The following is a 57,671-nucleotide window of genomic DNA, read 5'->3' as shown; positions in this document are numbered from 1 at the left end:
GTTAACGGACTGATGCCAAGTGTTTGGGTTGAGCCCATGTTGGCTCAAAAACTGCGACTGCGTGACTGACCTGTTCGATTGAGCGAAGAGCGCCCGCCACTGGCGTAGATGGTCATCAGTAAGCGCGGTATAGGTGAGACCGGCCGCCCTGTTCAACAACGCTTCACCGGCCGGCCCAAGGCCACCATCTTGCCGCACACCATTTTTGAACGTACTCGGATTAAGGTGATGATGGCCGGCAAATCCGTTCATGGTCATTGCGTCACGCGCCTGCTGCGTCTTGCTTTGCCAATCACGTATATGCGTTTCGGTCAGTGTATTGAAGGGTGTATTGGCCGCGCGGTCGCGCACAATCTTGCCGGTATCACTCAACTGGCCGTCAGGCTGCACATAGTAGGCAAAGGTTTTCGGCGAGAGGTTCCTCTGTTGGGCAAAGTCTTCACGGGTAATGCTTCGCGGTTGCGCGGGCGACAACGCCTCCCACTCGCGTAGATGCTCAGCAGTGATTATCTGTTTGCGTGCCGAAGTCTGGAAGGTGGGGGTAAGTGCGGTGTTTTGCTCGGCCTGATTGAGACGTCGCACGGCCGCCTCTTTCAAGGAACCATCCTTTTTAACGAAGCGACTCCAACTGCCTGGGCTGAGCTTGTGCTGGCTTATGAACTGCGCTTGCGTCACTGAGTTGTTCGGTTGCGTGAAGAGCGTGCGCCACCGATGTAAATGCTCGTCGGTAATCACCTCATAGGCAGCACCGGCAGCCCTGCCCAACAACTCTCCACCCTCTGGCCCCAGGCTACCATCTGCCCGTACGTAATTTCTGAACGAATTCGAGTTAAGGTGATGATGGCAGGCAAACCCCTCTACGGTCATCGCGCCACGTTCCTGCTGAGTCATGCCTTGCCAACTGTGGATATGCGTTTCGGACACCTTATTGAAGGGCATGTTGGCGGGGCGGTTACGCACAAGCAAGCCGGTTTCGCTCAGTCCACCGTCACTTTTCACACAGTACTCAAACGCTTTCCAGGGCAGCTGATGCTGTCGGGCAAAACCCTTAGGGCTAAGCCTCAGTTGTTCCAGGCGCGGCAACGCTTCCCACGCCCGCAAATGTTCAGCGGTGATCTGCTTTACACCACCGGTTGCCCCCAGGCGGTGCCATTGGTCACCCTGCACATGCTGAACCAGCAACTCGGTCTGCCGGTTGTTGTGATAAACCCGCGCCTGCACAACACCGTCTTCCGTGCGCGAGACCTGCCTGACCTCATACACCGCCGTTTTACCACTGCTATCGGTATGGCGTATGTGCGACAAGTGCCCATCGGCTGCCACGTATACACCCTGGCTGTTGCGTGAGAGCCCGGCGATTCTGGACTCGAGCACAGTGAAGTGTCCGAACAGCTCATGGCTCAGCTCGTACTGTTTACCTATGTGCTCGACACCGACCTTACCGGCGACAGCCTGGGTTGCGACCACGAACTCCTCCAGCGGGCTGCCATAAGGTCGCATCGCGTCGGCATCAAAAGCATACCAATGGCCGTTCTTGAGCACAGCGGCACCTTCCACCGTCCGTTCGGCCACCTTTATGGTGCCCATTGCAGCGGCGTCATACTGTTTGCTGATCGCCTTCAACACATCGTAACTGCCAGTGGCGCCTCTGAGTTTGTTGAAAGCTTTGGCACCTTTGGACAATAGATAAAGGCCGCCAGAGCCCACCAGCTTAACCACATCCCCCACCCCACTCACCGGATTGAGCACACCAATCGTGGCGACGCCAATGACTTTGACAGCCTTTAGCACCTTTGCACCGCTGGAGAGAACAGCGCTGCCGATCTTGAGCAGTTTTCCAGCCGTGGCGGCCCCCGCAGTAACAAAGCCGAAGATGTCCAGCATGAGATCAAATGCTGCCTCGCCATATTTACCATTCTGAATATTGACGATGGCCGATCTGAAGGGGATCAGGTTCAACAAAAAATCGTTCAACGGTTTGGGGCTGTAATACTCGTCGAGGGGTGTCTGCCCGCGCGCCTGTTCTTTTATAGCGGGATCATCGAGATCAAGGTGTTGGACAAAGGCGTCGGCAATCGAACGGGATCGAGCGCTGGTGAAACTGTTCACAAGTGCGTCACTCAACGGGCGTTCACGACCCAGCTCATCTGCGTTATGACGGGGCGTGAACGCTTTGGTCGTAGAAACATTTTTGCCTGCCCTGGACTCCTGAACCTGCGCTGCGTACACGCTCGCCCTTTCAATCGAGCCTTTATTGAAGTCGATGACGTAGGCTTTTGTCGTGCCATGCCATTCAGTTTTGACCAACAGTCCAGGTTTATTTTGAGCCTGCGTATTATTGAAATGACCATCCATGACGTATGAGCCTTCTTGGAAAAAGCTGATTTTTCCAAACTCCAAGTTCCTCCTATCCGCAGATGGTAGCTGCGAGATCAGGTGCCTGACGGTTGTATTGATCGCAGCCTTTTTTGCTTGGATGGCGCTGGTGAACTGCTGTTCGAAAGCCTCTCGAACGCCGAACGTAGGATTATTGTTCAGCGCCTCTACGGGGATGCGGGAGTCGCTCGACTTCAGCGGCCTCGGATTCGGCAAGTCCATCTTGGCGTAGTCCAAGAGTGAATGAGTGCCGCTTATCCCGTTTTGCCCGTGCTCCACGCGAGACGCATCAGTGCTGAGTGCTTTGACTTCAAACAGCGCGCCCAAGTCTCCAAACCGCTCCTGCAACTTGATCTGTGCGATTTCTGTTCGCGTCGGTATTGCCTTGTCCAGTATTTTTGAAGCAGACATCCGCTCATCAAGCTGTTGGTTGAACTCGGTTCTGACGGTTTCAAGTTGTGCAGCGGTGTAGGTGTCAGCGTTTCTTTTGGGGATGATTTCATTCGCAACGCCCCAATCGAGTAACGCGGCAGTCTGGGCATGCTGAGTGGCCACAGGGTCAACCCGTCGGGCGTTTTCAGCCTCGCTCATGACCTGCGCAAACGTCATGCCGGGAACTTTGCCCGGTGCCTGCGCTTCGCTCGTCATGGCGGCAATCGTCAGGTTGGCCCAGGCCTGGCTGCCGACTTTCACCGTCGGGGGAATGTCTTTGATCAGAAACTGCGGAGCCGACTTGGCCAGCAACAGGTACGCACCGACTTTTGCCAGCGCAACGCTGGTTTTGCCGGTGCGACTTAAGTGTTCGGCCAAGCCTTCCACGACTGCCGATGGGGGGTGGCCCCAATAATGGTCACTGGCCAGGTCGAACCCAGCTATTTTGTTGCGCGCCGGGGCGCTGATCGACTCATGATCCATCTGCAACGCGATGCCTGCCAGCAGGTAATCCGTCACGCTGCTCGCGCTGTCAATGCCCTGCATTCTTTGTTGCAGCGCTTTGCCCATCCGTTGTCCCTGGGGGGAACGGATCAGCGCTTCGAGCATCTTGGCAGGGTCGTCCTGCACAGACGCCGGGAGAGGCTGGCGATACCGCAAGAACTCCAGCACGCCGCCTTTGGTTTGCATCACCAGCGGCTGATCGCCCAGATGATGTGCGTGATTCATCGTGATAAGACGCAAGCGTCGTTGTTCGTCTGCGCTCAAGGGAACCGGCCAGGACAATGCCCCGCCCAGATGCCCCAGCGAGGGGGCGGGGTTGCCGGGCAACGGCACATCCTGGTTGGGAGGCTGGGGAGTCAACGAGGTGTCGGTCACGGGCGCCGACTGATTTTCAGCAGCAGGCGGTGAAAGCGAAAAATGCGTGTGTGCAGCGCTAATGCTTGTCATAAAAAACGACCTGTCCATTGTCGAGGAAGCGTCCTGACGAAAGCGCCTGCTGGCGCTTTCGCTCATTCATGGGGTGCTAGGGGGCGGAGGCTGACGCGCCGAGCACTGAACTCAGCGATCAGGATCCGGTTTGATCGCAATATCAGGTACCGGTTTATAGAACGGTCCATAGTCCAGCAATAACTCTTCCCCTTTCTTGATGTCCTTCAGCGCCACGTAGAACGTCAGGTTTTTCCCGACCGAGATGGACACGACATTGTTGGACCTCCACGCTGGCCCATCGCCCAGTTGCGAGGTGTTGATCAGGCTCAGGGTGTTGCCCGTGTGCAGCCCACTCACCGTCCGCGTACCCGAACGGGTACCAAACAGGTAGGTCATTACAGCCCGCGAGCCTTGCTTGCGTTGCTCCTCGAACAACGACGCCTCGTCTGGGTGATATTTGCCTGCATACGGACCAAGCACTTCATATTGAGGAATATCGCGCCGCGCCCACACCGAAGCGCCGCGAGCCGGCCCACCATCGTCCAGCGGCGTGACCACTTCCATAGCCTCCTCAAACCGAGACTGGTGTTGACCTTCGGTTCGCAGCCAGTCTTTGATCGATTCCTTGATCTGGGCTGAAACGCGCGCCTTTGTTGCGCTATCCAGCCCGTCAAGCACACCATTCCAGTAGGCGATACGGATGTCATCGATAGGACCTTCAAGTGCTTGAGTCAAGCTGAGCCTGGGGTTCGCCGGGTCCTGCAGGATCGGCAGTGTGTTGTCGATCTGATGGCGGGGCAGTGTCTGGAAATCACTGGGCTCAACCTTGATAACGACAGGCGGGACTGCCAACGCTGGCCCCGGGGCCTCTACGCCCTGAGGCGTATCGGCGTGCAAGCTCAGATCCGCAACCTTCGCTTGCGGCGGGTCCAGAGGGTCTGATGCCGGTCGTTTTCGTGCCGTATCCACAGCAGGTTGCTGGGGCGTGAGACGCGGTCCAGTGTTTTGCTGTAACCGTTCGAGACGTTGGACAGCAATCGCTGTAAAGGAGCCGTCACTTTTAACGTACTTCGTCCAGACGCTTGGATTGAGCCTGTGCTGGTGCAAGAACTGCGCTTGCGTCATTGAGTTGTCCGCATTGGTGGCAAGCACTTGCCACTGGCGCAAAAGGTCACTGGTGATCCGCCTATAGGTGCCATCGGTTGCGCTGCTCACCAGTGCTTCGCCGGTGGCCGACAGGCTGCCGTCTGCCCGTACATGTGATCTGAATGAGTGCGCACTGAGGTTATGGTGACCGGCAAAACCTTCCCTGGTCATGGCGTCCCGCGCCTGCTGTGTCATGTTTTGCCACGCCTGGATGTGCGTTTCGGTCACCTTGTCAACCGGTGTGTTGGCCGCGCGGTCGCGCACAAGCTCGCCGGCAGGGCTCAGTTTGCCGTCAGGCTGCACGTAGTGATCAAAGGTTCTCGGGGAGATGTGTCTATGTCGGACAAAGTTCTTACGGGCAGAGCCTTGCTGTTGCGCAAGCGGCAGCGCCTCCCAGTCGCGCAAATGCTCGGCGGTGATCAATAGCATCGGCGCCCTCGGAGCATGGGCCGCGGGCCCCAGTGCAGCGCGCTCAAGACGTTCCCTGGCGGTCTTTTTCAAGGAGCCGTCAGGGTTGACCCAGTCCCTCCACGTAGCAGGATGGAGCCCGTTCTCGCGGGTGAACTGCGCTTGCGTGACCGCGTTATCCGGGCTCTCGAAGTGCGCTTTCCATTGGCGAAGATGGTCATCGGTAATTCTGTTAGGGACGACCCCGGCTACCCTGTCCATCAGCTCCCTGCCGACTGGCCCCAAGGTCCCATCTCGCCGTACATGCGTTTTGAACGACCCCGGATTAACGTGATAAAGCTCGGCAAACCCTTCGAGGGTCAACACGTCGCGCTGCGCCTGTGTCATGTCTTGCCAGTCACGGATATGGGTTTCAGTCACCGCATAGAAGGGCGTGCCGGGCAGGCGGTCACGCACTGCCACACCGGTAGCGGTCAGTTGACCATTGGGTTGCACGTAGCGCTCAAAAACTCTCGGGTGGAGGTGTTTTTGCCGGGCGAAGCCCTCACGGGTAAGGCTTTGTTGTTGCTCCAAAGACAGCGCCTGCCAAGCGCGCAAATGATCAGCCATGGAGGGCGGGGCCTGGCCTGCGGACGCCAGTGCGGCATTTTGCCGTGCCTGTTCCAGGCGCTGCGCGCCCATTTCCTTTAAAGAACCATCCGCCTTGACGTACAGCTCCCAGCTACGTTGGCTGAGCCCGTGTTGGCTAACAAACTGCGCAGACGTCAATGTGTTGTCCGGGCTCCTGAAAAGCTCATCCCACTGGCGTAAATGATCATCGGTAATTTGGTTGCTTCTGGGGGCGACGGACGACTTGAGCAGCGCTTCGCCCCTGATCATCGGGGTGCCATCCCGGCGCACATAACTTTTGAATGTTCCCGGTCGAAGGTTATGAAGGCCGATAAATCCGTCCAAGGTCATTTCGTCACGTGCCGCTTGTGTCATGTTTTGCCAATCACGCACATGCGTTTCGGTCACCTTATCGGTGAATGCGTTGGCGGGGCGGTCACGCACGATCACACCGGTATCGCTCAACTGGCCGTCAGGTTTCACGTAGTACTCAAAGGTTTTCTGGGGGAGGTGATTCTTTTTGGCAAAGCCCTTTCGGGTAAGACTGGCCTGTTCATCCGGCGACAACGCCTCCCAGGCCCGCAAATGTTCAGCGGTGATCTGCCCGCCACCGGGCGCCCCCAGGCGCTGCCATTCGTCACCTTGTACATGCTGGACCAGCAACTCGGTTTGCCGGTTGTTGTGATAAACCCGCGCCTGCACAACACCGTCGTCCGTGCGCGAAACCTGGCGCACCTCATATACCGCTGTATCACCGTTGCTGTCGGTATGGCGTATATGCGACATGTGCCCATCGGCCGCCACATACACCCCCTGACTATTGCGTGACAGCCCCACGATTTTGCTGTCTGGCACTTTGAAGTGCCCGAACAGCTCATGGCTCAATTCACTCAGCCCATCGATGTACGCCGTGTCCACCTCACCGTCGACAGCCTGGGTCGATACTTTGAACTGCTCAAGCGGGCTTCCATAAGGTCGCATGGTGTCAGCGTCAAATGAATACCACTTGCCGCCTTTGAGCACAGCAGCCCCTTCCACTGTCTGGCCTCCCACCTTCAAGGTGCCTGTTGCCGCGACGTCGTACTGTTTGCTGATAGTTTTCAACACGTCGTAGCTGCCAGTGGCGCCTCTGAGTTTGTTGACGGCCTTGATGCCTTTGGACAGTACATAGAGGCCAGCGGTACCCACCAACCTGGGCAAATCGCCCATCCCTCCCACAGGGTTGAGCACGTCAATGGCCGCCACACCGATGACCTTGGCCGCCCGCAATGCCTTGGCGCCGGTGGAAAGCGCCGAGCGGCCGACCTTGAGCAATTTTCCGGCGGTGGCGGTGCCGGCGGTAAGAAAGCCGAAAACATCCAGCAAGAGATCGAAAGCCCCGTCCCCGTACTTGCCGTTTTGAAAATTGACAATGGCGGACCTGAAGGGGATCAGGTTCAACAAAAACTCGCTCAACTGCGCGTTCGCCGTGTCCAAGGCCGTCTGCCCACGGGCTTGCAACTTGATAGCCGGATCGTCGAGATCCAAGTGCTCGACAAAGGCCGTGGCAATCCCATGGGATCGAGCACTGGTAAAGCTCTCCCATGGCCCGTTATCCAACGGGCGCTCACGCCCAAGATCATCTGCTTTGTGGCTGGGCGTGAACGTTTTGGTCGTCGTTACCTTGTTGCCAACCCTGTCCGCCCTGATCTTCGTATCGTAAAGGCTCGCTGTTTCAATCGTGCCTTTATTGAAGTCGATGACGTAGGCGTGCGACACGCCTTGCAGTTCAGTTTTAACCAGCAGCCCCGGTTTATTTTGACCATACGTATTATTGAAATGACCATCCATGACGTATGAGCCTTCCTGGAAAAAGCTGATTTTCCCAAACTCCAGGCGCTGGCGATCTTCCAACGGCAGTTGCGAAATCATGTGCCTGACCACTGTATTGACGGCGGCCTTTTTTTCCTCGATCGCACGGCTGAACTGCCGTTCGAATTCAGCCGGCACGCCAAACTGCCGGTTGGCGTTCAAACGCGTCAGCACCCTTTGCAGGTCATTGCCCTTGAGTGAACTGCTCGGTTCATACGCCCTGAAGGGCCGGGTTTCCAGCCAGTCGATCATGGCGATATCCAATAGCGAAATCCCTCCCCCTTCAATCGCCACGTAGTGCTGATCAATCGCGAATGCTTTCTCTTCGAAAAATGCGCCAAGGTCGCCAAAACGCTCCTTGAGCTTGGCCAGTGCGACCTCTTTTCGAGTGGGCAGTGCTGTGTCCAGTGCCTGGGAAGCAACGAGCCGGGCGTCCTGTTGCGCGTTGAATGCGACCCTTGCCGATTCAAGTTGCGCGGGGAGATAGTCGCCATCCTGTCTTTTTGTGAGCACGCCGCTCGCCACGGCCCAGTCCAGCAATGCCAGGGTTTGTGCCGCTTGGGTAACTGCAGGGTCGACCCGCTGCGCTTCTTGCGCCTCACTCATGACTTGGGCAAACGTCATACCAGGGACTTTGCCGGGTGTGTGAGCCTCAATCGTCATCGCAGCCATCGTCAGGCTGGCCCACGCCTGACTGCCAACCTTTACGGTCGGGGGAATGTCTTTGATCAGAAACTGCGGTGCCGCCTTGGCCAGCAACAGGTACGCACCGACACTCGCCAGTGCAGCGCTGGTTTTGCCAGTACTGCTCAAATGGTCGGCCAAGCCGGCCACAACCTTGGAGGCGTGGTGCCCCCCACGTGTGTCACTGCCCAGGTCGAAACCGGCAACGCTGTTGCGACCGGGCGCAGTGATCGACTCAGGGTCCATCTGCAGGGCGATAGCGGCCAGCAGGTAATCGCTTGCGCTGCTTTCGCTGTCAACGCCTTGCATGGTTTGCTGTAGCGCTTTGCCCATCCGCTGCCCTTGCGGGGAGTTGACCAGTGCCTGGAGTATTTTAGCCGGGTCGTCGCCCGCCTCTGCCGGCAGCGGCTGCCGATACCGCAGAAACTCCAGCACCCCGCCCTGGGTTTGCATCACCAGCGGCTGATCGCCGAGGGCGTGTTGGTGATTCATCGTGACAAGACGCAAGCGCCGCTGTTCGTCTGCGCTCAAGGGAACCGACCAGGATAATGCGCCTCCCAGATTACCCAGCGAGGGAGTCGGGCTGCTGGGTATCGGTCTATCCTGGCTGAGACGAGGGGACGTCATTGAGGTGTCGACGCCATCGGTCACAGGTGATGACGGATGTTCATCTGTCGGCAGGGGAAGCGAAAAATGCGTACTTGCAGCGGTAATGCTTGTCATAAAACGCCTATGCGTAGTCGAGGAGTCCGGCGCTTGCGGCCGTTCACTGAGTGTCAGCACCCAATGAGGAGGTTCCCGACCAACTGCAAGACTTCGTGACCGTGCACCGGTACCGCGTCAGAGCAACGCGCTGACAAACATGCCAATCGCCACCACCCCACACAGGCTGGCGAACCCCACTTGCAACACCCGCGCGGGGATGACCGAACACAACCGCCTTCCCGCCAACATGCCGACGACACTCGCGCCGATAAACACCCAGCCCACCGGCTCGATGCTCACGCCCGCATGAAACGCACCGGCCACGCCGATCAGCGATAGCAGGCTGACCACCATCAACGACGTGGCGACGATCCCACGCATCTGCACGTCGGTCAGTTGTTTGAACGCCGGCACGATCAGAAAGCCGCCGCCCACGCCCAGCAAGCCCGATACAGCACCCGTCACAGCTCCCAGCGCAGCCAGGGTGGCGCTGCACTTGGCGGTCCAGGAGAAGCGCCCGGTTTGTTGATCCAGCATGCAATTCTTCTGGCCCCATGAAGCGGCGCCATGGTCACTCGGCCCCGCCTCGCGCTTTTCCCGTTGCAGCATGCGCCAGGCCACCAGCACCATCAGCGCGCTGAACAACCCCATCAGCACCGGCTCCGACATTTGGTGGGCTACGAACACGCCCAACGGCGAAAACAGCGCGCCGAGCAAGGCGATCAACAACGCCGCGCGGTAACGCACCAGGCCATGGCGCAAGCCATCGATGGCCCCCACCGCCGCTGCCGCGCCCACTGCGAGCAACGACACCGGCGCGGCTTGGGTCATCGTCAACCCCAGCCCCAGCACCAACGCCGGCACCCCAAGGATGCCGCCGCCCGCGCCGGTCAGGCCCATGACCAGGCCCATCAATACACCCAACAGACTGGCCAGCAGCATTCAGTCCACCTTGCTCAGACGGGTCAGCCACTCGCGGCCCTTGAGCATACCGTTCCAGTAGAACCACGGCAGCAGCGTGGCCTTGAGGAACCACATCGAACGGCGCGCCCGAGTCGGGTCCAGGGGAAAGGTCGGCAGCAGCTTGCCGCCGTAGCCGAACTCGGCCAGTACCACCTTGCCCTTCTCCACCGTCAGCGGGCAGGAGCCGTAGCCGTCGTATTTGAGCGGCAATGGCGCCTGTTTGCGCAGGGCCAGCAGGTTCTCGGCCACCACCACGATTTGCTTGCGCACCGCGGCCGCCGTCTTGGCGTTGGTGGTGCCGCACACATCGCCCAGGCCGAAGACGTGCGGGTAGCGCAAGTGTTGCAGGCTGTTGGGGTTTACTTCGCACCAGCCGGCGGCGTCGGCAAGCTCGCTTTCGCGGATAAAGTCCGGGGCCAGCTGCGGCGGCACGACGTGCAACATATCGAAGGTTTTCTCTTCGACGCTCACGTTGCCTTCGGCGTCCTTGACTTCGAACCAGGCTTTGCGCGCCGGGCCGTCGACTTTTACCAGGTTGGAGTTGAACGCCAGGCGCGCGTTGTATTTTTCGACGTATTTCATCAACGGCGGCACAAAGGTCGCCACGCCGAACAACGCAGCGCCGGCCAGGTTGAACTCCACCTCGATGTTTTTCAGTGCGCCCTGCTTGAGCCAGTGATCACAGGACAGGTACATGGCTTTTTGCGGCGCTCCGGCGCATTTGATCGGCATGGCAGGCTGGGTGAACAGCGCCTTGCCGCCCTTGAGTTGCTGCACCAGTTGCCAGGTGTAGGCGGCGTGCTCATAGCTGTAGTTGGAGGTGACGCCGTGCTGGCCGAGGGTGTCTGGCAAGCCCTCGATTTTCTCCCAGGCCAGACGCAGACCGGGGCAGACGATGAGGTTTTGCCAGGTGACGCGCTGACCGCTGTCGAGCACCAGGGTTTGCTCGTCGGGCAGCACTTCGCTGACGGCGGCCTGTACCCAACTGACGCCATTGGGCAGCACATCGGCCAGGGGGCGGCGGGTCTTTTGCAGGTCGTAGGCGCCGCCGCCGACCAGGGTCCAGGCCGGTTGGTAGCAGTGGTAATCGTTGGGCTCGATCAGGATGATGTTCAGCTGCGGGTCGCGCTTGAGCAGGCTGGCCAGCAGGCCGATGCCTGCCGAGCCGCCGCCGATGACTACGATATCGCCACTGATGGTGGGTCCCCAGTGTTGTTCGGTCATTGTCTACTGCCTTTTTGAGTCAATGCACACAAGGGTCGCTGCCGGATGGCGTCACGCCCAGCTTTTTATGACCGCGCCGCAATACAGCCCGGACAGGGTCTTCATCACTTGAATCACTTCATGGCTAGCCAGCCCGTAGAAAATGTATTTGCCTTCTCGGCGGGTGGCGACCAGCCCTTCATCGCGCAGGATGCCCAACTGTTGTGACAGCGTGGGCTGGCGCACGCCAGTCAGGGCTTCCAGCTCGCCGACGTTGCGCTCGCCCTGGGTCAACTGGCACAGGATCAACAGTCGGTCTTCATTGGCCAGGGCCTTGAGCAAGGAACAAGCCTTGGACGCCGACGCACGCAACTGGGCGACTTCGCCCTCACTCAAGGTAGATTCCATTTGCTTCGGGTCCTTTATGTCACTTAAGCTCAAAACATTATGTGTAAACGTAAACTGATTGTAACCACTTTTTTCTTCATTGGGGACAGCCGCCATGCCAGCGTTGATTCAAGCCTTTCTGGATGACGCATCGTCGACCTATACCTACATCGTCTATGAAGCGGATGGCGGCCCCTGTGCCATTGTCGACTCGGTACTCAACTACGACCCGGCGTCGGGGCGTACCGATACCGCCCAGGCTGACAAGGTGATCGCGTTCGTGCGCGAGCATGGCTTGCAGGTGCAGTGGTTGCTGGAAACCCACGCTCATGCCGATCATCTTTCCGCCGCGCCCTACCTGCGTCGCAACTTGGGCGGCAAGATCGCGATAGGCGAATCGATCAGCAAGGTGCAGGGTGTGTTCAAAAACCTGTTCAACCTGGAGCCGGAATTTCGCGTCGACGGTTCGCAGTTCGATCACCTGTTTGCGCCGGATGAGGTCTTTCATATCGGCGGTTTGAAAGCCCAAGCCCTGCATGTGCCGGGACACACCCCTGCCGACATGGCCTACTTGATCGACGGCCGCTTGATCCTGGTGGGCGACACGCTGTTCATGCCCGACGTCGGCACCGCCCGCTGCGATTTCCCCGGCGGCGATGCGCGGCAGTTGTACGCATCGATGCGCAAGCTGTTGGCGTTCCCCTCGGATACCAAGCTGTATGTGTGCCATGACTATCCGCCAGAGGGGCGTGAGGCCAAGTGCCAGACCACTGTGGCGGAACAAAGGGCGGGGAATATTCATGTGCACGATGGGGTGGATGAAGCGGCGTTTGTAGAGATGCGCACCCAGCGTGATGCCGGGCTGGGAATGCCGACCTTGTTGCTGCCGGCGATCCAGGTGAATGTGCGGGCGGGGCATATGCCGCCGGCGGAAGAAAACGGCGTGACCTACCTGAAGATCCCCCTCAACCAACTTTGAAATACAGTAAAAAAATGTGGGAGGAGGCTTGCTCCCGATAGCAGCGGAACAGCTACACATAAGTTGACTGTCACACCGCCATCGGGGCAAGCCCCCTCCCACATTTTTACCGCGTTGAGTCAGTTGCCCAGGCTGATGCCGTTGGCTGGCAGCGGCAGCGCCGTCTTGTAGCGCACCTGCTTCAAGGCAAAGCTGGAGCGAATGTTTGCCACCCCCGGCACCTTGGTCAAAAAGTCCATCATGAAACGCTCCAGCGACTGGATCGTCGGCACCAGCACGCGGATCAAATAATCCGGATCACCCGCCATCAGGTAGCACTCCATCACCTCGGGCCGGTCCGAGATCGCCCCTTCGAACTGCTGCAACGCCAACTCATTCTGCTTTTCCAGGCTCACATGGATAAACACATTGACGTGCAGCCCCAGCAGGTCGGCATCCAGCAACGTGACCTGCTCACGAATCAGGCCCAGTTCTTCCATCGCCTTGACCCGGTTGAAACACGGCGTGGGCGACAGGTTGACCGAGCGGGCCAGGTCGGCATTGGTGATGCGGGCGTTCTCCTGCAGGGCGTTGAGAATGCCGATATCGGTACGGTCCAGTTTGCGCATGAGACAAAATCACCTGTTTATTATGTTTATGCAGTTTTTTTATCCGCAAATGACGGTGAGCGCAATGAAACACAGATAAATATTCTTCTACGCCACGCCTATGATTGTTGTAGGACAAGATTTCTTCTACCCGAAGACTGACTGTCAGCTAGCGCGCCCACTACAAGAAATTCACAAGATAGAGCGTAGAAAGCCATGACCCAGCCGTATGCACCGCTGCGCCTGCACGTTCCCGAACCTTCGGGCCGTCCAGGCTGCAAGACCGATTTCACCTACCTGCGTCTGACCGACGCCGGCCTGGTACGCAAACCCGCCATCGACGTAGAACCCGCCGACACCGCCGACCTGGCCAAGGGCCTGATCCGCGTGCTCGACGACCAGGGCCAGGCGCTCGGGCCGTGGGCCGAGGGTGTTTCGACCGAGATCATGCGCAAAGGCATGCGCGCCATGCTCAAGACGCGCATCTTCGACAACCGCATGGTGGTCGCCCAGCGCCAGAAAAAAATGTCGTTCTACATGCAAAGCCTTGGCGAAGAAGCCATCGGCAGCGCCCAGGCCCTGGCCTTGAACATCGACGACATGTGCTTCCCCACCTATCGCCAACAAAGCATTCTGATGGCCCGCGACGTGCCGCTGGTAGACCTGATCTGCCAACTGCTGTCCAACGAGCGCGACCCGCTCAAGGGTCGCCAGTTGCCGATCATGTACTCGGTCAAAGAGGCGGGCTTCTTCACCATTTCCGGCAATCTCGCCACCCAATTCGTGCAGGGCGTGGGTTGGGGCATGGCTTCGGCGATCAAGGGCGATACCAAGATCGCCTCGGCCTGGATCGGCGACGGCGCCACCGCTGAATCGGACTTCCACACCGCCCTCACCTTCGCCCACGTCTACCGCGCGCCGGTGATACTCAACGTGGTCAATAATCAATGGGCCATCTCCACCTTCCAGGCCATCGCCGGCGGTGAAGCCACCACTTTCGCCGGACGCGGCGTGGGCTGCGGTATCGCCTCCCTGCGGGTAGACGGCAACGACTTTATCGCGGTGTACGCCGCCTCGGCCTGGGCTGCCGAGCGTGCGCGCCGTAACCTTGGGCCAACCCTGATCGAATGGGTCACCTACCGCGCCGGTCCGCATTCCACCTCCGATGACCCATCCAAATACCGCCCCGCCGACGACTGGAGCCACTTCCCGTTGGGCGACCCGATTGCCCGCCTCAAGCAGCACCTGATCAAGATTGGCCAGTGGTCCGAAGAGGAACACGCGGCGGTCAGTGCCGAGCTTGAAGCCGAAGTGGTCAAGGCGCAGAAGGAAGCCGAGCAGTACGGCACCCTGGCCGGCGGCCAGATTCCAAGCGCCGCGACCATGTTCGAGGACGTCTATAAAGAGATGCCGGAGCACTTGAAGCGCCAGCGTCAAGAGTTGGGGGTGTGACATGAACGACCACAACAACAGCATCGAACTGGAAACCGCCATGACCACCACCACCATGACCATGATCCAGGCCCTGCGCTCGGCCATGGATGTGATGCTTGAACGTGACGACAATGTGGTGGTGTTCGGCCAGGACGTCGGCTACTTTGGCGGCGTGTTCCGTTGCACCGAAGGCTTGCAAACCAAGTACGGCAGCTCGCGGGTATTCGACGCACCGATCTCGGAAAGCGGCATTGTCGGCGTGGCCGTGGGCATGGGTGCCTACGGCTTGCGCCCGGTAGCTGAAATCCAGTTCGCCGACTACGTCTACCCGGCCACCGACCAGATCATCTCCGAAGCGGCACGCCTGCGTTATCGTTCGGCCGGCCAGTTCACTGCGCCCCTGACCATGCGCATGCCCTGCGGCGGCGGCATCTACGGTGGCCAGACCCACAGCCAGAGTATCGAAGCGGTGTTCACCCAGGTCTGCGGCCTGCGAACAGTGATGCCGTCCAACCCCTACGACGCCAAGGGCCTGCTGATCGCCTCCATCGAGAACGATGACCCGGTGATCTTCCTTGAGCCCAAGCGCCTGTATAACGGCCCGTTCGACGGCCACCACGACCGCCCGGTAACGCCTTGGTCAAAACACCCGCAAGCTCAGGTCCCGGACGGTTACTACACCGTGCCGCTGGACGTGGCCGCCATTGTGCGCCCAGGTTCGGCCGTGACCGTGCTGACCTACGGCACCACCGTGTACGTCTCCCAAGTCGCCGCCGAAGAAACCGGCATTGACGCCGAAGTCATCGACCTGCGCAGCCTGTGGCCGTTGGACCTGGAAACCATCGTCAAGTCGGTGAAAAAGACCGGCCGTTGCGTGGTGGTACATGAAGCCACCCGCACCTGCGGCTTTGGTGCCGAGCTGGTGTCGCTGGTGCAAGAGCATTGCTTCCACCACCTGGAAGCGCCAATCGAGCGCGTCACCGGTTGGGACACCCCCTACCCCCACGCGCAGGAATGGGCGTATTTCCCAGGCCCGTCCCGAGTGGGCGCGGCGTTGAAACGGGTCATGGAGGTCTGAATGGGCACGCACGTTATCAAGATGCCAGACATCGGCGAAGGCATCGCGGAAGTTGAATTGTCGCAATGGCATGTGAAGGTCGGCGACCTGGTGGTTGAAGATCAGGTACTGGCGGATGTAATGACCGACAAGGCGATGGTGGATATTCCCTCGCCCGTCCACGGCAAGGTGATTTCCCTGGGCGGCGAGCCGGGTGAAGTCATGGCGGTGGGCAGTATTTTGATCAGCATTGAAGTGGAAGGCGCAGGCAACACCAAGGATGTGCCGGTGGCTGCCGAACCGATGAAGACCGCACCTGTCGTTGAAGCCAAACCGGTCACGGCACCCGTTCAAAGCAAACCGGCTCCAGCCGTGAACGCGCCACCAGCGCCCGTGGCCCGCGAAGCCAGCGAGCGCCCGCTGGCCTCCCCTGCCGTGCGCAAACATGCGCTGGATGCCGGGATTCAACTGCGCCTGGTCCATGGCACAGGGCCTGCGGGCCGGATTCTGCACGAAGACCTGGAGGCGTACCTGCACCAGGGGCCGGCCACCAGCGCCAGCGCCGCCAACCCTTACGCCGAGCGCAATGATGAACACCAGATCCCGGTGATCGGTATGCGCCGCAAGATCGCCCAGCGTATGCAGGACGCCACCCGGCGCGCCGCGCATTTCAGCTACGTGGAAGAAATCGACGTCACCGCCCTCGACGAGTTGCGCGTGCATCTCAACGAAAAGCACGGTGCGACACGCGGCAAGCTGACCCTGCTGCCGTTTATCGTACGGGCCATGGTGGTGGCGCTGCGCGACTTCCCGCAGATCAACGCTCGCTACGACGACGAAGCCCAGGTCATTACCCGCCTCGGCGCGGTACATGTGGGCGTCGCCACGCAAAGCGACGTGGGCCTGATGGTGCCGGTGGTGCGTCACGCCGAAGCCCGCAGCCTGTGGGGCACTGCCGAAGAAATCGTGCGCCTGGCCAACGCCGCACGCACAGGCAAGGCCAGCCGTGAAGAGCTGTCCGGCTCGACCATCACCCTGACCAGCCTGGGCGCCCTGGGCGGCATCGTCAGCACGCCGGTGCTGAACCTGCCGGAAGTGGCCATCGTTGGCGTCAACCGCATCGTCGAACGGCCCATGGTGATCAAGGGCCAGATCGTGGTGCGCAAGATGATGAACCTCTCCAGCTCCTTCGATCACCGCGTGGTCGACGGCATGGACGCGGCGCAATTCATCCAGGCCATTCGCGGCCTGCTCGAACAACCCGCCAGCCTGTTCCTGGAGTAAGAGCATGACTCAGACATTGCACACCACGCTGCTGATTATCGGCGGCGGCCCCGGCGGCTATGTGGCGGCAATTCGCGCCGGCCAGCTGGGCATCCCCACCATACTGGTGGAAGGCCAGGCACTGGGCGGCACCTGCCTGAACATCGGCTGCATTCCGTCCAAGGCGCTGATCCATGTAGCCGAGCAGTTCCAGCAGACCGTGCATCACAGCCAGGGCTCACAACTGGGCATTGAAGTGGATGTGCCGACCCTGGACATCCGCAAAAGCGTGGAATGGAAAGACGGCATCGTCGATCGGCTGACCACGGGTGTCGCCGCGCTGCTGAAAAAACACAAGGTGCAGGTCGTTCACGGTTGGGCCAAGGTTATCGACGGCAAGACTGTCGAGGTGGGCGACCAGCGCATCCAGTGCGAACACCTGCTGCTGGCCACCGGTTCGAAAAGTGTCAACCTGCCGATGCTGCCGATTGGCGGGCCGATCATCTCGTCCACCGAAGCCTTGGCACCGACCCGCGTGCCCAAGCGCCTGATTGTGGTGGGCGGCGGTTATATCGGCCTGGAACTGGGTATCGCCTATCGCAAGCTCGGTGCCGAGGTCAGTGTGGTCGAGGCCCAGGAACATATCCTGCCCGCCTACGATGCCGAGCTGACCTTACCGGTGGCCGAGTCCCTGAAGAAACTCGGGGTGAAGCTGTACCTTGGGCACAGTGTCACCGGCTTTGCCGACAACAAGCTGCAAGTGCGTGCGCCCAATGGCGACACCTTGGCGCTGGACACCGACCAGGTGCTGGTAGCCGTTGGGCGCAAACCCAACACCCAAGGCTGGAACCTCGAAGCGCTGAACCTGGACATGAACGGCGCGGCGATCAAGATCGACAGCCGCTGCCAGACGAGCATGCGCAATGTGTACGCCATCGGCGACCTCAGCGGCGAACCGATGCTGGCGCACCGGGCCATGGCCCAGGGCGAGATGGTTGCCGAGCTGATCAGCGGTAAAACCCGTGAATTCAACCCGGCGGCGATTCCAGCAGTGTGCTTTACCGACCCGGAACTGGTGGTGGCCGGCAAGACCCCGGACGAGGCCAAGGCTGCCGGGCTGGACTGCATCGTGTCGAGCTTCCCGTTTGCCGCCAATGGCCGGGCCATGACGCTTGAGTCCAAAGCCGGGTTCGTGCGGGTAGTGGCGCGGCGTGACAATCACCTGATTGTCGGTTGGCAAGCCGTGGGGGCTGGGGTGTCCGAGCTGTCTACCGCGTTCGGCCTGAGCCTGGAAATGGGCTCGCGCCTTGAGGATGTGGCCGGCACCATTCACGCCCATCCGACCCTTGGCGAGGCGGTGCAGGAAGCGGCATTGCGGGCACTGGGGCACGCCTTGCATCTGTGAAACTGCGGTGACGCTATCGCAGGCAAGCCAGCTCCCACATTTGGAATGCAGTCAAATGTGGGAGCCGGGCTTGCCCGCGATGACGGTGGACCAGCCAGTACAAAGGCTCAATGGTCCACCCACCCGCTCCCACACAAGCCAAGAATGCAGTATTGTTGCTCCCATCCAGAAAAAAATCCGACTTGACCAGAGATAGAGGGTGTCATGGGTAACGAAAGCATCAATTGGGACAAGCTGGGTTTTGACTACATCAAGACCGACAAGCGGTTTCTCCAGGTCTGGAAAAACGGCGAATGGCAGGAAGGCACCCTGACCGACGACAACGTGCTGCACATCAGCGAAGGCTCCACCGCCCTGCACTATGGCCAGCAATGCTTCGAGGGCCTGAAGGCCTATCGCTGCAAGGACGGTTCGATCAACCTGTTTCGTCCGGACCAGAACGCTGCACGTATGCAACGCAGCTGTGCCCGCCTGTTGATGCCACATGTGTCGACCGAAGACTTCATCGAAGCCTGCAAACAAGTGGTCAAGGCCAACGAGCGCTTCATCCCGCCGTATGGCAGTGGCGGCGCGCTGTACCTGCGCCCGTTCGTGATCGGCACCGGTGACAATATCGGCGTACGCTCTGCGCCGGAGTTCATCTTCTCGGTGTTCGCTATCCCGGTCGGGGCCTACTTCAAAGGCGGCCTGGTGCCACATAACTTCCAGATCTCCACCTTCGACCGCGCTGCGCCGCAAGGCACCGGTGCCGCCAAGGTCGGTGGCAACTACGCTGCCAGCCTGATGCCGGGCTCTGAAGCGAAGAAATCCGGCTTCGCCGACGCGATCTACCTGGACCCGATGACTCACTCGAAAATCGAAGAAGTCGGCTCGGCCAACTTCTTCGGGATCACCCACGACAACCAGTTCATCACGCCGAAGTCGCCTTCGGTGCTGCCAGGCATCACCCGCCTGTCGCTGATGGAACTGGCCCAGACCCGCCTGGGCCTGGACGTGGTCGAAGGCGAAGTGTTCATCGACAAACTGGACCAGTTCAAGGAAGCCGGCGCCTGCGGTACTGCTGCGGTGATTTCACCGATCGGCGGCATCCAGCACAACGGTAAGATGCACGTGTTCCACAGCGAAACCGAAGTCGGCCCGGTTACCCAGAAGCTCTACAAAGAACTGACCGGTGTGCAGACCGGTGACGTTGAAGCGCCCGCGGGTTGGATCGTCAAGGTTTGAAAATGATCTGAACCTGCCACTTCAGAAAAAGGCCCATTCACCGCTGTCGGTGAATGGGCCTTTTTTATGCGGTGGGTTACTGGATGTGCAATCACCTGTGAAGATTGACAGTAGACAGTAAAAATCGGCACACCTAAGTTAACTCTCCTTCTAAACCCAGCAGGAGCCCATCATGGCGATCTATGAATTACGTGTGTCCGCAGAAGATTTCGAGAATGACGGTAGTAAAGAAATCGTGATGGAAACTTACATTAACAACGACCTTGATTGGGCCGTTTACGCGTCATCCAGCAAGCACGACGGGATTTACGATACCGCCTCGGCACCCGATGACGTCGACGGCGATGGAGACTACGATAACGATGACAAGACGCTTTACCTGAACGTAGCCAACGCTTTCGCCAAAATGACAGCCTATGCCATAAAAAAACGAAAAAAAGCGAAGAAATAAAGCTCACCAGCCATGACCAGGTTGCCGTCGGTCATGCGCGTCAACCGTTGATATTTTCTGCAATCCTCTTACCCATACTGATCCTCGGCTCCACCCCATACCCCAACGCCTCATAAAACCCCACCACGACGTCATTGCCGCCGGTGATCTGCAGGTTGATCTTCATGCAGCCCAAGGCCGTCAACGCCTGCTCGGCATGGCGCACCAGCGACGATCCCAGACCATGGCGACGATAGTCGTCATGCACCGCCACCGAGTACAACCAGCCACGATGGCCGTCATAGCCCGCGAGAATCGTACCAATCACGGCTTTCTTGTCGGTGGCCACGAAGAACAGCCCATCGTTGACCGCCAGCTTCTTGTCAATCGCCAGGCTCGGCAGGTTGTGTGCGGTGTCATAGCCAAACGCCTGCTGCCATAACTCAATCACTTGGGCGCGATGCTGCCGGTCGCGGTAGGGGCCGATGGGATGCCGGGACAGCAAGGTCTTTTCCATGACCAGCGTGCGCTCGTTGCCATGGTAGACATCGCGCACGGTGTGAAAACCCAGCTTGCTGTAGAACGGCTCGGCGGTCAGTGATGACGGCACACTCAACACCGTCACCCCGGCTTCGCGGGCACGCAGTTCGATCTCGATCATCAACAAACGGCCGATACCCTGCCCTTGCAGCTCGGGATTGACGAAGACCGAACGCACCACGTTGGCATCAAGGGCAGCGGTGGCGACGATTGAATGGTCCTGGGTAGCCACCAGCACAATACGGCGGTTGAGCAGTTCCAGAACCGCATCGGGCGTGAAGTGAGTGGCGACGCGAGCAATCACATCTGCTGGATAATCCCGTGCATTGCTGCTGTGCAAGGCCGCCAGAATGACCTGGCTGATGCCCTGGGCATCGGCTGCTTGGGCGAGACGAACAACGGTCGACATGACTCCTCCTGGCTGGCGCGACTGTAATGAACACCCCACTGTGCATGTGGAAGGGAGCTTGATCCCGATAGCGGTGGGTCAGCTAAAGATAAGCTATACGCCTCGTTGATGCCCTGCATATCGATCATTTCCACATCCCGGACAATCCTCTGTTCGGCGCAGAACCCAGCATCTCCCGGGCTTTCTGGATACGGTCGATCAGCGAACCGCAACAGGTGCGGGCAATGCCATTGACGCTGAACCGTTCAACCAAGCACGCCCATACAATCGGCGTCACCGCCCGCCCCCTAAGCTTTTGACTTTCTTAAAAGCGCTGGAGAGTAGGCATGTACAGAAAAGTGAGGGCGGTAACCCTGGCCGTGACACTGCTGGCCGGGGCCATGGCGGGCAGCGCATGGGCGGCCACGCCGGCAGTGGCTGTGGCGCCGCAATACGACACCAGCCATGTGTATGTAGCACCCGCTGATGTAGAGGGTTTTGCCCAGAGTTTCCTGGCCACGTTCGGGGGCAAGAGCACGCCCCAGGTGGTGGTCAATGTGCTGCCGGTGCCGAGCAGCACCACTTCGCAACTGTTGCAGACCCCGGCCGGCACGGTGTCACTGTTCGGCTTCACCACGCCCATCCCCCATCCTTTCGGCCAGGAGCGCAATGGTTATCTGGTCAAGGACATGGACGTGGCCCTGAAGGCAGCTCGGGACAACGGCGCTGCGGTCATCGTCAGCGATTTTCCCGATCCCATCGGCCGCGATGCGGTGGTGCAGTGGCCGGGCGGCGTGAACATGCAGCTGTATTGGCACACCAAGGCTCCCGACTACGCCGCCTTCCAGACGGTGCCGGAAAACCGCGTGTACCTCAGCGCCGATCGCGCCGACCGCTTTATCAAGGCGTTCCTTGGCTTCTCCCACGGCAAAGTGGTAGCCGATGACAAGCACGCACCTGCTGTGGAGGTGGGCCAGGCTGGCGGCACTTACCGACGCGTCGAAATCACGTCGCCCTTTGGGCGCATGGCGGTACTGGTGACCAACGGCCAACTGCCCTACCCCTTTGGCCATGAAACCACCGGCTATGAGGTAGCCGACCTGACGGCCACCCTGGCCAAAGCCACGGGCTCGGGCGCTACCGTACTGGTGCCGAGCTTCGCCAGCAAAGGCCGTCGCAGCGCATTGGTGCAATTCCCGGGCGGTTACGTCGCGGAAATTCACCAACTCATCGCGGCGAAATGATCCGTCGTACAGGCTGGGGCCTGGCCGTGCTGTGGCCGCTGGTGGTGGGCAGCGTACATGCCGACAGTCAACCGACCCGCCCGGCCATCAAGGCCAATCGCTGGCAGGAAGACTGGTCTGTGCTCAAGGATCCGGCATTGCGCACGCAACCGTTGGACAACCTCAAGTACATCCCGCTGTCCGCCGCCAACCCGTTCACCTACCTGTCCATGGGTGCGACGTTGCGCGAACGCTTCGAGATGAACGACGCCAGCGGCTTCGGCGTGCGCGATGTAGCGCGTGATCGCTACCTGATCCAGCGTTTTCAGGTGCACGCCGACTTGCACCTCAACGAACACTGGCGGCTGTTCACCCAGTTGGAAGATGTACGGGCCTATGACAAAACCACCATCGGCGGCGCCGACCAGAACCGCGTAGACCTGCGCCTGGCCTTTGCCGAATACGTGAAGACCTTCAGCGCCGGCACCTTTAAGGCTCGGGCGGGTCGCCAGGACTTTGCCTTCGATTTGCAGCGCTTTATTTCGTCGCGCGATGGCCCGAATGTGCGCCAGTCCTTCGACGCGCTGTGGGCCGATTGGGAAACGCCCCAGTGGCGTTTTATCGGGATCGCCAGCCAACCGGTGCAATACCAGGATGGCCGGCACTTTGACGACAAATCCAATCGTGACGCGCGCTTCCACATGCTGCGGGTCGAGCGGCTGGTGGGCGGCAGCAATGAGTTGTCGGCCTATTACGGCGTCTACGAGCGCCGTGCCGCCCATTACCTGGATGCCGACGGCAACGAGACCCGCCAGTTGCTCGACGCACGCCTGGGCGGCGCGGCCCGGGGCTTCGACTGGGATATCGAAGCCATGCTGCAAAAGGGGTCGGTGGGCAGCCAGGCGATCCGCGCCTGGGCCGGCGGCAGCCGTACCGGCTACACCTTCGACACGCTGGCCTGGACACCGCGCCTCGGCCTGCAAGTGGATGTCGCCTCCGGTGACCGCAAGCGCGGTGATGGCCGCGTCGGCACCTTCAACCCACTGTTCCCCAACGGCTACTACTTTTCCCTGGCCGGTTATACGGGCTACAGCAACCTGATCCACGTCAAGCCATCAATCACCGTCAAACCCATCGCCAAGCTGAGCGTGCAAACCGCTGTCGGCCTGTTGTGGCGGCAGACCACCGCGGACGCGGTTTATACCCAACCCAACCTCGCCGTCGCCGGAACGGCTGGCCAGGGTCAACGCTGGACCGGCGCCTATGGCCAAGTGCGCACCGACTACGCGTTTACCTCCAACCTCAGCGGTGCAATCGAGGCCGTGCACTACGCGGCTGGCCAGACCCTGCGTGATGCCGGTGGGCACGACAGCAACTACCTGGGCATGGAACTCAAGTTCAGTTGGTAACCTCAGGCGAGCACACCCATACAAGCCTGGGCTCAGGTTAACGGCAATAGTGATACGGTTTTTTCAGCGCTTTTTTAACTCAAGCAAGGAGATTCAGATGAGCACCTTCGTTGCCAAAGACGGTACCCAGATCTACTTCAAGGACTGGGGCAGCGGCAAGCCCGTGCTGTTCAGCCACGGCTGGCCGCTGGATGCCGACATGTGGGAATACCAGATGGAGTACCTGAGCAGCCGCGGCTTTCGCACTATCGCGTTCGACCGCCGTGGCTTTGGCCGCTCGGACCAACCCTGGACCGGTAACGACTACGACACCTTCGCTGACGACATCGCGCAGTTGATCGAACACCTGGACTTGAAGGACGTGACCCTGGTGGGCTTTTCCATGGGTGGCGGTGATGTGGCCCGCTACATCGCCCGCCATGGCAGCGCTCGTGTCGCCGGCCTGGTGTTGCTGGGTGCCGTGACGCCGGTCTTCGGCCAGCAACCCGACTATCCCCAAGGCGTCCCCACCGAGGTGTTCGATGGCATCAAGGCCGGCCTGTTGAAGGATCGCGCCCAATTCATCAGCGATTTCAATACGCCGTTCTTCGGTATCAACAAGGGCCAGCAAGTCTCGGAGGGTGTGCTCAGCCAGACCCTGCAGATCGCGATGCTTGCCTCGCTCAAGTCGACCGTGGATTGCGTCAGCGCCTTCTCCGAAACCGACTTCCGCCCGGACATGGCCAAAATCGACGTGCCGACCCTGGTGATCCATGGCGACGGCGACCAGATCGTGCCGTTCGAAACCACCGGCAAGGTGGCTGCCGAAATGATCAACGGCGCGCAACTGAAGGTCTACAAGGATGCACCCCACGGGTTTGCCGCGACCCACACCCAGCAGCTCAATGAAGACCTGTTGGCGTTCCTCAGCCGCTGAACCGCTTGCAACCTCCTCTGCTTGTTTGGCCGGGTTCGCCCGGCCTTTTTTTGCTCAGGCAAAGCGCTGAACCACTACCAGCCGCCCCGGCCCGGCAATGAGGATGCTGGTAAAGATGATCAACAGCAGCCAGCCGAACTGCCCCTCCCACAGCGTCCACTCTGGATGCACCACCAGCAAAGCGATGACCAGCACCGCCAGGATCGGCACGCACGCCAGGCGCACCAGCACGCCCGCAATGATCAGCAATGGGCACAGCACCTCGGCAAAGATCGCCAGCAGCAAGGTAACCTGGCCCCCCAGGTGAAACGGGTCTTCGATCAGCTTCAACTGTTCGCCGTAGTTGAGCAGCTTGGGCAACCCATGCACACACAGCAGGAACACCGCCCCGCTGACCCGCAGGAACAACAGTCCGGTATCCTGATTTCTCGCTTCGTTCATACGCCACCTGTGTCCGTCAATAATGATCGACGGCCAGTGTGTCCAAAGCCGCGCCGACGCACTTGCAGGCTTGTGCTGAAATCCTGCTGTTGCCCCAGGCCGTTGCATTGCCGAAAGAACCCGGCATGATCTTGCTGAACTGCCGACCCCGCGCTACGGTCCCAACCCATACGCTCATCGCTACAGGAACTTTTCCATGACGCTCCCCCAAGAAATGACCCTGATCGAAATCACCACGCCTGGCGGCCCCGACGTCTTGCAGCCACGGCGCGCCGACGTGCCAGTGGCCGGGCCAGGCGAGATTCTGATTCGCGTGCACGCCGCCGGGGTCAACCGCCCAGACGCGCTGCAACGCGCCGGCAAATACCCGATGAAACCCGGCATGAGCCCGATTCCCGGGCTGGAAGTGGCCGGTGAAGTGGTGGCGCTGGGCACTGGCGTGACTGAATACAGCCTGGGCGACAAGGTGTGTGCCCTGACCAATGGCGGTGGCTATGCGCAGTTTTGTGCGGTGCCGGCCAGCCAGGCGCTGCCGGTCCCGGCGGGCATGGACTGGATTCAGGCCGCCGCCGTGCCGGAAACCTTCTTCACGGTCTGGGCCAACCTGTTCGGCCTCGGCGGTGCCCATAAAGGCCAGCGCGCCTTGATCCACGGCGGCACCAGCGGCATCGGCACCACCGCATTGATGCTCTGCCAGGAGTTCGGTATCCAGGCATTCGCCACCGCCGGCAGCGCAGACAAATGTGCCGCGATTGCCAAGCTGGGCGCCGAACCGATCAACTACCGCGAACAGGAGTTTGCCGAGGTCATTGCCCAACAGACCGATGGCAAAGGCGTCGATGTGATTCTCGACATCATGGGTGCCTCGTACCTGAACAACAACCTCAAGGCCCTGGGCATGGACGGTCACCTGGTGATGCTCGGCTTCCTCGGTGGCGGCAAGGCTCATGACGTCGACCTGCTGACCATCCTCGCCAAACGCGCGGTGATCACCGGCTCCATGCTGCGCGCCCGCACCCGCGAAGAAAAGGCCGCGATTGCCGAACAGCTACGCGACTACGTGTGGCCGGTGCTCAGCGCCGGGCGCTGCCTGCCGATCATCGACAAGGTCTATGCATACACCGACGCCGCCCAGGCCCATGCGCGCATGGAAGGTGGGGATCACATTGGCAAGATTGTGTTGCGGGTGGAGTGAGGCGCTTTCCTCAATCCTTGGCGACCGGCCAAGTTTGACGGTACTCGGCACAAATGTGGGAGGGGCGTGTGTCACTCCGGTTCGGCATACACCGGATAATCCACATACCCCGCCTGAGTCCCCCCATACAAGCCCTCTGCCTTCAACGCATTCAATGGCCAGCCATTGAAAATCCGCTGGGGCAGGTCTGGGTTGGCAATGAACGGCCGTCCGAAGGCGATCAGGTCCGCCAGCCCTGCCTCTACCAGCCGTGTACCGCGCTCGGCGCTGTAGCGGCCGGCGTAGATGATCCTGCCGCTGAAGGTGCGGCGCACGGCCTGGCGGAATGTTTCAGGCAGGTCCGGCGCGTTATCCCAGTCGGCTTCGGCGATGGAAACATAGGCGATGCCCGACGCCTCCAGCACTTTGATCGCTTCGATATAGGTACGGTGCGGGTCCTCTTCCACCAGGCCAATGTAGACCCGATCCTGATCGGTACCGCTGAACAGCGGCGAAAAGCGCACGCCCAGGCGCTGCGGCCCCACCACCTTGCACACCGCCTCGACAATCTCGCGCAGCAAGCGCAGGCGATTGTCCAGCGAACCGCCGTACTCATCCTCACGGATGTTGGAGTGGGCCGAGATGAACTGGTTGACCAAATAGCCGTTGGCCGCATGGATTTCCACACCATCGAACCCGGCGTCCAGGGCATTGCGAGCAGCCTGGGCGTAGTGCCCGACCAACTCGTCGATTTCCAGCGTGCTCAACGCACGAGGCACGGGTGGCTGCACCAGCTCACCCACACCCGGACCGGTTTCAATAAAGGCTTTGGCTTGCAGCGCCGGCAGTGCAGACGGCCCCACCGGTGCAGCGCCGCCAGGTTGCAAGGCGTTATGGGACACCCGCCCCACGTGCCATAGCTGGGCAAAGATCACCCCACCCTCGGCATGTACCGCTGCGGTGACCTTGCGCCAACCCTCGATCTGCGCCGTTGTATGGATGCCCGGCGTCCATGCGTAGCCCTGGCCGCGCGGCTCGATCTGCGTACCCTCGCTGACCATGAAGCCGGCACTGGCACGCTGGCGGTAATATTCGGCCATCAGGTCGGTGGCGATATTGCCCGGCTGGGCGCTGCGCTGGCGTGTCAGCGGCGGCAGCACAACGCGATTGTTCAAGCGATGATGCCCCAGCTTTATCGGGGTGTTCAAAATGCAGTCAGGCATGGGGATATTCCAAATTCAGAACGAACGAAAACCCTGGCGACTCCTGGGAGTCGCCAGCGCGTACCTCGGTTTATTAACTTAAGCGCTGAGTGTCAACAGGGCCTTGGCCACTTCGCTGGAGCTGCCCGGGTTCTGCCCAGTGACCAGCAAGCCATCGACAATCACAAAGGATTGCCAGTCGGCGCCCTTCTCATACTTGCCGCCCAGTTTTTTGAATTCATCTTCAATCAGGAACGGCACAACATCGGTCAATTGCACCGCGGCTTCCTCAGAGTTGGAGAACCCGGTCACACGGCGGCCCTTGATCAACGGCTCACCGTTGACTGCCTTGACGTGGCGCAAGGCACCCGGTGCATGGCAGACAAAACCGATGGGTTTGCCGGCCCGTTCGAACGCCTCGATCAACGCGATGGACACCGGCGACTCCGCCAGGTCCCACAGCGGGCCGTGGCCGCCAGGGTAGAACACGGTGTCGAAGTCGGCGGTGTTGACCGTTTCCAGCTTCACCGTGGTAGCCAGGGCCTGCTGCGCAGCCGGGTCTGCGGCGAAGCGCGCTGTCTGCTCGGTTTGCGCATCCGGTTCATCGCTCTTCGGGTCCAACGGCGGCTGGCCGCCGGCCGGGGAAGCCAGCACCACATCGGCGCCAGCGTCCTTGAACGCGTAATAAGGGGCGGCAAACTCTTCGAGCCAGAAGCCGGTCTTGCGCCCGGTATCGCCAAGCTGGTCGTGAGAGGTCAGTACCATTAATACTTTCATTTTCCAGTGCCTCGATCGATGTGAGTAGCAGGGTTTTCAGGGCCGCCCAACAACTGTTGGGTCAGCAGCAGCGCCTCGCAGAACGGCGCAGTGGTACGGGTGATCTTGCCCATGACGCTGGTGCCCAACCATAGCGCATACAAGCGCTTGGCAAGGCTGTGCGGAGCGTGCTCGAACCTGAGCGAACCGTCTTCGACCCCGCGCTCCAGGGCCAGCGCGAGTAACTCGATGGTGCGCGAAGTACCGCGCTGCAACGCCAATCGCATGGGTTCTGACAGGTCGGAGACTTCAGCCCCCAACTTGACGGCCAGGCACTTGTCGGTATCGGTGCAGCCAGTGTGGTTGTCGATCCAGCCTTGCCAATAGCGCATCAACTTGGCGTGATGGGTTAAACCCGGCTGATCCAACAGCTGCTGCATGCCTTCGACGTACTGGTCGAAATAGGTATCGAGCAACACCACGCCAAACGCATCCTTGGAGTTGAAGTAGTGATAGAACGAGCCCTTGGGCACTTGTGCGGCGTGCAGGATTTCGTTCAAGCCCACCGCGGAAAATCCCTTGGCACCGACGATGGATTGCGCACGTTCAAGAATCGCTTGCCGTGCACTGCTGCTTGCGTTGCTCATGCTTGCCTCCGTGCGATTAGACCAGTCGTCTAGTTCGTTGGGGCCATGTTAGGCAGCGAGGCGACCACTCACAATGTCATATCCGCAAGGATTCCGGACATGCGCCAAAGTCGGTTGCCGTTTGCCTGGTACACGCCGACAATCCCCTCTCCCCTGCCCCTTGGAGAGATGCAATGCACAGCGTTGCGCTGATGGTTTACCCGAATTTCCAGTCGTTGAGCCTTAGCCTGGGCTCGGTGTTCGAGTGCGCCAACCTGCTGCGCGGCGAGCCGGCCTATGAATTTCACCTGGTATCGGAAAGCGGCGGCGCGGTGATGACCTCCCAGGGCTTTTCAGTCAATACCAACGCCATCCGCCCAGAGGGTTATGACACTCTGATCGTCAGCGGCTATCTGGAGTTTCGCCTACCGGAGGCCAACCTGCTGGAACTGGTCAAGGCAGCGTCGGCACAGTCGCGCCGGGTGGCCTCGTTATGCATGGGCATCTTTGTGCTGGCGGAAGCGGGCCTGCTCGCCGGCAAACGCACCACCACCCACTGGATCCACGCGCCGGCGTTTCGCAAGCGCTACCCGGATATTCGCCTGGAAGAAGACAAGTTGTTCGTGGTGGACGGCCAGGTGTGGACCGGTGCCGGCATGAGCGCCGGGGTCGACCTGGCACTGGCGATGGTGGAGAACGACTTGGGCAGCGACCTTGCGCGCCGCATCGCACGCAAGCTGGTGATAGCCCAGCGCCGCGGCAGCGAGCAATCGCAACTCTCAACCTTGCTGGAACTGGACCCCAAATCCGACCGCGTGCAACTGGCCCTGGCCTATGCGCGTGAAAACCTAACCCATGATTTATCGGTAGAAGCCTTGGCCGAAGTCGCCCGGCTCAGCCCGCGCCAGTTCAGCCGAGTGTTTCGCGAAGAAACCGGGCAAACCCCGGCCAAGGCCATCGAAGCCCTGCGGGTGGAAGCGGCGCGGGCGATGATGGAAACCAGCCGTCACCCGGTGGAAGTAGTGGCCCGCGAAACCGGGTTTGGTGATCGCGAACGCATGCGCCAGGCGTTCCTCCGTGCATTCGGGCAGCCGCCCCAGGCGATGCAGCAGGTGCTGTTCAATCCAGGCTAGGCCTGTGTGGGAGGGGCTTGCCCCCGATTACCATAGGTATCTAACAACTTTAGTAACCACGATGCGAAGCGAGCCGCTCTTGACCTTGATCTTGCTCTGCTTTTGATCTGAGGCGCCCCGTCAAACCACGCTGGCCGGAATTCGACAGGGATTTGGGGGGTAAACCGGCAGGGATGCCGGTTTAGCCGCCCCGCGCCATGGATGGCGCGTGGCGGCGGCCCCCCAAATCCATGGCGGATTACGGGCACACCGAGCCTAGGCGAGGTGCCGAGTGGTGGGGCAAGAGCCCTTTGGTTACTTTGGGGCTCTTTTCCAAAGTGACCCGCTGTAAAAGCGGAACCAACAGTGGCCGTGACCTAAATAACGGATATGTACTCGGTCTGATCCAGCATCCCGGTCGGCCCTGAAGCCGCCATCGGGAGCAAGCCCCCTCCCACATTTACCGCCCCCACATTCGAATCACGGGGCATCAGTGCAATGACGCCCGGGTAATCAGATAGCTCACCAACTGCGGCTCATCCTCCAGTTCAATCATCTGCACCGGACGCGGCAGGTTATCCAACACGGTGCGCCAGAATGCCTGGGATACCTCGTCCTGATCATAGAAACGCACCAGCCAATTGGCCGCGCCGCTGCACAGCACCTGGCTGGCGATGGCACGGCCGATGCCCTTGCGACGATAGCGCTTGAGAATGAACAGGTCGGCCAGCTCCAACGCGTCGATGCCCGGCAGTTCGCTGCCTTCAATCAACAGGAAACCAGCGATATAGCCATCGACCAGCAACAGGTTGGCGCTCCACTGCGGGTCTTGCCAATAGCGGGCCAGGTGTTCGTCATGGATATAGAAACGGCCATCGGCCTCGACATCTTCCTGCTCCCAATCCGAAGACTCGTAGGCGTAGTACTGGTACAGATTGCGAATCAGCTCGGCGTCTTCAGGGCCGGTCTGGATCAATTCAACGGTGGTTTCAGGCATGGGGCTCTCGGTGGAAAAACGCAGGGCGCCATTGTTCACAAAAGTGCCTGCCACGCCAATGGCTTGTCGAATCCTTTCTATTGGCTGAACCGAATGCAAATAGCGGTTGCCCTGGCCAAATTCCTGAAACATTTAGAATAAACTTCGCCGGTTTCCACCTTTCGCTCAAGGACACGTATTGTGACCAACGTCTGTACCGCCGGCCTGGATGTGGGCTTTGCCTCCCTGGATTACCTGCAAATTTTCATCCTGGGGGTAATCCAGGGCATCACCGAATTGCTGCCGGTGTCGTCCACCGCCCATATGCGCGTGGTGCCCGCCCTGCTCGGCTGGCAAGACCCGGGCTCGGCGTTTTCGGCGGCCATGCAATTGGCCGCGCTGGCGGCAGTGGTCAGTTACTTCTGGCGGGATGTGCGCCAGGTCACCACCGGCAGTATCAGTGCGGTGCGCCGGGGCGACTATAACGATCGGTGGTTCAAACTGGCGGTGGCGATCGTGCTGGCGACTATCCCGATTGGCATTGCCGGGTTGGCGCTGTCTTCGACCCTCAATGCATGCAACTCGCCATTGCGCGGGCTGATGGTGATCGGCATTTCCTGCGTGGTGATGGCGGTGTTGCTGGCACTGGCCGAAGTGCGCGCCCGCCATACCCGCGACGTAAGCCAAATGCGCTTGCGCGATGCGCTGATCGTGGGGGTGGCGCAGATCGGCGCGTTGATTCCTGGGGTGTCGCGTTCGGGCTCCACGCTGACCGCAGCGCTGTTCCTGAATTTCAAACGTGAGGAAGCGGCGCGCTTTTCTTTCCTGCTGGGCCTGCCGGCCATTGCCCTGGCCGGTTTGAAAGAACTGTGGGTGCTGCTGCGCGCCGACCTCCCTGCCCACGCCTGGCCGCACTTGATCTTCGGCCTGGTGGTGGCGAGCATCTCGGCGTTCTTTGCGATCTGGGGCCTGATGAAGTTCCTGGAGCGCTTCTCCACCTGGCCGTTCGTGATCTACCGTGCGCTGCTGGGGATCTTCCTGATTGTGGCGGTCAGCAGCGGGTTGTTGAGTTAAGCCGCCGGTTCGCGGTCGGCCAGCGCTTCGAGCAGGTCGGCCGAGGGCACGAAAAACAGGCCGCCAGTCACGGCGGTACTGAAGTCGAGCAAGCGGTCATAGTTGCCGACCGGGCGGCCAACGAACATGTTTTCCAGCATCTGCTCCAGAGGCTGCGGCGAGCGTGCGTAGCCGATGAAATAGGTGCCGAACTCGCCGGCACCGGGGCGGCCGAAGGGCATGTTGTCGCGCAGGATCTTCACTTCCTCACCGTTCTCGTCAGTGATAACGGTCAAGGCGCTGTGGGAGTTGCTCGGCTTGGTTTCTTCGTCCAGTTCGATATCTGCCAGTTTGGTGCGCCCGATTACCTTCTCCTGGGCTTCTACCGTCAAGCCGTTCCAGGCGCTCATGTTGTGCAGGTATTTCTGCACCACTACGTAGCTGCCGCCCTCGAACTGAGGGTCTTCGTCACCGACCAGGGTGAATCTTTCGGCCTTGCGCCCTACCGGGTTTTCGGTGCCGTCGACAAAACCGATGATGCTGCGCATATCGAAATAGCGGAAACCCTGGACCTCATCCACCACCTTGACGCTATCGCCCAAGGCAGCCATCAATTGGGTCGCCAGCTCGAAACACAGGTCCATCTGCTCGGCGCGGATATGCAGGAGGATATCGCCCGGGGTCGACACCGCCTTGCGCCCTTCTACACCGAATTCGCGGAACGGATGCAGCGAGGCCGGGCGCGGCGCGCCGAACAGCCGGTCCCACGCATCCGAGCCAAACCCGCAGACGCAGGTCAGGTTGCCCGACGGCACGCGCTTGCCCACCGAGCGCACCAGACCTGCGATGTCGGCGCACCAGGCACGCACGTTTTCAACTGCATCGGGGGCCAGGGTGGCGACCATGAAAATCGCGCTGCTGGTGATCGGGTGGCACACGGACTGCGGTTCGAGAGGTGGCTGGACAGGGCAGGTTTTCATCAGGCAGATCCATAGACTAAGGTCGGTTTGAACCGACGCAGGTTAGCAGATCAGCCGTGACAACTGGCCCACACCTGGCGAATCAGCGCTTTCATCTTGAGCGCCTCGGCCCAGCGATCAGTGAGTTCTCGCCCCATTGCATCGGTGATCGCATAGGGTGGCGGGCCCAGTTCGCAGGTGAAGGGCAGGCTCTGGGGCGCGTCGGCACGGGTCAGCCAGTCGTCGATCCCATAGCGCCACCAGCCGGTAAAGCGCTCGACCCAAGGCTGGTGCTGAGGAAAATCCAGGCCAACCTGCACCTGCTCACTGCTGGCGATGCGGCCATGAAAGCCCCAGCTATGGCGCAGGATCGTGCGTATCTGCTCGTCGTCTTCCAAGGCTCCGGGTTCTGGCAACTCGCGGCCGACGACGTAGTGGGACAGGTCTGCGAGCAGTTTCAGGTCGGGGATCTGTGCCAACAGGTCGAGGGTGAACAGCAGGTCGTTGGTCAGTCGATAACGGTGGGTTTCCAGCAGGATCGGGAAGTCCACCTGTTCGGCCAGGCGCTGCCAGCCTTCGATCAGCCTGACCGCCTCGGCCTGGGTACGCGGGCGCACATCGGCTTGCAGGGTGAGGTGGTGACAACCGTAGCGGCCGATCACTTCCAATGCCCTGGCCAGATCATCCACCGATTGCGGGAACAGTTGACCTTCGATCTGCAAGCCTCTGGCCGTGGCGGCAGCGTACAAGCGCGAGACTGCGGCCGGCGTCCAGTAATGGTCGGTGATGCCGTCAAAACCGGCGGCGACGATGCGGTCCAGCTGCATGTCGAGGCTGCCAGGCTCGGTTTGCATGGCCCACATCGATTGGAATACCAGGAGTTGACGCATATCAGCCTCGCAACAGTAGCTTGAGGGACACATCGGCATCTGCCAGGCTGCCCGGGTTAAGCACAGTGCCCGCGGCAATCAGGCGTTCGCACAACTTGATGTCCCTGGCCGCACCGTTGCCCGGTGCCCAGCCGCACGCGCCTTGCAACCGGGCATCGTCGTCGAGGTAAAACAGCAGCAGGCCAGCGCCAGGCAACGCACGGCTGACCGTGCGTGCAGTCATCACCCCGACAGTCTGCAAACCCCAGTCATATTGGTCGGACCAGAAACCGGGGAGCGTCTCGAACGGCAGTGCTCGCCCCAGCAGGTTCAACGCGGCGTGCCGCCCCTGGGCCTCGGCGTTGCGCCAGGTTTCCTGGCGCTGATAGACGCCAGCGAGGCGAAACTCGCAGACATCCCCTGCCGCATAAATATCCGATGCACTGGTGCGCAATTGCGCGTCGACACGAATGCCCTGCCCGACTTCCAGTCCTGCTGCCGCCGCCAGCTCGACATTGGGTTGCATGCCAATGCCCGCCACCACCAGGTCACAGGGCAGCCGTTGCCCATCGACCAGTTGTACGGCGTCGGCGTGGATGCATTCGAGGGCGACGTTCAAACGTACGTCCACACCTTGCTCACGATGCAGCGCCAGCAGCGCCGCACTGATCGGCGCCGGCAACACCCGGCTCGCCAAGCGTGGCCCGGCTTCAAGCAGCGTGACCTCACACCCCAGCCCCCGTGCGGTCGCCGCCACCTCCAGGCCAATAAAACCACCGCCGACCACGACCAGGCGGGTGCCGGGACGTAACCTATCACGCAGGGCCAAGGCTTCATCGTGGGTACGCAGGTAAAGCACAGGGGGCTGCGCCTCGGGCAAGCGTCGGGCCCGGCCACCGGTAGCCAGCAACAAACCGGTATAGGTCAACCATTGGCCGTCGGCCAGTTGCAGCCGGTGTTGCTGCGGGTCCAGGCGGCTCACCGGGTTGCCGGCGATATGCTCGATGCCCAGCGCTGCCAGCCGTGTGCTGTCGCACAGGCTGCATCCGGCCAGGTCCGTCGAGCCTTGCAGCACAGCCTTGGAAAGCGGTGGCCGTTCATAGGGCAAGTGCGCTTCATCACCAATCAGGATCAGGCTCCCGGTGTAGCCTTCTTCGCGCAAGGTCAGTGCCGCACGGCCACCGGCGTGACCGGCGCCAACGATGATCAGGGCTTGGCTCATATTTCGGCCGTGACGGCGAGCAGTACCCGCCCCGCTTCGACCCGCACCGGGTAGGTCTTGAGGTTGACGCACACCGGCGCGCCCAGGGCTTGGCCGGAACGGTAATCGAAGCGCCCGTTGTGCTTTGGGCACTCGATCACATGGTCCATCACCAGGCCGTCCGCCAGGTGGATTTTCTCGTGGGTGCACAGGCCGGCGGTGGCGAAGAGTTCATCCTCGGCCGAGCGGTACACCGCGTAGGTGTGAATACCGTGGTCGAAGCGCAGCACGTCTTCTGCTTCTATTTCGCCCACGGCGCAGACGTCGATCCATTGATCGTTCATGCATTTATCTCCAATGACTGGCTTTTACTGTGGGGCGAGCAAGCTCCCTCGCCACGGGTCGGGCGTTGGACGAAATAGCTGGGATCGCTGCGCTGGCGCCAAATAGTCGGAATGATTTCCTGGTAGGCCTCCCACAGGTTGGCATACGGCGGTGGGCAGTCGCTGCGGATCTCTTCGTGCAGTTGACTGAGCGCGTGGTAAGGCACCATCGGGTACATGTGGTGTTCGAGGTGGTAGTTCATGTTCATGTAGATAAAGCGCAGCACCCGGTTCATGTAGATGGTGCGGCAGTTACTGCGATGGTCGAGCACATCTTCGGCCAGGCCCACATGCTGGCTGAGGCCGAACAGGTAGCCGAGCCAGGCACCATAGAGACTGGGCAAGCCCACCAGCATCAGCGGTAGCCAGCTGTGCAGGTACAACGCGGCGCCGATGATCAGCGCATAAATCCCAATCCATATACGTGCGGCACGGAATACCTTGGGCCATTCGGATTCAGGGATGAAGTCTTGTTCTTGCGCACTCATCCGCCCAAGCGCATGGCGGGCCACGCCGCTGAAGGTCTTCCAGGCCAGGGGCAGGTTGAACAGGCTGAGGGCCATCATCCACAGGCTCGGCGGGCGCGGCTCGACGATCTCCGGGTCGCGGCCGACGACGATGGTGTCGGTGTGATGACGGGCATGGCTCCAGCGCCACACGTGAGGTTCGAACAGGCACATGAAGCTCGCCACCTGGTACAACGCATCGTTCATCCAGCGGGTCTTGAACGCAGTGCCGTGGCCGGTTTCGTGCCAGCGCGGGTTGGACGCCGTTCCGTAGAGCACACCATAGGCGAGAAAAAACGGTACGCAGGCCCAGGAGCCCCAGAACCAATAGCCGCCAAAGCCTGTGGCCAACAGCGTCGCAGCCCAGATGGCCGTGTCGAGCAAGGCCGGGCCATCGCGGCGTTGCATCAGGTCTTTCATGCGTTTGCGCGAGATGGGTGACTGGTACCAGTTGGCCGAGACCAGACCCTTTTCGGCGGCACGGGCCGCTTCGGGCCCGGTGAGGCTGTAGTCGCGCCGGGCGCGGTAAGCGGTGTGTTCAGGCATTGTTATTGTTCTCCGCAAGCGTAGGGTTTCAGGTGCTTTGCGGAACCAACCATAGAGCGCAGCCAAATCACCCTCAAGGCCTTGAATCCATTCCCTATCAAGCTATCATCCAGGCCCAGCGGGGCTTGATAGTTTTCTATCAAGACGCTCAAGGGGCCTGCCAATGCACAACCATAAACGCCCAACCATCGCCACCGTCGCCGCCCACGCGGGGCTTAGCGTGGCCACCGTCGACCGGGTATTGAACGCCCGCGCCCCGGTCAACCCGGGCACGGCCGAACAGGTGTTCCAGGCCGCCGAAGCCGTGGGTTATTTCGCTGCACGACTGATCGGCCAGCGCATCCGCGAACGGCGGCCCACCTACCGTTTCGGCGTGCTGTTGCTGGGCACCGCCCAGGCCTTCTATGCCAACCTCGCCCAGTCAATAAGCGATGCAGCGCAGCATCACGCCACCGCCAACCTGAGCTGCCAGTTCGACTACATCAACGACCGTTCACCGAATGCCATCGTCGCGCAGATCGAGCAACTGGCGGTGCAGTGCGACGCCCTGGCGGTGGTCAGCTTCGCCCATCCGCTGATCAACGCCTGCCTGGCGCAGATTCGTGAAGCCGGCGTACCAGTGGTTGCGCTGCTGTCGGATATCCATGAGCAGGCCCTCGAACCCTATGTGGGCCAGGACAACCACGTGGTCGGGCGCACCATGGGCTGGCTGCTGGCACACACCTGCGGCGCACGCAAAGGCAGCGTTGGCATTTTACTTGGCGGCCATCGTTTTCTCGGGCACCAGGCACGGGTCAAGGGCTTGCACAGCTACCTGGCCGAACACGCGCCGGGCCTCAAGCCGTTGGAGCCGCTGATCAACCTGGATAACTGCGACATCACCGAGGAAGCCACCCTCGACCTGCTCGCCCGCCACACCGACCTGCGCGGCCTGTGCGTGGTGGGCGGCGGCGGTGACGGCGTGATCAACGCCCTGGCGCAACTGCCCAAGCGCCCGGCGCTGTGTTGCATTCTGCAGGAGTCGACCGAACTGTCACGCCAGGCGTTGAGCCGCGGCTTGATCGATGTGGTAATGGACTCGCAGCCGCGGCAGACGGCGGCGGCGCTGGTGCAACTGCTGGTGCAGTTGCTGAATGACGAAGGCTTCGATCCTGTGCGGCATCGGGTGCATATACCACCGCAGATAGTGACCCCGGAAAACATGGGCACCTGAGACATGGAGAGGACAATGCGGGGCGGTGCGACGATTCAACTGCGCCCCGTCAAAAACTCAGAGGCTGACCCAGCGCTATCGGGGCATGGGTATCTACACAACGCTCTAGCAATCAGCGGTAACCACGATGCGCAGCGAGCCGCTCTTGATCTCGATCTGCTTTTGATCTCAGGCGCCCCGTTAAACCACGCTGGCCGGAATTCGACAGGGATTTGGGGGGTAAACCGGCAGGGATGCCGGTTTAGCCGCCCCGCGCCATGGATGGCGCGTGGCGGCGGCCCCCCAAATCCCTGTCGGATTACGGGCACACCGAGCCTAAGCGAGGTGCCGAGTGGTGGGGCGAGGACCTTTTGCTTACTTTTGGCTGGGCCGGCATTCCGGTCCTTCCAAAAGTGAGCCGCTGTAAGAGCGGAACCCTAAGTAGCCGTTACCGCAGGAATGGATATGTACTCGGTCTGATCCAACATCCTGGTCGGCTGTCAGGCCGCCATCGGGGGCAAGTCGAATCGTCGCACCGCCCCTCCCACATTTGGATCGCGGGGCATCCCTTAGTTAGCGGTCGACTGTCAGGTCGCCATCGGGAGCAAGCCCCCTCCCACATTTAATCTGCACACGGGCAATCATTCACCGCCCGCGAAAATCCCCTGCATCCAAGCCAAACCGACCCATCTTGTTGTACAGCCCACCCCGCGACACGTTGAGTTGCCGGGCCGCCAGGCGAATGTTGCCACCCGTGTTTTTCAGCGCAGCGACGATGGCGTGCAGTTCATGGCTGCTCAGATCCTGAGCGGGCTGGGGCTGGTAAAGGCGCAGTGTCGCCCGTTGCTGGGTTTCCAGCGGCAAGTCAGCCGGCTGGATCAACTCGCCCATCGCCAGGTTGGTCGCCCGTTCAATGGCGTTTTCCAGTTCACGCACATTGCCCGGCCAGCCATGGGCTGACAGCAGGGCCAATGCATCCGGCGAAAAACCCTGCACCGGTTTACGCAACGAACGCGCACAGCGCTGCAGGAAATGCCGTGCCAGCAGCGGGATATCGTCGCGGCGCATACGCAAGGGTGGCACCGTGAGGTTCAACACATTGAGGCGGTAATAGAGATCCTCACGGAACGCACCTTCGGCCACTGCCTGGCTCAAGTTGCGATGGGTGGCGGCGATGATGCGCACGTTCACTGGCCGCGAATTTTTCGCGCCCACGCGCGTCACTTCCCCCTCCTGCAACACCCGCAACAGGCTGACCTGGGCATCGAAGGACATGTCGCCAATTTCATCCAGGAAGATGGTGCCGCCATCGGCCAATTCAAACTTGCCCGCCGACCCACCTCGCGCCGAGCCGGTGAACGCGCCTTCGACATGCCCAAACAGTTCGCTCTGCACCAAGTCCCGGGGGATGGCGCCGCAGTTGACCGCCACGAACGGGCCGTTGCAACGCTCGCTGGCGTTATGAATGGCCTGGGCAAACAGCTCCTTGCCGGTGCCGCTTTCGCCGAGGACCAAGGTGGTGGCGTCGCCGCGACTGGCAATGCGCCCCAGGTGCAGCGCGTCCTGGATCGCCCGTGAGGTGCCCTGGATGGTGTCGAAGGTATAGCGCGCCTGGGTACCGATAAGGCGCCGGGTGATTTCGCGGATGCGGCGGTTTTCGCGCACCGACACGATCACCCCGCCCTGCTCCAGCGGGCATACCGAGACCAGGCAGGCGAGCTGGCTGCGGTCGTGCAGCTCAAAGGTGCAATCGAGGTCACGCACCGGCTCACCCAGCGCGTCGCTCAACTCACTGCGCCCCAGGCGCTGGAACGGACTGCCGATCAGCTCCAGCCCCACCCCGAACAACTGCCGCGCATAACGGTTGAGCGCCTTGATGCAGCCGCGCTCATCCAGCACCACCAAGCCTTCGTTCAGCACTTCGAGCACCGCTTGTTGTTCTTCCAGCAACACCTGCAGCGCCATCTGCCGCGACACCGCTTCGGCTGCCGCCTGGACGGTGCCCAGGGTATGGAAATGAAACCAGCCGGGCTCGGCGGTCAGCGTGAGCATGGCCAATGTCAGGCCCTGGGCATCCTTGATCGGCGCAGCGGCGCAGTGCATGCGGCGCTGGCGCAGGGCGCCGGCGAAGTTCTCCTCGGCCAACACGTACATCAGGCGATCTTCGGCCAGCGCCAGCCCGGTGCAGTTGGTGCCCTGTACCGATTCCAACAGGCGACTGCCCACCGGGGTGATATCCAGCCCACAGAAATACAGGGTGGTGCCCTCGGCATCGGTAAGGTTGATATGGCCGCGAGGGTTATAGGCCAGCAAGCCGTGCATGACTTGCGCGGCGGCGGCGATCAGTACGCGGTGATTGGCCAGGGTTGCCGCCAGCGTTTGGGCGGCAACGAAACGGTAGTGGCTGTGACCGGGATCGATCCTTGCCTCGAGACTGCGCCGCCACGAATCCCAGATGACCTGGCGCACCTCGGCCGGGCGTTCGACCTGGCCGGACAGACACGCTCGCCAGCCCTGCTCCAACGCAGCGACGGGTCCGTCATTCAGCGCATCAGGTCCAAGGGCCGTGAGGTATTCGAGGTCTTGCACGCTGAATGTGAGGCTCATCAAGGCATCCATGTTCATATTTTTGACATGTCAGTATAGACATGTCATCTGAATGAACACATTTTGTTTACTGATTTTAATAACATATTAAAAATCAGTTAGTTATGAGTTGGCACACCCCTTGCTCTTACCTCTATGCCAGCCAGGACTGTCCTGCGGGCCAACAATAAAAAGGGGTCACTTCATGAGTACACAGAATATCCGCCTGGGCTTGATCGGTGCCGGTCGCATGGGCAGCTTCCACGGCCTTACGGCGGCGCGCCACATCCCCGGTGCCTGCCTCGCCGCCATCGCCGATCCTACCCCAGGCCAGGCCGCACGCCTGGCAGCAGAGCTGGGGGTGGACAAGGTCTACACCGACCCGCAACAGCTGTTGGACGACCCAGAGATCGACGGCGTACTCATTGCCGCCCCCGCCCGCAGCCACGCCGAACTGGTGATCAGCGCGGCCCGCGCCGGCAAAGGTATCTTTTGCGAAAAACCCATGGCGATCACCCTGGATGAAGCCGATCGCGCCATCGCCGCTGCCGCCGACGCCCGCGTGCCGTTGCAGGTCGGTTTCAATCGGCGTTTCGCCAAGAGCTTCCGTACCGCCCACCTCGATGTCGCCGCCGGCCGCATCGGCACGCCGCAGTTACTGCGCTCGTTGACCCGCGACCCGGCGCTGAACAACCCTGGCGCTTCACCACAATGGGTGATCTTCCTGGAGACCCTGATCCACGACTTCGACACGCTGCGCTACCTCAACCCCGGCGCCGAAGCGGTGCAGGTATATGTGATGGCCGACGCGCTGATCGCCCCAGCGTACAAAAGCCAAGGCTTGCTCGATACCGCCGTGGTCACGATCCGCTTCGACAACGGCGCCATCGCCACCGCCGAGGCCAACTTCCAGGCGGTGTATGGCTACGATGTGCGCGGTGAGGTGTTCGGCAGCCAAGGCATGCTGAGCATGGGCAGCCTCAATGACTGCGACCTAGTGCGCTACCTGGCCGAAGGCATCCAGGCCGACACTCAGCGGATGGACACCGACCTGCTGCGCGACGCCTACATTGCCGAACTCAACCACTTCGTCGACTGCCTGCGCAGCGGCGCCAAGCCCTTGGCCAGCGGTGAGGATGCGCGCGCAGCCCTGGCAATTGCCCGCGCCTGCATTGAGTCGTACGAAACCGGCAAGGCCGTGGCCGTGCAAGGGGCGCGCCCATGATGCCGTTCAAATTGGCCGTCAGCGCCGAGATGGTGTTTCTCGACCTGCCCTTCATCGAACGGGTCAAACGTATCCACGCCCTGGGGTTCAGCGCCGAAATCTGGAGCTGGACCGACAAGGACATCGACGCCCTGGCCGCGACCGGCGCGAACTTCACCTCGATGACCGGCTACATCAGCGGCACCCTCACCGACCCCGAAGGCAGCCGCCAACTGCTCGACAGCGCCCGCGAATCCCTGGGCATCGCCGAGCGCCTCAATTGCCCCAGCCTCAACCTGCACGGCACCGGCCTGGGCGACGGCGGCTTGCCGGTGCAGCCGGTCAGCCGGACCACCGGACGCATGTGGCTGAGCGCCTGCAAGACCCTGGAAAGAATCGCGCGCCTGGGGGATGACGCCGGCCGCGTGTTCCTGCTGGAAAACCTCAACACCGCCGTCGATCACCCCGGCACGCCGTTCGCCCGCGCCGACGAGACCCTTGCGCTGATCGAAGCCGTGGGCAGCCCGCACCTGAAGATGAACCTGGACCTTTACCACGCGCAGATCGGCGAAGGAAACCTGATCGAATTGATCCAGCGCGCTGGCAGCGCCATTGGTGAAATCCAGGTGGCCGACGTGCCCGGGCGCAAGGAGCCCGGCACTGGCGAAATCCACTACCCGGCGATTGCCCGTGCGCTGTACGCCATGGGCTACACCGGCGTGGTCGGCCTGGAGGGCTGGGCCAGCGGCACCAGCGAAGTGGCCCTGGAGCGCTTCCGCCAGGCATTCACCCTATAACAATAAAAGGAACACACTTATGCATCGTTATTCATTGCTAGTGGCCGCGCTGCTGTTGCTGTTCAGCCAATGGACCTTCGCCGCCTATCGCATCGGCGTGAGCATTGCCCGGGTTGACGATAACTTCATGACCTATGTGCGTAGCGGCCTGGAGGCTGCGGCGAAACAGCAGGACGTGCAGATCCAGTTCGAAGACGCCCAGGGCGATGTGGTGCGCCAGCTCAATCAAGTAGAGGGGTTTCTCAACCAGAAAGTTGACGCGGTGATCGTGCTGCCGGTCGACACGGCTGCCACTGCCAACATCACCCGCGCCGCCGTGGCGGCCAAGACGCCACTGGTGTACGTCAACCGCCACCCGGATGAACGCACGCTGCCAAAGGGCGTGGTTACGGTGGCGTCCAACGACATCGAGGCTGGGCAATTGCAGATGCGCTACCTCGCGGAAAAACTCGGCGGCCAGGGCAACGTGGCGATCATCATGGGCGACCTTGCGCAGAACGCCACCCACGACCGCACCGAGGGCGCCAGGCAGGTGCTCAAGGACTTTCCCGGTATCAAGATCGTTGAACAGCAAAGCGCCGAGTGGCAACGCAACAAAGGCATGGACCTGACCAGCAACTGGCTGCTGGCAGGTACGCAGTTCGATGCGATCGTGGCCAACAACGATGAAATGGCAATCGGTGCGGCCATGGCATTGCAGCAAGCGGGCAAGGCCAAGGGCGAGATTGCGATCGTCGGCATCGACGGCTTGCCCGACGGCCTGGCGGCCATCAAGCGAGGGCTGCTTGCTGCGTCAGTGTTCCAGGACCCCAAGGCCCAGGCCACCCAGGCGGTGCAAGCGGCGATCAAATTGATCAAGGGCGAACCGATTGAAGCCGAAGTGTGGGTGCCGTTTGAACTGATCAAGCCTGAGCAGGTGGCGGCATTCGAACAGCGCTACAAATAAACCGAAGACAAGGAGAGCCAGCGTGGGAGGGAGCAAGCCCCCTCCCACACTGGCTCTGAATCAGTCCAGGTCACTCGCGTCATGCCGTTCGGGCAGCTGCTCCTCACCCGACACCCTGTTCACCCGTCGCCCGCGCTGCACCGCCGGCCGTGCGTCAATCGCGTCAGCCCAGCGCTGCACGTGCGTGTACTCATGCACCGAGAGAAACTCCGCCGAGTCGCCATACAAGCGGCCCTTGACCAGCCCGCCGTACCAGGGCCAGATGGCGATATCGGCAATGGTGTACTCATCGCCGGCGATGTACTCGCTCACCGCCAGGCGCTTGTCCAGCACATCCAGTTGGCGCTTGGCTTCCATGGCAAAGCGGTTGATCGGGTACTCCATCTTGCTCGGCGCATAGGCATAGAAATGTCCGAAACCTCCGCCCAGGTAAGGCGCGCTGCCCATCTGCCAGAACAACCACGACAGGCATTCAGCCCGGGCCGCAGGCTCGCTGGGCAAGAACGCGCCGAATTTCTCGGCCAGGTATTGCAGGATCGCGCCGGACTCGAACACCCGAATCGGCGTGGCGCCACTCTGGTCCATCAGCGCCGGAATCTTCGAGTTCGGGTTTACCCCCACAAAGCCACTGCCGAACTGGTCGCCGTCACCGATCTTGATCAGCCAGGCGTCGTATTCGGCACCGGTGTGCCCCAGCGCCAGCAATTCCTCAAGCAGAATCGTGACCTTTTGGCCATTGGGCGTAGCCAGGGAGTACAGCTGCAATGGGTGCTTGCCTACTGGCAGCGCCTTTTCGTGGGTAGCACCGGCGATGGGCCGGTTGATACTGGCAAAGGTGCCGCCGCTTTCGGTGTCCCAGGTCCAGACCTTTGGGGGTACATAATCAGCCATGCCACTGCTCCTCAGGGATTGCGATAAACGAAGCGTTCCAGACTAAACCAAAGACGGGTGATGCGTCACACCGGCCTCCCCGTCTTGTCGAGGCACCTGTACGCGCAGGGCGATAAGCAAGGCCGCGAACAGCATCAATACACCCGCGCCGACAAACACCCCGCCGATGCCGCTGACGCTGAACATCAAACCACCACCGGCAGCCCCCGCGGCAATCGCCGACTGTACCGACGCAACCACCATGCCGCCGGCACTTTCGGCCTGGTCCGGCACGGCACGGGCGACCCAATTGGACCACGCCACCGGCACCCCGCCGAACGCCATGCCCCACAGCGCCAGGAGCAACGCCTGGCCCGGCAGTGATACAGGCAGCCAGACCAGGGCCAGTGCCGCAATGCCCACCAGCACCGGCATCAACACCAATGTTCCACGCGGGTGGCGCACCAGTAACCAACCTGCGAGCAAGGTGCCGACGAAATTCGCTACGCCAAAACCCAGCAGCATCAGGGCCAGCCCTTGGGTATCGACGCCGGTGGTACTTTCCAGGAACGGACGAATATAGGTGAACAACGCGAAATGCGCGGTGTGCACCAGTACACAGCCGAACATGCCCATGGCGATGCCCGGACGCAGCAGCACTTGCAGCACAGTGCGCAGGCGCGCAGCGCCGTTGGGCGCCAGGCGCGGCAGGGTGAGCGCCTGGAACGCCAGGGTCACCCCACCCACGGCAGCCGCCGCGATAAACGCACTGCGCCAACCATAGAGCCCACCCAGATAGCTGCCCAGCGGCACGGCGACCACGGTACCCAGCGCAATGCCACTGAAAATGATCGACAGCGCCCGGGGCAACGAGGCCGGCGGCACCAGACGCATGGCCACTGCCGCTGCCATACTCCAAAAACCGCCCAGGGCGATGCCCAGCAGGATGCGCATCAACAGCAGTACGGTCAGGCTGGAAGACAACGCCACCAGCAGGTTGGAGGCGATCATCAGCGTGGAGAACCCCAGCAGCACCACGCGCCGATCGATGCTTCGGGTCAGGCCGGGCACCAGCAAACCGGCAAACAACGCCACCACTGCCGTCACCGTCACGGCCTGGCCGGCCAGCGCCTCCGAGACCCCCAGGTCCAAGGCCATGGGGGTCAACAAACTGGCCGGCAGGTACTCCGCCGTCAGCAAGCCGAACACCCCCATCGCCAAAGAAAATACCGCCAGCCAGGCCGGCTCCGTCACCACCCCGGCAGGGGTTTGAGCTGCATACTCACTCATCACAGGTCATCCTCGGATCATTGGCAAGGCGGCCAGTCTAGGTTTGCCTGGCAGGATGATCTATGATGCAAACCCTTGAGTTCTTGATCGAAACCCCGAACATGACTGCCGCGCATACTTTTACCCTGTCTTCCGACCTGATCAATGAGCTGCTGCGCGGCATGCGCCTGCGCGGTGTGAAGTACCGCCGCATCCAGGCCGGGCCGAGCTTCGGCATGGGCTTTGACGCCAAGCCCGGCCATGCCTATTTCCACTTTCTCGCGGCCGGCCACGTGACCTTGCGCGGCGAGGATGGCGACCTTTTCGAACTGTCGGCGGGCAATGCGGTGTTCATCGCCCATGGTGGCGCGCATGCACTGTTATCCGATGCGAGCGCCGGTGTGCACGATATAGGCGATTTCGACAGTGCCCCGTTGGGGGATGCGGTCTGCGCCGTGGATGCTTCCCCTAACGCGACGCCCAGCACCTTGCTGTTCAGTGCCTGCATGGAGTTCGAACTCGGCAGCATCCAGGGGCTCGGCAACCTGATGCCGGCGCTGATGCTGATCGATGCGGGGGGCCAGCGTTACCCCGGCCTGATGCCGATCCTGGCGGTGATGGAACGGGAAGTCTCCACGGCCCGCATCGGCTATGCCGGCATCCTGGCGCGCCTGGCCGATGTGGTGGCGGCGATGATCGTACGCGGCTGGGTCGAATGCGCCTGTGGCAACGCCTCGGGCCTGGTGGCGGCGCTACGCGATCCACGCCTGGCCCGCGCCCTCCTCGCCCTGCACCAGCAGCCGGGCCGCGACTGGAGCGTGGCGGAACTGGCCGCGCAATGCCATACCTCGCGCTCGGTATTTGCCGATCGCTTCCAGGCCATCCTCGGCATACCGCCGTTGCGCTACGCTACGGAACTGCGCATGCGCCTGGCCACGCAGTGGCTGAGCCTGGAGCGCATGCCCATCGAAACCGTCGCGCAACGCCTCGGCTACACCTCCCAGGCGGCGTTCAGCCGTGCCTTCAAGCGCATCACCGGGCAACCGCCCGGGGCGGCCCGCAGTTCAATGTAGCGACCGCCCCTTCAAGCATTGCGCACCCTGATCATGAAGCCTTAATCTCGTCAGCCAATCACACCGCGAAAGCAATGGAGGCTGCATGAAACTGGTCGGAATGCTGGACTCGCCTTACGTACGCCGCGTGGCGATTTCCCTGGACTTGTATGGGGTGGAGTTTGTGCATGAACCGCTGTCGGTGTTCAGCACCTACGCGGAGTTTTCCCAGGTCAACCCGGTGGTCAAGGCGCCTACTCTGGTGCTGGATGACGGGACAGTGCTGATGGATTCGAGCCTGATCCTCGATTACCTGGAAGCACTGGCGCCGGCTGACAAGAAGCTGCTGCCCCAACAACCGGCAGCACGCGCCCACGACCTGCAACTGCTCGGACTGGCCCTTGCCGCCTGTGAAAAGAGTGTGCAGATCGTCTATGAACACAACCTGCGCCCAGCCGAAAAGTTACATGCACCATGGATCGAACGCGTCAGTGGGCAATTGCTGGCGGCCTATGCCCTGCTGGACAAGCAACTGGCAGACAGTGAAGCGCTGACCCAGGCATCCATTACAGCAGCGGTCGCCTGGTCGTTCAGCCAGTTCACTGTGGCGTCGGTGGTGAAGGCGGATGCGTTCCCCAACCTGAAGCGCCATGCTGAACGCCTGGAACAGCACCCGGCGTTCAAACGCTACCCAATCGCCTAAGCATCGCAGTTCATATGTGGGAGGGGGCTTGCCCCCGTGACGGCCTGACAGCCGGCGCCTCTCTACCTGACACCCAGGATCTAAATGTGGGAGCTGGCTTGCCTGCGATGACGTCGGCCCAGCGAACATTGATGTGGGTTGACCCACCGCTATCGGGGGCAAGCCCCCTCCCACTCGCGATCTTCACAATTTTTTGGAACCGTGTTTCTACACCCAGCCGCCGTCAACGATAAAGTTTTGCGCCGAACACATCGCCGAGGCATCCGAGGCCAGAAACAGGGCCATATTGGCGATGTGTTCCGGCATCACACTGCCAGGCAGGCACTGGCTACGGGCGATCAACTCCCGAGCCGCATCATCCACCCACATGGCCAATTGTTTTTCCGTCATCACCCAGCCCGGCACCAGTGTGTTGACGCGGATATGGCTCGGCCCCAGCTCCCGTGCCAGGCCTCGGGTCATGCCGTGGGCGGCAGCCTTGCTGGCGGCGTACACCGGGTAGCCGGCAGAAGCCATCATCCAGCCGACCGAACCCAGGTTGATGATCGAGCCGCCACCCGCCTCTTTCATCATTGGCACCACCGCCTTTGCGGCAAAGAAGGCGTGCTTGAGGTTGACAGCGATCAACCGGTCAAACATTTGCGAGTCGATTTCTTCCAGACTGTGGCGCACGTCATTTGCCGCGTTGTTGACCAGCACCGTGATCGGCCCGAGGGAATGCTCGAAGCGCCGGATTGCCGCACCGTAGCCAATCTCATCGGTGATATCGCAGCACTCGAACTCGACAGTGTGGCCCTTGGAGTTCAGCAGCGCCGCCAAGCGTTCACCCTGGCTTTGCGCGCGATCCACAAACGCCACTTTGGCACCCTGGGCGGCAAAGGCCCGCACCATGAATTCGCCAATCCCTGACGCCCCGCCGGAGATCAATACGCTCTTGCCCTTGAGGTCGGGATAAATGGCGTGTTCAGTACTCATAACGTAGTGCCTCGATTAATTAGTCTTATTTTATTTTACGAAATTGGCGTTAAAGGCTATAAATCTGCTGGATAACCGGTGAAATATCTCACATTAGTAGAACTATTCAACCCAAAAACAACAAAAGGAAGTTCGACATGAAGCACCCTCGATACCTGTTGTCCGGTCTGGCGCTGTCCATGCTGATCGCCAGCGGCGGCGCTCACGCCGCCGGCCTTACCAGCGAGCACAAGCCTTTCGGTAAAACCAATGACGGCACCGCCGTCGAACAGTACGTGTTGCGCAACAGCCATGGCATGCAAGCCACGGTAATTACCTACGGCGGTGTATTACAGTCGCTGAAGGTGCCTGACAAAAACGGCAAGCTCGACGACGTAGTGCTGGGTTTCGATGACGTGCAAGGCTATCAAGGCGGTACTGCATTTTTCGGCGCAACCATTGGCCGCTTCGGCAACCGCCTGGCCGGCGGTGCCTTTGAACTCGACGGCAAACGCTACCAGGTGCCGCTCAACGACGGCCCCAACTCGCTGCATGGCGGCGCCCAAGGCTTCGACAAACAGGTGTGGCACGCCGAGCCCGTCAAGGACAAGGATTCGGTGGGCGTCACCCTCACCTACCTGTCCAAGGACGGTGAAATGGGTTTCCCCGGCAACCTGAAGACCGAAGTCACTTACCGCCTCAACGACAAGAACGAACTGCACATCGACTACAAGGCCACCACCGACAAACCGACGGTACTCAACCTCACCAATCACAGCTACTTCAACCTCGCCGGCGCGGGTAACGGCGACATTCTCAAGCAGGTCGCCACCTTGCACGCCAGCCACTACACACCGGTGAATGCCACCTTGATCCCCACCGGTGAGCTGGCTCCGGTCAAGGGCACACCGATGGACTTCCTCAAGCCCACGCCTATTGGCCAGCACATCAAGGCGGACCATCCGCAGCTCAAATTTGCCGAGCCGAAACAAGGCGGGTTCGACTTCAACTGGGCCCTGGATACCAAAGGTGATGTGAAGCAGCTTGCTGCCCAGGTGCATGACCCTGAGTCGGGGCGGCGCTTGCAGCTTTACACCAGTGAGCCTGGGGTGCAGTTCTACACCAGCAACTTCCTGGATGGTTCGGTGAAGGGCAAAGGTGGCAAGACGTACCAGCACTGGAGCGGGTTCACCCTGGAGACCCAGCATTTTCCGGATGCGCCTAACCAACCCGGCTTTGCCTCAACTCGCTTGAATCCAGGGCAAACCTATATCCAGAACACCATTTTCAAGTTCACCGCCGATTAAAACTGTGGGAGGGCTACACCCCGATGAGCATAGGTATCTGCACAACTTTGCAGTCGCCAACAGTAACCACGATGCGAAGCGAGCCGCTTTTGATCTTGATCTGCTTTTGATCTTGATCTTAAGCGCCCCGTCAAACCACGCTGGCCGGAATTCGACAGGGATTTGGGGGGTAAACCGGCAGGGATGCCGGTTTAGCCGCCCCGCGCCATGGATGGCGCGTGGCGGCGGCCCCCCAAATCCATGGCGGATTACGGGCACACCGAGCCTAAGCGAGGTGCCGAGTGGTGGGGCAAGAGCCCTTTGGTTACTTTGGGGCTCTTTTCCAAAGTGACCCGCTGTAAAAGCGGAACCAATATCAGCCGTTACCCAAATAACGGATATGTACTCGGTCTGATCCAGCATCCTGGTCGGCCCCGAGGCCGCCATCGGGAGCAAGCCCCCTCCCACAGGTCCGGCGTAACGCCAAAGTTGTGTAAATACCCATGCCCCCAGTAAAAGCTCGCACATTCCTCCCCACCCACTAAGCTCAATCTCGAACAAAAACAGCGAGCAGCCCGCCATGCCCCATCTCACCGAAACGTTCCGCAGCCGCTACCGCGCCAACGTGAGTCGCCATTACAACCCCTGGCTACACGCCGCGTTCGTCCTCGGCTACGGCATCACCTGTATCACCCTGGCCTGGTCCTCCACCGCACAGATCACCGCCCTGCAGTGGCTGACGGTGCCCTTGACGCTGGTGTTCTTCAACCTGTGCATCTACCTCGTGCACCGTCATCTCGGCCATCACAAACACTCATTCGCCCGGCTGTTCTACGCGCGCCACACCGGCGATCACCACAGTTTCTTCACGCCCGGCCACATGACCTACGACAGCCCGCGTGACTGGCGCGTCATCCTGTTCCCCGCCTGGCTGATCGTACTGCACAGCCTGGCCATCACCCTTCCCGGCTGGTGGCTGCTCAAGCAACTGAACCCCAACGTGGCGGGGTTGTTTGCCGGGTGCATGATCCTCGGCTACCTGCTCTACGAGGTGTTCCACGCCTGCGAACACTTGCCCGCTGAACACCCGGTGGCGCGCCTGCCGTGGATTCGCCAAATGCATCGCCTGCACGCCCTGCATCACCGTCGCGAGCTGATGCAGGGGCGCAATTTCAATATCGTGTTGCCGTTGATGGATTACCTGTTTGGCACGCTGCATTGGGAGCCGGCCACAAAAAAAGGGAGCAGCCCAGATGGACTGCCCCCTGCTTCACATTCCTAGATCAATCAGCGCACGATGGTCTGGCTGCAAATGTGGCCCAGGCTGACGTATTGGGTGATATTGCCGCCTACGCCCACACCCGGAAACTCCTTGAGCTCGATGCGCCAGCCACCTTCGTTGAACCAGGTTTCCCAGTTGTAGGTCTGGCCCGACGCGCTGTCCGGGTACCGCACTTTATAGTCGCCGGAGCAAGTGCCCAAGGCGACATTACCCGAAGCTGCACCCGTGATGCCGGTCTTGGCCTCATAGTTGACCCAGTTGTAAGTTGCACCAAAGTGCTTGTCGACCCGCAGCACCGGGGTGACCCCGCGCAATGGCTCACCGGTGCTGTCCGACCATTGGGTGCTCCAGCTCAGATTGCGGGCTGCCTGGGTGGCCAGCTGGAAGATCGAGCTGGGAATGCGCACTACGTTATCGCCGTTCACGTTGTGCTGGTTCAAGCGAGGCGCCGAACCCAGGGTCAACTTGTACTGCGCCTGAGGGTTCAACGCCACCGCCGGGTTCGCCCGCACACGTACCTTGACCGTGTAGCCCGGCGTCAGGTTCGGATAGGTGGAGGTGGAATCCGGCTGAATCACTACCCAGTTATTACCGTCGAAACGCTCGAAGATCCACTGGTTGCGCGTACCCGCACCATCATCACCCAGGAACATGCCGACACCCTGGCCACGCAGCGACGTGAAGGAGAAGTAATCCACATCATTGACGCTGTCGAGGTTACCGGTCACCTGATTCAGCGCATCCGGCAGGGCAAACGCGGTTTGCTCGGTATCGTTGGGCTCGTAGGCATCAATGTTGCTGTCTACCGCCACGCCGAAGCTGAACTGCGAGTTGCTCGCGGCATTGGCCACCATGAACCAGTAGTAGTCACCGGCCGGCAATACACCGTTGAGGTACTCATCGGCATTGCCGGCGTTATCAGATGTGCCCAACGGGGTCAGATTACCCTGCCCGTCATCGTGGAACAGGGTCAGCGACATGTCCGTGCCGACACTCTGGTTCAACAACTGCACCTGAATTCGCGCATTCTTCGGCAGGTTGAAGTGGTAGGCGATCTGCGCGCCGGTCTCCACCCCGGTCAGCGTGTAAAGGGTGTTGATATCCAGAGTTGGAAACAGCGGAGTGAAGGCAGCAACCGCCGCTTCCTTGAGTTTCGCCTGATCGGGCTTTACCAACTCGCCTACCTTGGCATCAACCACCGCATTACTGGCAATTGCCTTGCCGGCTGACACCTTGGGCTTGCCGGCCTTGGCTGCATCGAGCTTTTGCTTGAGTGCGTCCGAGACAATGGCCTTCTCCACTGTGCCACCTTGTTTCAACGCTTTGTCCACGGCCTGCCTGACCGTCTGCGCACTGAGCTTGGGAGGGGTTTGCTCAGCCAGGGCAAAGACCGAAACAAAGCAGGAGGCCATCATGGCCGCACCTAGCATAAGGGCTTTTTTCGATTTCATTTTTTATCCATCCATAGTTAAAAAATTGAAGCTCAGGTGACCGGTGACGTCCGGTCACCTGGGATGGACTGTAGGACAATACTGTATTTATGTACAGTGCTTTAACAAAAATATGTGCTCCCGGTTTTTTTCGCGAGTGAGCCCCCCTTCTATGGAATTGGGATATCGCACCACTTATGCCAAACAACCCAAACGATCATTGCGATAATCCAGATAGTAGAAAGACGATAGGGCCACAAAGCCCAACGTTTGAGCGCCAAGGGAACAGAAGCCAGCTCAGCCTCGGTCACGAGTCCTGCTTCCAGGTAGCGCTTGGGCATTGAAAGGATGTCAATTATCAGACCCATGCGATGGAATCTGTCGATCCGCTGATTTTTTCTCCAGATACGCTTATGTCTTTGAACCTTTTCGTTTTCACTGAAGTGGCTCTCCAACTCATCGAGCTTTTTATACTCGACAAATAGCATCAGTCCTAACAAGACGAGTACACCAGCAGACAGAACAATCGTGTAAGCAGTAAACAACCACATCGTTAAGTGCCCTCAGGCTGGAACATCAAATCACCACCCTCCACGGCAATAATTTTTCCACCCAGGAAAGCTCCCTGTTCACCCAAAACAACGCCACCGGCATATCCTGCCGAGGCGCTTCCGATAACTGCACACATAACCTGACCGCCACTCTTCACGGAAATACCCATAAATACGTGGCACACGCGACGAGCTAATTTTGCCCCCGCGTAACCACCCCAAGCAGCTCCCGTCACTCCACCCACCAACCTCCCCGTCTCCACATACTTCGCCCGCCGGCACTGCGCCTCCCTTCCCACCACACACGCCTCCCTGATTTCCAAACCCGCCACGCCCACATCCAACGCCAACCCAAGATATGTTCCTTGCTTTAACCATTTCGACATCTGCGTAATCGTCTGAACCCGCTGCGCATAGCCCGCAATCTCGCCTTGATGCAGATAGCTTTTGGTCGAGATCCCAAGCGTTCCCTTCAGCGGTTGATTGCCACGCAACCCCGAGCCAAATCGTGCCGCCCCCTGCAGTTGCGAATCCAAAACGCCAAACATCCGTCGGCGTTGGCGTATAAACGTTTCTCTGTCCAGACCACCATCCTTCAATTGGCGATGCAGTTGCTCGATTTCCTTCAAAGTATGTGCAATATCCTGCAGGTGCCGGCTCCAAGTCGACGTCGCACTGCCGATGCCTATCGAGCCATACCCCAGAATGCTCTGCGCCAAGTCGTAATTTGTGTTTCGTGCTCTATCAAGCGGCATGTTCCGGTCCAGTTGGCGACTAATCTCTTCAGCGTGGCGCATCACCCACGCTTCTTCGATTGTGCAATGGGTACTGGACGTTTCTGGAACGATCACCAACTCACCCGGCCTCACCAACCCTTGGCTCAGGTGTTGATTCAGCACATCAAAATGGTCCGGGCCCTGCAACAAGCCTGCGTGCCACAGCCGCGACTTCAAAGATGAGTAAGGTGTTGACTGCTGATTGATGTAGCCGTACGCCATGTCCTGCATTCCGATACCGAGAGAGATGGCATCGAAATATAAGCAAGCGCCTACAGCCCGGACACAAGCAGGCGGGGGTCAAACAATACGTTTGGGAAGTTGCCTACACAGCAAAAGATAAGCGCCTACGGAAGACACCCTAATACCCCGTCATCTCCAAATACCCCACCCCACCCTCGAACTTCACCGGCCCTTCCCAGTAGGGAATCCCCAGGTTCATCCACGCTTTCGGATTGACCGCCTCGGTGATGATATCCAGCTCTTTACCGGGGATCTTCAGCGACCAGCGCGTGGGAATGCTGCGCCCGTCAATCTCGGTTCTGGTCAGTGGCGCCAGTTGAATATCTGCGTTGTGCAGGGTCTCGGTGCGGCCCTGGGCGTCGATCCAGGTGCCGGTGAGGTACCCGCCGCCGTCTTTGTCTCGCACGCGAAAGAGCATCAGTTGCGCGCCCCGGTCCAGGTGCAGGGAGAACCAGTCCCAGCCGGTCTGGCTGGCGGCCAGGGGTTGGCTGCTCCATTCGCGGTCGAGCCAGGCCGGGCCGCTGACTTCGTACGTCTGGCCGTCGATACTGATGCTGCCGGTGGCGGTGAAAAACGGCTGGCTGTAGTAGTACGACGCCTGGCCCTGGTCGGATTTGCGGCTGTAGCCGTTGTCACCTTGCAGCACCAACGGGCGGCTGGAGGTCAGTTGCAGGTCGTAGGCGAATTGCCCGCCACTGGCCTTGAGTTGCATATCGGCCAGAGCGCTAGTGGCGCCTGGGCGGGTGGCGAAGTTCCAGTCGTCGATCCAGGCGTTGAACGGCAACGCTTGCGCTCCGGCCTGGCCGACGCCACCACGGGCGAAGCGTTCGGCGGCGTAGTGGTGGGTGGCGCTGGTGACGGCGGCGTGGCCGAGCCAGATGGTGGAGTCGCGCCAGCCTTGCTGCATCGGCCCGGCATTCACGGCGTTGCGAAACAAGGTCCATTGCACGCCGAACACATTGCCCTGGGCATCCTTGAGGTTGGCGGTGACGTACCACCATTCGATGCGAAAGCCTGGGTGCGGGCCGTGATCTTCGGGGAAGCTGAAGACTTTACCAGGGGCCACTTGGGCAAACTCCGCCGCATCGCTGCCCAGCCCGGCGAAGCTTTCCTCGGGTGCAGGCGGCTTGTCACAGGCACTCAACAGCAGCAGCAACACCCCCCACCCCAACGCTTTAATCTTCATTTGCAAAGGTCCTCAACAAATCCGCCGGGCGGCTGCGGTAGAGCTGCCATAGCGGCCAGGCCGAGGCCAGCAATGTCGCAAGCAACGCCAGCCCCATCAACTGCGCAAGCTGCCCGGGGAATACCTGCAACGGCAGGCGCCAGCCGAACGCCTGGACGTTGATCACCGCATCCAGGCACCACGCCAGCAACAGCCCCAACGGCAACGCAAGGACCAGCGTCAATACCGCCAGCAGCCAGGTCTGGCCGAGGTTGAGCAGCATCAGCTGGCGGCGTGTCACCCCCAGCGCCCACAACGGCGCAAGTTGCCCGAGGCGACTCTGGCTCTGGGTCAGCAGGCTGATGAACAATGCCACGCCCGCCACGCCCAGGGTCAGACTGTTCAACGCCGCAGTGGCGGCGAAGGTGCGTTCGAAGACCTGGCTGGACCATCCCTTGAGTTGTTGTTGATCGACAATACGACTGTCTTCCAGGGCGAACTCACGCTGCACTTCACCCACCAGCGGCTGCACATCCTGGGGCGCCACGCGCAGGTTGAATCGCACCGGTGACAGCGTCGGCCAATGAGCCAACAGGTGCTTGGCGTTGACCAGCAGATGGCCCTTGGGGTTGCCATAGTCGGCATAGATTCCGACGATTTCCGGTGCCCATGTGCCCTGCGGGGTGGGGACTTGAACCCTGTCGCCCAGGCGCACGTTCAAGCGCCGCGCCAACTGCTCGCTGAGCATCACGCTATCGTCTTGCAGCAAGCGGTCCCAGGGTGTGCTCGTCGCCTCCAGCAACGGCCAGTGCTGACGATAGGTGGGGTTGTCGACCACACCAAACAGTTCCGCCGGCCAGCCTTGCAACTGCACCGCGACCTGCCAGCTGGGCAGCACCGCCTGCACCAACGGCTGCTGTGCCAACCATGTGTGCAGTTGCTGCGCCTGAGCCGGATTTTGCGGGTTGAGGTAAAGCTCGGCGGTCAGGCGTTGTTCCAGCCAGTGGTTGAAGGTCTGGCGAAAACCCGAGGTCATGGAGCCTGCGCCAATATTGGCCGCCAGGGCCAGCAACAGCGCCATGAGTGCCAGGCTCAAGGCTGGCAGTTGCTGGCGACAGTCGGCGAGGAACCACTGGCCCAGTACCGAACGACTGCGCCCCAGCACGCCGTTCAACAGCGCATTGAGCAACACCGGCAAACCCAGTGCAGCGCCCAGCAGCAAGGCCGCCATCAGCACGAATCCGGCGGCCAGGCTGTTGCCCAACTCCAGGGCCAGCAGTGCAATGAGCAGCGCCGCAACCGCCACCCAACCCTGGCGCCGCAACCAGCGCCCGTGGGCCTCATGCCAGGCTTGTGCATTGGCCAGCGCCAGCAACGGCAAACGCGCCGCACGCCACAGGCTGCTGGCCCCTGCGAGCAAGGCGCCGAGCAGGCTCAAGCCCAGCCCTGCAAGCCACCACCCCGGGCTCAAGCTCAGTTGACCTGCCACTTCGGCCCCGTACAGGCCGCGCAAGCTGGCGGCGACGTCCGGCAGCAACAGGCTGGCCAGCAGGTAACCGCTGGCGATCCCGAGTAGACCGCCCAGCAATGCCAGAACGCCCAGTTCGACCCCCAGGCTCAGGATCAGCATTCGCGCACTGACCCCGCAGGCACGCAAAGTGCGCAACAAACCCCGCCGTTGTTCCAGGGCCAGGCCGATGGCTGCGTGCACGATAAACAACCCGACCACGAAGGACAAAAAGCCCAAGGCGTCGAGGTTCAGATGAAAGCTTTCGGTGAGACGTGAGAGGTTGTTGTCCTCGCCCTGCTTGAGTTGCAACCCGGCGGGCGCTTGGGGATGGCGAGCGGCGAAGGCGTTGTCCAGCAGCAAGCGCGACAACCGCCCCTGCATGTTCAGCAAGGGTTGGGCAAAACCGATATCGGTAAGCAGCATTCCGGGGGCCATGTCCGGCTGAACCTGCAACGGCGGCAAGCGCTGCCCGCTGGCCGTCAGCGGTTGTTCGCCCGCGTGCAAACCGAGCGCCTCCAAGGTTTGCGCGGCAACCCAGGTACGCCCCGGCGCCTGGAAAAACGCCAGCATCTGTGCCTGGCTCAAGCGCTGCCCGGCCACGCTGCCGCTGCCAGGTAACGATACCGGCTCAATGCCCATCAATTGCAGCCGCTGCTCCTCATGCCCCTTGAGTACCACCCGCCCCTGCACCACCGGTGACACCGGCCACCCGGCGCGGCGCAATTGCGCAAACAACGCTTGGGGGAACGCGGCGCCGTCCGGTGCGCTCAAGCTGGCCTGCGGTTCGCCGCCGATCAATTGGCTGGCGCGCGCATAGCCGTCCCGTGCCTGGCTGTTGAGCGCCTGCACGCCCGTCAATAATGCGGTAGCCAGCCACAGGCCGGTCAGCACGCTGAAAAACTGCACCGGGTGACGGCGCCAGTGGCTCAACAACGCACGCAAAGCCCAGCAGAACACCGCCATCTCAGCGCGCGTCCATCGGCACGACACGGCCATGGTGCAGCACCACCTGCTGGTCCAGGCGTGCGGCCAGGCGTGGGCTGTGGGTAACCATCAACAGGCTGGTAGGGCTGTCCTGCAGCAGATCCAACAGCAACTGCAGCACCTCATCGCTGGTGGTTTCGTCGAGGTTGCCGGTGGGCTCATCGGCCAACAGCAAACCCGGACGCGAGGCCAGCGCCCGCCCTACCGCCACCCGCTGCTGCTGCCCGCCGGACAGTTGCTCCGGATAACGCTTGAGCAAATCACCCAGCCCCAGGCGCTCCACCAACTGCGCCTGCCAATGCGGATCGAAACGCCCCGCCAGGCGTGCCTGGAATGCCAGGTTGTCCTCCACACGCAAGCTGCCGATCAGGTTGAACTGCTGGAACACCAGGCCGATTTCGGTACGGCGCCAATGGGCCAGTTGCCCTTCGCTGAGCTGGTCCAAGCGCTGCTCGCCAATGCGGATGCTGCCGCCGTCGACCCGGTCCAGGCCGGCCACCAGGTGCAGCAAGGTG

The 57,671-nt window shown here is 60.9% G+C and carries 48 protein-coding genes (2 of these 48 running past the window's edge); 21 read left to right on the top strand and 27 right to left on the bottom strand.

Annotation, left to right across the window (positions count from 1 at the left end; all coding sequences use genetic code 11):
* From FW800_RS11500 to FW800_RS11480, 5 genes are all read right to left on the bottom strand, one after another.
* On the bottom strand, nucleotides 1–3,759 hold the 5' portion of the coding sequence (locus tag FW800_RS11500) for an SET domain-containing protein-lysine N-methyltransferase (RefSeq protein ID WP_446437664.1). Its footprint begins 924 nt before the window's first position; the window shows 3,759 of its 4,683 coding nt (coding positions 1–3,759); the start codon lies at nucleotides 3,757–3,759; its stop codon lies off the left edge, out of view.
* Between the two features lie 111 nt (nucleotides 3,760–3,870).
* Nucleotides 3,871–8,970, bottom strand: a complete 5,100-nt coding sequence (locus FW800_RS11495) for an SET domain-containing protein-lysine N-methyltransferase (protein ID WP_446437663.1) — start codon at nucleotides 8,968–8,970, stop codon at nucleotides 3,871–3,873.
* A 309-nt stretch (nucleotides 8,971–9,279) separates the two neighbouring features.
* Nucleotides 9,280–10,086, bottom strand: coding sequence for a sulfite exporter TauE/SafE family protein (locus FW800_RS11490; RefSeq protein ID WP_248162387.1), 807 nt, complete (start codon nucleotides 10,084–10,086; stop codon nucleotides 9,280–9,282).
* Nucleotides 10,087–11,331 (bottom strand): FAD-dependent oxidoreductase, encoded by a 1,245-nt coding sequence (locus FW800_RS11485; protein ID WP_446437662.1) that lies wholly within the window; start codon nucleotides 11,329–11,331, stop codon nucleotides 10,087–10,089.
* A gap of 51 nt (nucleotides 11,332–11,382) precedes the next feature.
* The gene (locus FW800_RS11480; RefSeq protein ID WP_005789341.1) at nucleotides 11,383–11,718 is read right to left on the bottom strand and encodes an ArsR/SmtB family transcription factor; all 336 of its coding nucleotides are present in this window, start codon (nucleotides 11,716–11,718) and stop codon (nucleotides 11,383–11,385) included.
* A 94-nt stretch (nucleotides 11,719–11,812) separates the two neighbouring features.
* On the opposite strand from FW800_RS11480, the gene FW800_RS11475 reads away from it, so the two are divergent.
* Nucleotides 11,813–12,676, top strand: coding sequence for an MBL fold metallo-hydrolase (locus tag FW800_RS11475; RefSeq protein WP_446437661.1), 864 nt, complete (start codon nucleotides 11,813–11,815; stop codon nucleotides 12,674–12,676).
* A 119-nt stretch (nucleotides 12,677–12,795) separates the two neighbouring features.
* Here FW800_RS11475 and bkdR read toward each other — a convergent pair whose 3' ends face one another.
* Complete coding sequence (gene bkdR, locus FW800_RS11470) at nucleotides 12,796–13,284, bottom strand: Bkd operon transcriptional regulator BkdR (protein ID WP_005789440.1); 489 nt, start codon at nucleotides 13,282–13,284, stop codon at nucleotides 12,796–12,798.
* Nucleotides 13,285–13,479: 195 nt separating this feature from the next.
* Here bkdR and FW800_RS11465 point away from each other — a divergent pair, with 195 nt between their 5' ends.
* The 6 genes from FW800_RS11465 (at nucleotide 13,480) to FW800_RS11440 (ending at nucleotide 20,097) form a co-directional block, all read left to right on the top strand.
* Nucleotides 13,480–14,715: a 3-methyl-2-oxobutanoate dehydrogenase (2-methylpropanoyl-transferring) subunit alpha gene (locus FW800_RS11465; protein ID WP_005789442.1), complete on the top strand. Its 1,236-nt coding sequence runs from the start codon at nucleotides 13,480–13,482 to the stop codon at nucleotides 14,713–14,715.
* Nucleotide 14,716: 1 nt separating this feature from the next.
* A complete protein-coding gene (locus FW800_RS11460) occupies nucleotides 14,717–15,775 on the top strand; it encodes an alpha-ketoacid dehydrogenase subunit beta (protein ID WP_005789444.1) in 1,059 nt (352 codons plus the stop codon).
* Entirely contained in the window at nucleotides 15,776–17,038 is a 1,263-nt protein-coding gene (locus tag FW800_RS11455) for a dihydrolipoamide acetyltransferase family protein (protein ID WP_446437660.1), read from the top strand. It begins immediately after the preceding gene.
* Between the two features lie 4 nt (nucleotides 17,039–17,042).
* Nucleotides 17,043–18,422, top strand: coding sequence for a dihydrolipoyl dehydrogenase (gene lpdA / locus FW800_RS11450; protein ID WP_446437659.1), 1,380 nt, complete (start codon nucleotides 17,043–17,045; stop codon nucleotides 18,420–18,422).
* 204 nt (nucleotides 18,423–18,626) lie between these two features.
* Nucleotides 18,627–19,646, top strand: a complete 1,020-nt coding sequence (locus FW800_RS11445; RefSeq protein WP_446437658.1) for a branched-chain amino acid aminotransferase — start codon at nucleotides 18,627–18,629, stop codon at nucleotides 19,644–19,646.
* Between the two features lie 172 nt (nucleotides 19,647–19,818).
* Complete coding sequence (locus FW800_RS11440) at nucleotides 19,819–20,097, top strand: hypothetical protein (protein ID WP_446437657.1); 279 nt, start codon at nucleotides 19,819–19,821, stop codon at nucleotides 20,095–20,097.
* A 40-nt stretch (nucleotides 20,098–20,137) separates the two neighbouring features.
* On the opposite strand, the gene FW800_RS11435 is transcribed toward FW800_RS11440, so the two are convergent.
* On the bottom strand, nucleotides 20,138–21,025 hold the full coding sequence (locus FW800_RS11435) for a GNAT family acetyltransferase (RefSeq protein WP_078821750.1): 888 nt from the start codon (nucleotides 21,023–21,025) through the stop codon (nucleotides 20,138–20,140).
* Between the two features lie 326 nt (nucleotides 21,026–21,351).
* Between FW800_RS11435 and FW800_RS11430 the strand changes: the two genes are divergently transcribed.
* The 3 genes from FW800_RS11430 to FW800_RS11420 all read left to right on the top strand — a co-directional run bounded on the left by FW800_RS11430 (nucleotide 21,352) and on the right by FW800_RS11420 (nucleotide 24,552).
* Nucleotides 21,352–22,248, top strand: a complete 897-nt coding sequence (locus FW800_RS11430) for a VOC family protein (RefSeq protein WP_228308619.1) — start codon at nucleotides 21,352–21,354, stop codon at nucleotides 22,246–22,248.
* A complete protein-coding gene (locus tag FW800_RS11425; RefSeq protein ID WP_446437656.1) occupies nucleotides 22,245–23,636 on the top strand; it encodes an alginate export family protein in 1,392 nt (463 codons plus the stop codon). The genes FW800_RS11430 and FW800_RS11425 overlap by 4 nt, the downstream gene beginning before the upstream one ends.
* Nucleotides 23,637–23,733: 97 nt before the next feature.
* Complete coding sequence (locus FW800_RS11420) at nucleotides 23,734–24,552, top strand: alpha/beta fold hydrolase (protein WP_032880467.1); 819 nt, start codon at nucleotides 23,734–23,736, stop codon at nucleotides 24,550–24,552.
* Between the two features lie 54 nt (nucleotides 24,553–24,606).
* On the opposite strand, the gene FW800_RS11415 is transcribed toward FW800_RS11420, so the two are convergent.
* Entirely contained in the window at nucleotides 24,607–24,993 is a 387-nt protein-coding gene (locus FW800_RS11415) for a DoxX family protein (protein ID WP_032880465.1), read from the bottom strand.
* Between the two features lie 196 nt (nucleotides 24,994–25,189).
* Between FW800_RS11415 and FW800_RS11410 the strand changes: the two genes are divergently transcribed.
* The gene (locus tag FW800_RS11410; RefSeq protein WP_446437655.1) at nucleotides 25,190–26,188 is read left to right on the top strand and encodes an NAD(P)H-quinone oxidoreductase; all 999 of its coding nucleotides are present in this window, start codon (nucleotides 25,190–25,192) and stop codon (nucleotides 26,186–26,188) included.
* 71 nt (nucleotides 26,189–26,259) lie between these two features.
* Here FW800_RS11410 and FW800_RS11405 read toward each other — a convergent pair whose 3' ends face one another.
* The 3 genes from FW800_RS11405 to FW800_RS11395 form a co-directional block, all read right to left on the bottom strand.
* Nucleotides 26,260–27,390, bottom strand: coding sequence for an alkene reductase (locus tag FW800_RS11405; RefSeq protein ID WP_446437654.1), 1,131 nt, complete (start codon nucleotides 27,388–27,390; stop codon nucleotides 26,260–26,262).
* Between the two features lie 78 nt (nucleotides 27,391–27,468).
* Nucleotides 27,469–28,146: a type 1 glutamine amidotransferase domain-containing protein gene (locus tag FW800_RS11400; RefSeq protein WP_032880459.1), complete on the bottom strand. Its 678-nt coding sequence runs from the start codon at nucleotides 28,144–28,146 to the stop codon at nucleotides 27,469–27,471.
* A complete protein-coding gene (locus FW800_RS11395) occupies nucleotides 28,143–28,772 on the bottom strand; it encodes a TetR/AcrR family transcriptional regulator (RefSeq protein WP_446437653.1) in 630 nt (209 codons plus the stop codon). The genes FW800_RS11400 and FW800_RS11395 overlap by 4 nt, the downstream gene beginning before the upstream one ends.
* A 173-nt stretch (nucleotides 28,773–28,945) precedes the next feature.
* Between FW800_RS11395 and FW800_RS11390 the strand changes: the two genes are divergently transcribed.
* The gene (locus FW800_RS11390) at nucleotides 28,946–29,884 is read left to right on the top strand and encodes a GlxA family transcriptional regulator (protein ID WP_032880454.1); all 939 of its coding nucleotides are present in this window, start codon (nucleotides 28,946–28,948) and stop codon (nucleotides 29,882–29,884) included.
* Nucleotides 29,885–30,353: 469 nt separating this feature from the next.
* On the opposite strand, the gene FW800_RS11385 is transcribed toward FW800_RS11390, so the two are convergent.
* On the bottom strand, nucleotides 30,354–30,992 hold the full coding sequence (locus FW800_RS11385) for a GNAT family N-acetyltransferase (RefSeq protein ID WP_078821755.1): 639 nt from the start codon (nucleotides 30,990–30,992) through the stop codon (nucleotides 30,354–30,356).
* A 48-nt stretch (nucleotides 30,993–31,040) separates the two neighbouring features.
* On the opposite strand from FW800_RS11385, the gene FW800_RS11380 reads away from it, so the two are divergent.
* Nucleotides 31,041–31,913, top strand: coding sequence for an undecaprenyl-diphosphate phosphatase (locus FW800_RS11380; RefSeq protein WP_078821756.1), 873 nt, complete (start codon nucleotides 31,041–31,043; stop codon nucleotides 31,911–31,913).
* On the opposite strand, the gene FW800_RS11375 is transcribed toward FW800_RS11380, so the two are convergent.
* The 5 genes from FW800_RS11375 to FW800_RS11355 are packed head-to-tail and all read right to left on the bottom strand — an operon-like array spanning nucleotide 31,910 to nucleotide 36,356.
* Nucleotides 31,910–32,872, bottom strand: a complete 963-nt coding sequence (locus FW800_RS11375; RefSeq protein ID WP_032880448.1) for a Dyp-type peroxidase — start codon at nucleotides 32,870–32,872, stop codon at nucleotides 31,910–31,912. The genes FW800_RS11380 and FW800_RS11375 overlap by 4 nt on opposite strands.
* 50 nt (nucleotides 32,873–32,922) lie before the next feature.
* The gene (locus FW800_RS11370; RefSeq protein ID WP_446437652.1) at nucleotides 32,923–33,741 is read right to left on the bottom strand and encodes a sugar phosphate isomerase/epimerase family protein; all 819 of its coding nucleotides are present in this window, start codon (nucleotides 33,739–33,741) and stop codon (nucleotides 32,923–32,925) included.
* 1 nt (nucleotide 33,742) lies between these two features.
* Nucleotides 33,743–34,942 (bottom strand): NAD(P)/FAD-dependent oxidoreductase, encoded by a 1,200-nt coding sequence (locus FW800_RS11365; protein WP_446437651.1) that lies wholly within the window; start codon nucleotides 34,940–34,942, stop codon nucleotides 33,743–33,745.
* A complete protein-coding gene (locus tag FW800_RS11360; RefSeq protein ID WP_446437650.1) occupies nucleotides 34,939–35,265 on the bottom strand; it encodes a MocE family 2Fe-2S type ferredoxin in 327 nt (108 codons plus the stop codon). Before FW800_RS11360 ends, FW800_RS11365 begins: the two co-directional genes overlap by 4 nt.
* Nucleotides 35,262–36,356, bottom strand: a complete 1,095-nt coding sequence (locus tag FW800_RS11355; protein ID WP_446437649.1) for a fatty acid desaturase family protein — start codon at nucleotides 36,354–36,356, stop codon at nucleotides 35,262–35,264. The genes FW800_RS11360 and FW800_RS11355 overlap by 4 nt, the downstream gene beginning before the upstream one ends.
* Nucleotides 36,357–36,519: 163 nt before the next feature.
* Here FW800_RS11355 and FW800_RS11350 point away from each other — a divergent pair, with 163 nt between their 5' ends.
* Nucleotides 36,520–37,569 carry a LacI family DNA-binding transcriptional regulator gene (locus tag FW800_RS11350; RefSeq protein ID WP_005789483.1) on the top strand — a complete coding sequence of 350 codons (1,050 nt, stop codon included), beginning with the start codon at nucleotides 36,520–36,522 and terminating at the stop codon, nucleotides 37,567–37,569.
* 624 nt (nucleotides 37,570–38,193) lie between these two features.
* Here the strand turns inward: FW800_RS11350 and FW800_RS11345 are convergent.
* Complete coding sequence (locus tag FW800_RS11345; protein ID WP_446437648.1) at nucleotides 38,194–40,155, bottom strand: sigma-54 interaction domain-containing protein; 1,962 nt, start codon at nucleotides 40,153–40,155, stop codon at nucleotides 38,194–38,196.
* A 184-nt stretch (nucleotides 40,156–40,339) separates the two neighbouring features.
* On the opposite strand from FW800_RS11345, the gene FW800_RS11340 reads away from it, so the two are divergent.
* From FW800_RS11340 to FW800_RS11330, 3 genes are read left to right on the top strand one after another with little or no spacing between them, the layout of a single operon-like run.
* The gene (locus FW800_RS11340; RefSeq protein ID WP_446437647.1) at nucleotides 40,340–41,359 is read left to right on the top strand and encodes a Gfo/Idh/MocA family oxidoreductase; all 1,020 of its coding nucleotides are present in this window, start codon (nucleotides 40,340–40,342) and stop codon (nucleotides 41,357–41,359) included.
* Entirely contained in the window at nucleotides 41,356–42,135 is a 780-nt protein-coding gene (locus FW800_RS11335; protein WP_446437646.1) for a TIM barrel protein, read from the top strand. The genes FW800_RS11340 and FW800_RS11335 overlap by 4 nt, the downstream gene beginning before the upstream one ends.
* Nucleotides 42,136–42,154: 19 nt before the next feature.
* The gene (locus FW800_RS11330; protein WP_446437645.1) at nucleotides 42,155–43,081 is read left to right on the top strand and encodes a sugar ABC transporter substrate-binding protein; all 927 of its coding nucleotides are present in this window, start codon (nucleotides 42,155–42,157) and stop codon (nucleotides 43,079–43,081) included.
* Nucleotides 43,082–43,141: 60 nt separating this feature from the next.
* On the opposite strand, the gene yghU is transcribed toward FW800_RS11330, so the two are convergent.
* Both yghU and FW800_RS11320 read right to left on the bottom strand, forming a co-directional pair.
* Nucleotides 43,142–43,972, bottom strand: a complete 831-nt coding sequence (gene yghU / locus FW800_RS11325; protein WP_446437644.1) for a glutathione-dependent disulfide-bond oxidoreductase — start codon at nucleotides 43,970–43,972, stop codon at nucleotides 43,142–43,144.
* 42 nt (nucleotides 43,973–44,014) lie between these two features.
* Nucleotides 44,015–45,241: an MFS transporter gene (locus FW800_RS11320; protein WP_320403142.1), complete on the bottom strand. Its 1,227-nt coding sequence runs from the start codon at nucleotides 45,239–45,241 to the stop codon at nucleotides 44,015–44,017.
* 65 nt (nucleotides 45,242–45,306) lie between these two features.
* Here FW800_RS11320 and FW800_RS11315 point away from each other — a divergent pair, with 65 nt between their 5' ends.
* Nucleotides 45,307–46,293 (top strand): AraC family transcriptional regulator, encoded by a 987-nt coding sequence (locus tag FW800_RS11315; RefSeq protein WP_050989073.1) that lies wholly within the window; start codon nucleotides 45,307–45,309, stop codon nucleotides 46,291–46,293.
* An 85-nt stretch (nucleotides 46,294–46,378) separates the two neighbouring features.
* The gene (locus FW800_RS11310) at nucleotides 46,379–46,975 is read left to right on the top strand and encodes a glutathione S-transferase family protein (RefSeq protein ID WP_446437643.1); all 597 of its coding nucleotides are present in this window, start codon (nucleotides 46,379–46,381) and stop codon (nucleotides 46,973–46,975) included.
* Between the two features lie 207 nt (nucleotides 46,976–47,182).
* Here the strand turns inward: FW800_RS11310 and FW800_RS11305 are convergent, their stop codons facing one another.
* Entirely contained in the window at nucleotides 47,183–47,950 is a 768-nt protein-coding gene (locus FW800_RS11305; protein WP_032880421.1) for an SDR family NAD(P)-dependent oxidoreductase, read from the bottom strand.
* A 137-nt stretch (nucleotides 47,951–48,087) separates the two neighbouring features.
* Here FW800_RS11305 and FW800_RS11300 point away from each other — a divergent pair, with 137 nt between their 5' ends.
* Nucleotides 48,088–49,236 carry an aldose epimerase family protein gene (locus FW800_RS11300; protein WP_032880420.1) on the top strand — a complete coding sequence of 383 codons (1,149 nt, stop codon included), beginning with the start codon at nucleotides 48,088–48,090 and terminating at the stop codon, nucleotides 49,234–49,236.
* Nucleotides 49,237–49,795: 559 nt separating this feature from the next.
* Nucleotides 49,796–50,497, top strand: a complete 702-nt coding sequence (locus FW800_RS11295; protein WP_223018448.1) for a sterol desaturase family protein — start codon at nucleotides 49,796–49,798, stop codon at nucleotides 50,495–50,497.
* Between the two features lie 5 nt (nucleotides 50,498–50,502).
* On the opposite strand, the gene FW800_RS11290 is transcribed toward FW800_RS11295, so the two are convergent.
* The 6 genes from FW800_RS11290 to FW800_RS11265 all read right to left on the bottom strand — a co-directional run.
* Entirely contained in the window at nucleotides 50,503–51,948 is a 1,446-nt protein-coding gene (locus FW800_RS11290; RefSeq protein WP_446437642.1) for a hypothetical protein, read from the bottom strand.
* Between the two features lie 149 nt (nucleotides 51,949–52,097).
* Nucleotides 52,098–52,478, bottom strand: a complete 381-nt coding sequence (locus FW800_RS11285) for a hypothetical protein (RefSeq protein WP_446437641.1) — start codon at nucleotides 52,476–52,478, stop codon at nucleotides 52,098–52,100.
* Between the two features lie 2 nt (nucleotides 52,479–52,480).
* Entirely contained in the window at nucleotides 52,481–53,476 is a 996-nt protein-coding gene (locus FW800_RS11280; protein ID WP_446437640.1) for a hypothetical protein, read from the bottom strand.
* A 139-nt stretch (nucleotides 53,477–53,615) separates the two neighbouring features.
* The gene (locus FW800_RS11275; protein WP_446437639.1) at nucleotides 53,616–54,683 is read right to left on the bottom strand and encodes a lipocalin-like domain-containing protein; all 1,068 of its coding nucleotides are present in this window, start codon (nucleotides 54,681–54,683) and stop codon (nucleotides 53,616–53,618) included.
* Nucleotides 54,673–57,135 (bottom strand): FtsX-like permease family protein, encoded by a 2,463-nt coding sequence (locus FW800_RS11270; protein WP_446437671.1) that lies wholly within the window; start codon nucleotides 57,133–57,135, stop codon nucleotides 54,673–54,675. The genes FW800_RS11275 and FW800_RS11270 overlap by 11 nt, the downstream gene beginning before the upstream one ends.
* 1 nt (nucleotide 57,136) lies before the next feature.
* Nucleotides 57,137–57,671, bottom strand: partial view of an ABC transporter ATP-binding protein gene (locus tag FW800_RS11265; protein WP_446437638.1) — the 3' portion only. It continues 134 nt past the right edge of the window; 535 of the gene's 669 nt are visible here — the last part of the coding sequence; its start codon lies beyond the right edge, outside the window; it ends in the stop codon at nucleotides 57,137–57,139.

The organism is Pseudomonas sp. 910_23, assembly GCF_052850795.1.
The sequence above is the reverse complement of the archived record's forward strand: the minus strand, read 5'-3'. Positions and strand labels throughout refer to the sequence as shown.

Excerpts from the sequence above, each read along its gene's own strand:
- FW800_RS11490 (WP_248162387.1), bottom strand. The coding sequence starts at position 10,086 with ATGCTGCTGGCCAGTCTGTTGGGTGTATTGATGGGCCTGGTCATGGGC.
- FW800_RS11485 (WP_446437662.1), bottom strand. The coding sequence starts at position 11,331 with ATGACCGAACAACACTGGGGACCCACCATCAGTGGCGATATCGTAGTC.
- FW800_RS11480 (WP_005789341.1), bottom strand. The coding sequence starts at position 11,718 with ATGGAATCTACCTTGAGTGAGGGCGAAGTCGCCCAGTTGCGTGCGTCG.
- FW800_RS11475 (WP_446437661.1), top strand. The coding sequence starts at position 11,813 with ATGCCAGCGTTGATTCAAGCCTTTCTGGATGACGCATCGTCGACCTAT.
- bkdR (WP_005789440.1), bottom strand. The coding sequence starts at position 13,284 with ATGCGCAAACTGGACCGTACCGATATCGGCATTCTCAACGCCCTGCAG.
- FW800_RS11465 (WP_005789442.1), top strand. The coding sequence starts at position 13,480 with ATGACCCAGCCGTATGCACCGCTGCGCCTGCACGTTCCCGAACCTTCG.
- FW800_RS11460 (WP_005789444.1), top strand. The coding sequence starts at position 14,717 with ATGAACGACCACAACAACAGCATCGAACTGGAAACCGCCATGACCACC.
- FW800_RS11455 (WP_446437660.1), top strand. The coding sequence starts at position 15,776 with ATGGGCACGCACGTTATCAAGATGCCAGACATCGGCGAAGGCATCGCG.
- lpdA (WP_446437659.1), top strand. The coding sequence starts at position 17,043 with ATGACTCAGACATTGCACACCACGCTGCTGATTATCGGCGGCGGCCCC.
- FW800_RS11445 (WP_446437658.1), top strand. The coding sequence starts at position 18,627 with ATGGGTAACGAAAGCATCAATTGGGACAAGCTGGGTTTTGACTACATC.
- FW800_RS11440 (WP_446437657.1), top strand. The coding sequence starts at position 19,819 with ATGGCGATCTATGAATTACGTGTGTCCGCAGAAGATTTCGAGAATGAC.
- FW800_RS11435 (WP_078821750.1), bottom strand. The coding sequence starts at position 21,025 with ATGTCGACCGTTGTTCGTCTCGCCCAAGCAGCCGATGCCCAGGGCATC.
- FW800_RS11430 (WP_228308619.1), top strand. The coding sequence starts at position 21,352 with ATGTACAGAAAAGTGAGGGCGGTAACCCTGGCCGTGACACTGCTGGCC.
- FW800_RS11425 (WP_446437656.1), top strand. The coding sequence starts at position 22,245 with ATGATCCGTCGTACAGGCTGGGGCCTGGCCGTGCTGTGGCCGCTGGTG.
- FW800_RS11420 (WP_032880467.1), top strand. The coding sequence starts at position 23,734 with ATGAGCACCTTCGTTGCCAAAGACGGTACCCAGATCTACTTCAAGGAC.
- FW800_RS11415 (WP_032880465.1), bottom strand. The coding sequence starts at position 24,993 with ATGAACGAAGCGAGAAATCAGGATACCGGACTGTTGTTCCTGCGGGTC.
- FW800_RS11410 (WP_446437655.1), top strand. The coding sequence starts at position 25,190 with ATGACGCTCCCCCAAGAAATGACCCTGATCGAAATCACCACGCCTGGC.
- FW800_RS11405 (WP_446437654.1), bottom strand. The coding sequence starts at position 27,390 with ATGCCTGACTGCATTTTGAACACCCCGATAAAGCTGGGGCATCATCGC.
- FW800_RS11400 (WP_032880459.1), bottom strand. The coding sequence starts at position 28,146 with ATGAAAGTATTAATGGTACTGACCTCTCACGACCAGCTTGGCGATACC.
- FW800_RS11395 (WP_446437653.1), bottom strand. The coding sequence starts at position 28,772 with ATGAGCAACGCAAGCAGCAGTGCACGGCAAGCGATTCTTGAACGTGCG.
- FW800_RS11390 (WP_032880454.1), top strand. The coding sequence starts at position 28,946 with ATGCACAGCGTTGCGCTGATGGTTTACCCGAATTTCCAGTCGTTGAGC.
- FW800_RS11385 (WP_078821755.1), bottom strand. The coding sequence starts at position 30,992 with ATGTTTCAGGAATTTGGCCAGGGCAACCGCTATTTGCATTCGGTTCAG.
- FW800_RS11375 (WP_032880448.1), bottom strand. The coding sequence starts at position 32,872 with ATGAAAACCTGCCCTGTCCAGCCACCTCTCGAACCGCAGTCCGTGTGC.
- FW800_RS11370 (WP_446437652.1), bottom strand. The coding sequence starts at position 33,741 with ATGCGTCAACTCCTGGTATTCCAATCGATGTGGGCCATGCAAACCGAG.
- FW800_RS11365 (WP_446437651.1), bottom strand. The coding sequence starts at position 34,942 with ATGAGCCAAGCCCTGATCATCGTTGGCGCCGGTCACGCCGGTGGCCGT.
- FW800_RS11360 (WP_446437650.1), bottom strand. The coding sequence starts at position 35,265 with ATGAACGATCAATGGATCGACGTCTGCGCCGTGGGCGAAATAGAAGCA.
- FW800_RS11355 (WP_446437649.1), bottom strand. The coding sequence starts at position 36,356 with ATGCCTGAACACACCGCTTACCGCGCCCGGCGCGACTACAGCCTCACC.
- FW800_RS11350 (WP_005789483.1), top strand. The coding sequence starts at position 36,520 with ATGCACAACCATAAACGCCCAACCATCGCCACCGTCGCCGCCCACGCG.
- FW800_RS11345 (WP_446437648.1), bottom strand. The coding sequence starts at position 40,155 with ATGAGCCTCACATTCAGCGTGCAAGACCTCGAATACCTCACGGCCCTT.
- FW800_RS11340 (WP_446437647.1), top strand. The coding sequence starts at position 40,340 with ATGAGTACACAGAATATCCGCCTGGGCTTGATCGGTGCCGGTCGCATG.
- FW800_RS11335 (WP_446437646.1), top strand. The coding sequence starts at position 41,356 with ATGATGCCGTTCAAATTGGCCGTCAGCGCCGAGATGGTGTTTCTCGAC.
- FW800_RS11330 (WP_446437645.1), top strand. The coding sequence starts at position 42,155 with ATGCATCGTTATTCATTGCTAGTGGCCGCGCTGCTGTTGCTGTTCAGC.
- yghU (WP_446437644.1), bottom strand. The coding sequence starts at position 43,972 with ATGGCTGATTATGTACCCCCAAAGGTCTGGACCTGGGACACCGAAAGC.
- FW800_RS11320 (WP_320403142.1), bottom strand. The coding sequence starts at position 45,241 with ATGAGTGAGTATGCAGCTCAAACCCCTGCCGGGGTGGTGACGGAGCCG.
- FW800_RS11315 (WP_050989073.1), top strand. The coding sequence starts at position 45,307 with ATGCAAACCCTTGAGTTCTTGATCGAAACCCCGAACATGACTGCCGCG.
- FW800_RS11310 (WP_446437643.1), top strand. The coding sequence starts at position 46,379 with ATGAAACTGGTCGGAATGCTGGACTCGCCTTACGTACGCCGCGTGGCG.
- FW800_RS11305 (WP_032880421.1), bottom strand. The coding sequence starts at position 47,950 with ATGAGTACTGAACACGCCATTTATCCCGACCTCAAGGGCAAGAGCGTA.
- FW800_RS11300 (WP_032880420.1), top strand. The coding sequence starts at position 48,088 with ATGAAGCACCCTCGATACCTGTTGTCCGGTCTGGCGCTGTCCATGCTG.
- FW800_RS11295 (WP_223018448.1), top strand. The coding sequence starts at position 49,796 with ATGCCCCATCTCACCGAAACGTTCCGCAGCCGCTACCGCGCCAACGTG.
- FW800_RS11290 (WP_446437642.1), bottom strand. The coding sequence starts at position 51,948 with ATGAAATCGAAAAAAGCCCTTATGCTAGGTGCGGCCATGATGGCCTCC.
- FW800_RS11285 (WP_446437641.1), bottom strand. The coding sequence starts at position 52,478 with ATGTGGTTGTTTACTGCTTACACGATTGTTCTGTCTGCTGGTGTACTC.
- FW800_RS11280 (WP_446437640.1), bottom strand. The coding sequence starts at position 53,476 with ATGGCGTACGGCTACATCAATCAGCAGTCAACACCTTACTCATCTTTG.
- FW800_RS11275 (WP_446437639.1), bottom strand. The coding sequence starts at position 54,683 with ATGAAGATTAAAGCGTTGGGGTGGGGGGTGTTGCTGCTGCTGTTGAGT.
- FW800_RS11270 (WP_446437671.1), bottom strand. The coding sequence starts at position 57,135 with ATGGCGGTGTTCTGCTGGGCTTTGCGTGCGTTGTTGAGCCACTGGCGC.